This window comes from Candidatus Abyssobacteria bacterium SURF_5 (assembly GCA_003598085.1).
Lineage (GTDB): Bacteria > Abyssobacteria > SURF-5 > SURF-5 > SURF-5 > SURF-5.
Genome location: QZKU01000119.1, coordinates 1 through 45,494, shown reverse-complemented (window position 1 = coordinate 45,494; position 45,494 = coordinate 1). Strand labels below are relative to the sequence as shown.

33 protein-coding genes are annotated in these 45,494 nt (G+C 54.5%); 11 read left to right on the top strand and 22 right to left on the bottom strand.

Annotated features, from left to right (window positions below):
• Positions 1-132 precede the first annotated feature (132 nt).
• Positions 133-912 (top strand): hypothetical protein, encoded by a 780-nt coding sequence (locus tag C4520_17495; GenBank protein RJP17171.1) that lies wholly within the window; start codon positions 133-135, stop codon positions 910-912.
• A 24-nt stretch (positions 913-936) separates the two neighbouring features.
• On the opposite strand, the gene C4520_17490 is transcribed toward C4520_17495, so the two are convergent.
• Positions 937-2,247, bottom strand: a complete 1,311-nt coding sequence (locus tag C4520_17490) for an ammonium transporter (GenBank protein ID RJP17170.1) — start codon at positions 2,245-2,247, stop codon at positions 937-939.
• Between the two features lie 363 nt (positions 2,248-2,610).
• Positions 2,611-3,855, bottom strand: coding sequence for a thiolase family protein (locus tag C4520_17485; protein RJP17169.1), 1,245 nt, complete (start codon positions 3,853-3,855; stop codon positions 2,611-2,613).
• 291 nt (positions 3,856-4,146) lie between these two features.
• On the opposite strand from C4520_17485, the gene C4520_17480 reads away from it, so the two are divergent.
• From C4520_17480 to C4520_17455, 6 genes are read left to right on the top strand one after another with little or no spacing between them, the layout of a single operon-like run.
• A complete protein-coding gene (locus tag C4520_17480) occupies positions 4,147-5,301 on the top strand; it encodes a 1-deoxy-D-xylulose-5-phosphate reductoisomerase (GenBank protein ID RJP17173.1) in 1,155 nt (384 codons plus the stop codon).
• Positions 5,292-6,935 (top strand): RIP metalloprotease RseP, encoded by a 1,644-nt coding sequence (gene rseP, locus C4520_17475; GenBank protein ID RJP17168.1) that lies wholly within the window; start codon positions 5,292-5,294, stop codon positions 6,933-6,935. Before C4520_17480 ends, rseP begins: the two co-directional genes overlap by 10 nt.
• 35 nt (positions 6,936-6,970) lie before the next feature.
• Complete coding sequence (locus C4520_17470) at positions 6,971-8,056, top strand: flavodoxin-dependent (E)-4-hydroxy-3-methylbut-2-enyl-diphosphate synthase (protein RJP17167.1); 1,086 nt, start codon at positions 6,971-6,973, stop codon at positions 8,054-8,056.
• Positions 8,056-9,771 (top strand): proline--tRNA ligase, encoded by a 1,716-nt coding sequence (locus C4520_17465; protein RJP17166.1) that lies wholly within the window; start codon positions 8,056-8,058, stop codon positions 9,769-9,771. Before C4520_17470 ends, C4520_17465 begins: the two co-directional genes overlap by 1 nt.
• Positions 9,771-12,437 carry a valine--tRNA ligase gene (locus C4520_17460; protein ID RJP17165.1) on the top strand — a complete coding sequence of 889 codons (2,667 nt, stop codon included), beginning with the start codon at positions 9,771-9,773 and terminating at the stop codon, positions 12,435-12,437. The genes C4520_17465 and C4520_17460 overlap by 1 nt, the downstream gene beginning before the upstream one ends.
• Positions 12,438-12,482: 45 nt before the next feature.
• A complete protein-coding gene (locus C4520_17455; GenBank protein ID RJP17164.1) occupies positions 12,483-12,995 on the top strand; it encodes a hypothetical protein in 513 nt (170 codons plus the stop codon).
• Between the two features lie 3 nt (positions 12,996-12,998).
• Here the strand turns inward: C4520_17455 and C4520_17450 are convergent, their stop codons facing one another.
• The 5 genes from C4520_17450 to glgP form a co-directional block, all read right to left on the bottom strand.
• On the bottom strand, positions 12,999-13,868 hold the full coding sequence (locus tag C4520_17450) for a hypothetical protein (protein ID RJP17163.1): 870 nt from the start codon (positions 13,866-13,868) through the stop codon (positions 12,999-13,001).
• Between the two features lie 5 nt (positions 13,869-13,873).
• Positions 13,874-14,542 (bottom strand): CDP-alcohol phosphatidyltransferase family protein, encoded by a 669-nt coding sequence (locus C4520_17445; protein ID RJP17162.1) that lies wholly within the window; start codon positions 14,540-14,542, stop codon positions 13,874-13,876.
• Positions 14,543-14,736: 194 nt separating this feature from the next.
• A complete protein-coding gene (locus tag C4520_17440; GenBank protein ID RJP17161.1) occupies positions 14,737-15,159 on the bottom strand; it encodes a gamma-glutamylcyclotransferase in 423 nt (140 codons plus the stop codon).
• A gap of 10 nt (positions 15,160-15,169) precedes the next feature.
• Positions 15,170-15,994: an SDR family oxidoreductase gene (locus C4520_17435; protein ID RJP17160.1), complete on the bottom strand. Its 825-nt coding sequence runs from the start codon at positions 15,992-15,994 to the stop codon at positions 15,170-15,172.
• Positions 15,915-18,047: an alpha-glucan family phosphorylase gene (gene glgP / locus C4520_17430; GenBank protein ID RJP17159.1), complete on the bottom strand. Its 2,133-nt coding sequence runs from the start codon at positions 18,045-18,047 to the stop codon at positions 15,915-15,917. Before glgP ends, C4520_17435 begins: the two co-directional genes overlap by 80 nt.
• A gap of 262 nt (positions 18,048-18,309) precedes the next feature.
• Here glgP and C4520_17425 point away from each other — a divergent pair, with 262 nt between their 5' ends.
• Entirely contained in the window at positions 18,310-19,449 is a 1,140-nt protein-coding gene (locus tag C4520_17425) for an FAD-dependent oxidoreductase (GenBank protein ID RJP17158.1), read from the top strand.
• A gap of 75 nt (positions 19,450-19,524) precedes the next feature.
• Here C4520_17425 and C4520_17420 read toward each other — a convergent pair whose 3' ends face one another.
• The 3 genes from C4520_17420 to C4520_17410 are packed head-to-tail and all read right to left on the bottom strand — an operon-like array spanning position 19,525 to position 25,409.
• Complete coding sequence (locus C4520_17420; GenBank protein ID RJP17157.1) at positions 19,525-21,762, bottom strand: molybdopterin dinucleotide-binding protein; 2,238 nt, start codon at positions 21,760-21,762, stop codon at positions 19,525-19,527.
• 33 nt (positions 21,763-21,795) lie between these two features.
• Entirely contained in the window at positions 21,796-23,655 is a 1,860-nt protein-coding gene (locus C4520_17415; protein RJP17156.1) for a hypothetical protein, read from the bottom strand.
• A 20-nt stretch (positions 23,656-23,675) separates the two neighbouring features.
• Positions 23,676-25,409, bottom strand: a complete 1,734-nt coding sequence (locus C4520_17410) for a hypothetical protein (protein RJP17155.1) — start codon at positions 25,407-25,409, stop codon at positions 23,676-23,678.
• 163 nt (positions 25,410-25,572) lie between these two features.
• Between C4520_17410 and C4520_17405 the strand changes: the two genes are divergently transcribed.
• Entirely contained in the window at positions 25,573-26,709 is a 1,137-nt protein-coding gene (locus C4520_17405) for an ABC transporter permease (GenBank protein ID RJP17154.1), read from the top strand.
• 133 nt (positions 26,710-26,842) lie between these two features.
• On the opposite strand, the gene C4520_17400 is transcribed toward C4520_17405, so the two are convergent.
• Positions 26,843-27,796, bottom strand: coding sequence for a KpsF/GutQ family sugar-phosphate isomerase (locus C4520_17400; GenBank protein ID RJP17153.1), 954 nt, complete (start codon positions 27,794-27,796; stop codon positions 26,843-26,845).
• Positions 27,797-28,060: 264 nt separating this feature from the next.
• On the opposite strand from C4520_17400, the gene C4520_17395 reads away from it, so the two are divergent.
• The gene (locus C4520_17395; GenBank protein ID RJP17152.1) at positions 28,061-30,430 is read left to right on the top strand and encodes a VWA domain-containing protein; all 2,370 of its coding nucleotides are present in this window, start codon (positions 28,061-28,063) and stop codon (positions 30,428-30,430) included.
• 24 nt (positions 30,431-30,454) lie between these two features.
• Here the strand turns inward: C4520_17395 and uvrB are convergent, their stop codons facing one another.
• The gene (gene uvrB / locus C4520_17390) at positions 30,455-32,452 is read right to left on the bottom strand and encodes an excinuclease ABC subunit UvrB (protein ID RJP17151.1); all 1,998 of its coding nucleotides are present in this window, start codon (positions 32,450-32,452) and stop codon (positions 30,455-30,457) included.
• Between the two features lie 201 nt (positions 32,453-32,653).
• Between uvrB and C4520_17385 the strand changes: the two genes are divergently transcribed.
• Complete coding sequence (locus tag C4520_17385; protein ID RJP17172.1) at positions 32,654-34,279, top strand: ribulokinase; 1,626 nt, start codon at positions 32,654-32,656, stop codon at positions 34,277-34,279.
• Between the two features lie 243 nt (positions 34,280-34,522).
• Here the strand turns inward: C4520_17385 and C4520_17380 are convergent, their stop codons facing one another.
• The 10 genes from C4520_17380 to C4520_17335 all read right to left on the bottom strand — a co-directional run bounded on the left by C4520_17380 (position 34,523) and on the right by C4520_17335 (position 45,321).
• Positions 34,523-35,737, bottom strand: a complete 1,215-nt coding sequence (locus C4520_17380; GenBank protein ID RJP17150.1) for a hypothetical protein — start codon at positions 35,735-35,737, stop codon at positions 34,523-34,525.
• A 28-nt stretch (positions 35,738-35,765) separates the two neighbouring features.
• Entirely contained in the window at positions 35,766-36,353 is a 588-nt protein-coding gene (locus tag C4520_17375; protein RJP17149.1) for a cyclic nucleotide-binding domain-containing protein, read from the bottom strand.
• Positions 36,354-36,426: 73 nt separating this feature from the next.
• Complete coding sequence (gene ispE, locus C4520_17370) at positions 36,427-37,335, bottom strand: 4-(cytidine 5'-diphospho)-2-C-methyl-D-erythritol kinase (GenBank protein RJP17148.1); 909 nt, start codon at positions 37,333-37,335, stop codon at positions 36,427-36,429.
• 33 nt (positions 37,336-37,368) lie between these two features.
• Positions 37,369-37,665: a ferredoxin:thioredoxin reductase gene (locus tag C4520_17365; protein RJP17147.1), complete on the bottom strand. Its 297-nt coding sequence runs from the start codon at positions 37,663-37,665 to the stop codon at positions 37,369-37,371.
• A 97-nt stretch (positions 37,666-37,762) separates the two neighbouring features.
• The gene (locus C4520_17360) at positions 37,763-39,622 is read right to left on the bottom strand and encodes an aldehyde ferredoxin oxidoreductase (protein ID RJP17146.1); all 1,860 of its coding nucleotides are present in this window, start codon (positions 39,620-39,622) and stop codon (positions 37,763-37,765) included.
• Positions 39,623-39,740: 118 nt separating this feature from the next.
• On the bottom strand, positions 39,741-40,922 hold the full coding sequence (locus tag C4520_17355; GenBank protein RJP17145.1) for a hypothetical protein: 1,182 nt from the start codon (positions 40,920-40,922) through the stop codon (positions 39,741-39,743).
• The gene (locus C4520_17350) at positions 40,922-41,545 is read right to left on the bottom strand and encodes an RNA polymerase sigma factor (protein ID RJP17144.1); all 624 of its coding nucleotides are present in this window, start codon (positions 41,543-41,545) and stop codon (positions 40,922-40,924) included. The genes C4520_17355 and C4520_17350 overlap by 1 nt, the downstream gene beginning before the upstream one ends.
• Positions 41,546-41,599: 54 nt before the next feature.
• Positions 41,600-43,228 (bottom strand): GTPase HflX, encoded by a 1,629-nt coding sequence (gene hflX / locus C4520_17345; GenBank protein RJP17143.1) that lies wholly within the window; start codon positions 43,226-43,228, stop codon positions 41,600-41,602.
• A 72-nt stretch (positions 43,229-43,300) separates the two neighbouring features.
• Complete coding sequence (locus C4520_17340; protein ID RJP17142.1) at positions 43,301-44,962, bottom strand: hypothetical protein; 1,662 nt, start codon at positions 44,960-44,962, stop codon at positions 43,301-43,303.
• A gap of 44 nt (positions 44,963-45,006) precedes the next feature.
• Positions 45,007-45,321 carry a hypothetical protein gene (locus C4520_17335; protein RJP17141.1) on the bottom strand — a complete coding sequence of 105 codons (315 nt, stop codon included), beginning with the start codon at positions 45,319-45,321 and terminating at the stop codon, positions 45,007-45,009.
• Positions 45,322-45,494: the final 173 nt, after the last annotated feature.

Genomic DNA, 45,494 nt, shown 5'->3' with positions numbered 1-45,494 from the left:
AGAGCTGATCGAGACCGTCTGCACGCAGTTTCATTCATGGCGCAAACCTAACCAGACCCTTAGGAAATTATGCGCAATTATTTAGGACGCTATATTTAGCATTGGGCAAACCGGCAGCATGACAAGGAGACCCTGGTGATATTTGCAGGTTGTGACGTTGGAGCGGTTGCGGCGAAGATCGTGATCCTGAAGGATGACGCCGTTGCGGCGACTAAAATTCTCGCGTATAAAAACCTTCCGAAACAGGCGGCGCTTGCAGTGTTTGAGGATGCCCTTTCCGAAGCGGGAGTTGCATCTGAGGCAGTTGATCTCTGTGTTGCAACCGGCTTCGGCAGGAAGACGGTCGCTTACGCCGGAGCGGATGTGCCGGAGGTGGTATGCCTCAATCGGGGGGTCCGCTGGCTGAATCCCAACATCCGAACGGTCCTCGATGTCGGCGGCCAGAGCATTCGCGCATTATCTCTCGGAGAAAATGGGAGAGTGACCGATTCGACCGGAAACGAAAAATGCGCGGCTGGAACGGGCAAGTTCATCGAGGTGATGGCGAAGGCGCTCGAACTGCCGCTCGAAGAGGCGGGAAGGTTGGCTCTAACGTCACGAACTCCGGTGAACATCACCAGTCAATGCGGAGTATTTGCCGAGAGCGAGGTCATCACGTACGTCAACGAGGGCATCGACCGGGCCGACATCATTGCAGGTATCAGCCGCTCGGTCGCCGGAAAGATAACATCGCTCGCCCACAGGATCACCATTGCCGAACCGATCGCCATGGTCGGCGGAGTCGCCAAGAACCAGGGTGTAAGGCAATTCCTTGAAAAGGAACTTGGGACATCACTTACCGGTTTTTCGTTCGATCCGCAATGTGTCTGCGCCCTCGGAGCCGCCCTCGTCGCGCGCGAGCGGAAGAAATAAGAGCTGCCGGCTTGTAATCCTTTCTCAATCCACATTGGACATCGCATACGCTCTCTCGCCGTGCTGGCTGTAATCGAGGCCGGCCAGTTCTTCGTCTTCGCTTGCTCGCAATCCCACCAGTTTTTCTATGAGTGTCGCAAGAACAATGGTCACCGCGGCGGCATAACCTATGGCTATCCCTACGGCGAACAACTGCACTTTGAATTGAGGTAGGATGTTCATCCCGTTTTCCCGCATGAAGAATGCGAGCAAAAGCGCTCCGGTAATCCCTCCCATCCCATGGATTCCAAAAACATCGAGGCTGTCGTCGTATCGCATTCTGTTCTTCACCTGAATCGCGGAATAACAGATTACGGATGCACAAGCGCCTAGCGCAATAGCGCCATATGGAAGAACCGCGCCGGCGGCAGGCGTGATTGCCACGAGACCTGCCAGTATTCCGCTGGCGATGCCGAGAGAAGTCGCCTTGCCCTGATGAAACATCTCGATCAACATCCAACCGACCGCGCCGCTCGCTGCCGCAATTTGGGTGACGGTCAAAGCCTGGGCCGTCTTCAAATCGGAAGAGATGGCGCTCCCAGCGTTGAACCCGAACCAGCCGACCCATAACAAGCCGGCGCCGATGAGGGTCATGGTAAGGTTGTTCGGATGCATTATCGCCTTGGGATACCCCATCCGGGGCTTCAGGAAAAATGCGAGCACCAGCGCACTGACGCCGGAAGAGATGTGAACGACGGTCCCGCCGGCGAAATCGATCGTGCCCATTCTGTAGAGGAAGCCCATATCATCGCCGTCAACGTACCATACCCAGTGGCATAGCGGATTGTAAACAAGAAGAGCCCAGAAAACGAGGAAGAGACAATATGCCTTGAACCTTACCCGCTCAGCAAAAGCACCTGCAATCAAGGCGGGAGTGATAATCGCGAATTTGCCCTGGAACATCGCAAAGACGTATTCGGGAATGTGATTGGTGATCGAAGTGTCTATCCCTTTCAGGAAGAAATAATCCCAATTCCAGCCGCACCATCCGCCGAGAACGTTATGTCCGAACGACATGGCATAGCCGCAAATCGCCCAGAGAACCCCCACGATTCCCATCGCGGCAAATGAATGCATCATCGTCCCGACCACATTCTTTGTGCGTACCAAGCCGCCATAAAACATGGCGAGGCCGGGAACCATCAGGAGAACGAGCGCCGTGGAGGTCAGCATCCATGAGGTTGTCCCGGAATCAGTATCGGCTCCCGCCGCGGTTTCGGCATGAGCCATCCCCGGCGCCGCCATCACCATCGCAAGAACCATTAGAGACAGCCACAATTTTCTTCTTCGTATCATTGCGCAAACCTCCGAACTTCTGCAGAAAGGCCGTCGTGCCAAACGTCGGTTTTCTGTGGAAAGGCAAATCCGGTGCCAAGCAGACCTCGCTCCCCCGGTATCGTGCAACTGCTTTATCGAAAGAGACTAAAGCAATTTTCAGAATTTTGCAGCCGATTCTGTAAGGCCATAGATTGCCGATTTCATGGGCAGGTGCCTAAAAAATGGGAGCAGCTATATCGGTCAACTCGAATAATGAGCGATCGGGCGCCTATTGGGTAAGAGGATAGGAATCGGACCGGAAGGGATAAGCAACGAGGGGCAGGTTCAAAACCTGCCCCTGCATAAGATACCTTGAAGCGTTATGTGCACCTGACCCTGATATCAAACCTTCTCGAGAATGGTGATTACCATTGACGCTTCTTCGATGCCGATGTTGCCGCCTCCATTCTCGGCGAGCGCGAGGCGTGCGCCTTCGACCTGCCGTTTTCCGCATTCACCTTTGAGCTGCCACACGAGTTCGGCGATCTGCCCGAGGCCGGTGGCGCCAATGGGGTGCCCCCTGGACTCGAGGCCGCCGCTCGTATTCACTGGAAGCTTTCCCCCCAGCTTGGTTGCGCCCGACTCGGCAAGTGGGCCGCCCTCGCCGTGCTTGCAGAACCCGAGGCATTCGGTCTGGATCAATTCCCCGAAGGCGGTCGCGTCGTGGACTTCGGCTATATTGATGTCTTCCGGGCCGACGCCGGCCATCTCATAGGCTTTCTTGCTCAGCCGCCCGCCGATATCCTCTTCGTCGAAATCCCGATCTCGGCCCGAGGCAAGTGCGCACGCCCTTACTTTCACAAGTTTATCGGCCCCGATTTTTTTCGCGAAATCTTTTGAGCAAAGGACTGCGGCCGCGGCGCCGTCCCCTATCGGCGAGCACATGGGACGGGTCAAGGGGTAGGAAATTTCCGGAGCACTCAATACTTCCTCGACCGTCATGTCATTCTGGTACTGCGCGAACGGATTCATCGAGCTATGGAAATGGTTTTTTGCAGCAATAATCGCCAGTTGCCGCTGGGTCGTCCCGAACCGCTTCATGTGGTTGCGAGCGGCCAGTGAATAAATGTCCATAAAAGCGCTGCGGCTTTTCCCGGCGCTTCCCTCCCCCGCCGATTTTGCGCCCATTTCCTTTTTCTTCTGTTCTTCGGACTCCATCATCGCCTTGAACGCTTCCATCAACTCGACGTCCGTCGCCGCCCAAAAGACCTGGAAGCTCTTCTTCTTATCTTCCATCACGAGCTTTTCCATCCCAAGAGCGAGCGCAACATCATAGAGACCGCACCCAATGCCCATCCAAGCGCCATAAAAAGCGGACGAAGCCGACGCGCAGGCATTCTCGACATTCATCACGGGGATCGCGCCGATTCCCATGGATCGAAGAACGACCTGTCCGCGGATGCTTTCCTGGCCGGTCACGATTCCCTGCACGGAATTTCCCACCCACGCCGCCTGCAGATCCGATTTTTGCACCCGGGCGTGCTCCAATGCCCGAGTGGCGGCCTCTTCCGCCAGTGATTTCATGTTTCGTTCCAGATACTTGCCGAATCGAGTCATCCCGGCGCCTATTACATAGACATCTCGCATAGCTTCCGCTCCTTTTCTCGACGCTGTCGTGCGCTTTGAGGGCTTGGGGGATCGGCTGGGTTCTGTGGCAGTATGGTATTACATTTTGCGGTTGAAATCAAGAATTTTTCTATGCACCACTGCCCGCGCTCGTGTATAATCATTTGGTTTATTCGGGACAGAGATGCTCCGCCTCAGGCCGGAAACAGCCGCTCCTGGACAACTCGGCAAACTACTTGTACTAAACAGAGTTTATCGCAGAAACGTTTCCATTCTGTTGCAGAAATACATGCGAAATGGTATCATGAAATGATGAAGAAAGGTGTAACCATACTTGGGGCCACTGGTTCAATTGGCACAAGCGCCCTCGCGGTTATTGATTCTCTCTCCGAGCATTTCTTTGCCGTCGGGCTGACCGCTCATTCCAATTCAACATTGCTTAAGGAATTGATCGGGCGGTTTCGTCCTCGATTTGCTGCTCTTGCCGATGAGGACGAGGCCCGGGCCCTTCAGGCGCAATGTCCTAAAGAGACGACCGTATTCGGAGGAGTTGAGGGAATATCCGCTGTGGCCGCTGCGCCCGAAGCTCAAGTCGTTGTCTCGGCAATCGTTGGAGCGGCAGGATTACTCCCCATTCTTGCCGCTATAAAAAAAGGAAAGACGGTTGCGCTTGCCAACAAAGAACCCCTGGTGATGGCAGGGTCAGTGATCACGGCGCTCGCGAAGGAGCATCGAGCTGCTTTGTTGCCGGTTGACAGCGAGCACAGCGCCATCTTCCAGTGCCTCTGCGGAAACAAAAATCAAAAGATCCACAAGATAATGCTGACCGCCTCGGGCGGCCCTTTTTATAACAAAGACATCAATCTATCGGATATAACTCCCGAACAGGCGCTGCGACATCCGACATGGCGGATGGGCGCGAAGATAAGCGTCGATTCCGCCACCTTGATGAATAAGGGGTTGGAGGTGATCGAGGCTCATTGGCTGTTCGGGGTGGACGTCGAGGACATCGAGGTTGTAATCCATCCCAGAAGCGTCGTCCATTCACTCGTGGAATTTGTTGACGGCTCGATCATGGCGCAGTTAAGCCAGAACGATATGCGGCTGCCGATCCAGTATGCGCTCACGTATCCGGAGCGGCTGCCGAGTCCGGTGAAACGATTAAAGCTGACCGAGATTTCCCCGCTTGAATTTTTTCCGCCCAGCCTTGATCATTTTCCATGCCTAAGGCTTGCGTATGAAGCGGGAAAGATCGGCGGAACAATGCCGGCGGTCTTGAATGCAGCCAACGAAGTGGCGGTCGAGGAATTTTTGCAGCGCCGGCTGAATTTCCTGGACATACCTGCTGTCATCGAGCAAGTGATGGAGGATCATGTCCCTGTCGATAACCCGACGCTTGATGACATACTAAATGCAGATAGTTGGGCGCGTCATACGGCACGGACTTCCCAAAGGAGATGCACATGAACGCAGAAGCAGTAGCCGGTTTTGTAATTAATGCCGCGCGTTTTATTATCTTGCTGGGTGTGCTCGTGTTTGTTCATGAATTGGGACATTTCCTTGCGGCAAAACTGACTAATGTTTACGTTGTCAGATTGTCGCTTGGCTTCGGCAGGAGACTGATCGGATTCAAGCGAGGCGAGACGGATTATTGCGTATCGGCCATTCCGCTGGGCGGATACGTGAAGATGGTGGGCCAGGAAGACATGCCGAAGACACAGGAAGAAGCCGAGCGAGCCGAACCCGAGATTTCAAATGTGCCCCCTGAACGCAGGTTTGATACGCAATCGACCCGGACCAAGCTGCTGATCGGTTTCGCCGGCCCCTTCATGAATCTTGTGTTTGCGGTGCCGGTACTGTGGATTGCGTACATGATTGGAATAAATGTCCCGGCTTTCACTCAACAGACGTACATCGGAGCGGTTACGCCGGGCTCACCGGCGGAAGAGGCCGGCGTTCGGGCGGGCCAGCGCGTGCTATCGATCAATGAACAACCGGTTGAGACGTGGGAGGAAGTGCAGCTGACTATCATGACCAATGAGGACAGCCCCGTAACCCTCGAGCTGGAGGATTCTTCAGGTAATATCAGAGATGTGACCGTCACCCCCCGGCAGACTGAGGATTCGAAACGGGCCACCATTGGAATCGACCCGTTTATCACCGTCGCGATCGGAAAGATACTGCCCGGAATGCCGGCTTCACAGAGCGGATTAAGAGAAAACGATATCATTCTTGGGTATGACGGGCAAGAGCCCACGAACCAGAACCTGAGCAACCTGGTAGAACAGGTAAATAAAAGCGCCGGTCGACCAATGACCTTCACCGTCCTGAGAGACGGCAAGATGATGGAATTCACGCTTACTCCCAGGGAAAAGGCGGTGATTAGCGGGCTCGAAATACGAGACGGCAGTATCGCTTTCATAGATAAAGAGGTGATCGGAGAACAGGCGGCGAAGCTGCATGAGGGCGATCTGGTTGTGGCTCTGAATGGACAGCCGACCGATCATGATCTCGATCATCTGCTTCTACAGGAACTTTCGGCGGGCGAAACAGTACAACTGACAATAAAACAGAAACCGGGATTATTCAAGGAGACTCAGGAGGTTGTGGTGAATCTGCCGGTGGCCCAGCGCGGCATGATCGGAGTTATCTTTACTCCTGATATTATTCGACAATACGGGCCGGCCACTGCCTTTGTTCATTCATTGGAGGCATACGGCGATTTTGTTTCACTCACAATGAAGACCATCTATTATTTGGTCTCCGGCAAAGTAAGCACGCGCGAAATGGCGGGTCCTATCGGTATTGCATTTTTGACAACCGAGAGCCTGAAACTCGGCATCGGCTACTACTTGAAACTGGTGGCCCTGATTACGATCAACCTGGGAATTCTGAATCTGCTTCCTATCCCCGTCCTGGACGGAGGATTAATGCTGATAGCAGTGATTGATTCGGTTCGGCGTAAACCTCTGGAGGAGAGATACCTTTTGTTGCTCCAGCGGATCGGGTTGGCCTTTATTCTGTTCCTCGTCTTGATTGCGACATACAACGACATCCTTCGCGTCATCAACCACTTCCTTGGACGCGGATTCATAGAGTAAGCCGGGCCAATCTCACCTTATCGGGCAGGATTGCAATGAGAAGAAGAAAAACGCGCACAGTCATGCTGGGCGGCATTCCAATCGGGAGCGGTCACCCTATCCCGATTCAATCGATGACGAAAACCGACACGCGAGACGCGGTAGCCACTATTGGGCAGATAAGACGTCTCATGCATATCGGATGCGACATCGTGCGGGTCGCCGTGCCGGACCTCGAGGCCGCCGAAGCCCTCGCCGTTATTCGCGAGCACGTATCAGTGCCGCTGGTGGCCGACATCCACTTTAATTACCGGCTTGCCCTGAGGGCAATCCAGCATGGAGTGAACGGGCTGCGGATCAACCCGGGGAATATCGGCTCGAGGGCAAACGTCGAGAAGGTTGTTGCAACCGCGGCCGCGGCACGTGTTCCTCTGAGAATAGGAGTGAATTCCGGATCGATCGAGAAGGAATTTACCGGCTCGATCGAAGGAACGGGGAAGAAGCTGGCGGAGACGACCGCGCGCGCGATGGTGTCGAGCGCGCTCAAGCATATCCGGATACTCGAGAAACTGGATTTTCGGGAGATCAAGGTGTCGCTAAAGGCGACCGACGTACAGACCACGCTGCTGGCGCACCAGTATCTGGCGAAGGAGTGCGATTATCCATTCCATATAGGAATCACCGAAGCCGGTACCCTCTTGACGGGGGCGGTCAAAAGTTCCGTCGGCATAGCGCTACTTTTATCCAGGGGCTACGGCGACACGGTGCGTGTGTCGCTGAGCGCGCCGCCGGAGCGCGAGGTAATGGTCGCACGAAATATTCTGCGGTCGCTCGGCCTTCGTGAGGATGGAGCGGAAGTGATCAGTTGTCCAACATGCGGGCGCTGCACGATTAATATTGAGGAAATCGCGGCCGAGGTGGAACAGAGGCTTGCCGGAGTCAAGAAACCGATAACGGTGGCCGTGATGGGGTGCGCCGTGAACGGGCCTGGCGAGGCGGCTCGCGCGGATTACGGAGTCGCAGGCGGGCGGGGAGAAGGAGTCATCTTTCGTCACGGAAAAGTGGTCTGTAAAAATGTGGATGAATCCAATATAATAGATGCGCTTTTGTCACAGATCGAGGAATTAAAGGAAGCCGATTAATGCGCTGGAGCAGAGCTTACATTCCAACGGCCAAAGAGGACCCGGCTGAAGCCGAAGTGATCAGTCATAAGCTGATGATCCGAGCGGGCATGATGAAGAAAGTGGGCGCCGGCATCTACACGCTTCTGCCGCTCGGGCTTATCGTCGCTCGGAAGGTCGAGCGAATTGTGCGCGAGGAGATGAATCGCGCCGGCGCAATCGAACTGCTGATGCCGGTCCTCAGTCCGGCGGAACTGTGGAAGGAGACCGGGCGCTGGAACGTGTATGGAGACGAGTTGATGCGCCTGAAAGACAGGCACGGGCGCGACTTCGTGCTGGGACCCACGCATGAGGAAGTCATAACCGACGTGGTCCGCGGGCGGGTTCGTTCATACCGTCAACTTCCGCTCACGCTCTATCAAATTCAGACGAAGTTCCGCGACGAGATTCGGCCTCGCTTCGGGGTTATGCGCGGGCGCGAGTTCATCATGAAGGACGCGTACAGCTTCAATCGAGACCTCGAATGCCTCAACAAGACGTATGAAGACATGCATGCAGCTTATTCGGCCGTTTTCAGGCGGTGCGGCCTCAGGTTCAGGGCAGTGCTCGCGGACCCCGGTGCGATTGGGGGAGACGAGACCCATGAGTTCATGGTGCTCGCTCAGACGGGCGAGTCGCGCGTTATCAGTTGCCCGAACGATGAATGCGGCTATGCGGCCACCGACGAGACGGCTGAAGCCATTATTGAGAACGGTGTCGCCAACGGCTCACCCTTGCCGGTTCAGGAAGTGCATACTCCTCACATGAAAACTGTTGAGGAGGTCTGTTCATTTTTGAAAACCAGTCCGCAGAACCTTATCAAAACGATCCTGTACAAGACTGACGGAGAAATCGTCGGTGCATTGGTGCGAGGGGACCGCGAGGTAAGCGAGCCGAAATTGAAACGTGCGCTCAAGACCGATGTGCTGGTAATGGCCGACGAAGAGACGGTGCGCTCGGTGTCGGGCGCCGCCGTCGGATTTGCGGGGCCGGTGGGTATCACGGGAGTGAGACTTGTGGCCGACAAGACCGTCGCCAGAATGCAGAACTTCGTGACAGGCGCAAACAAGACGGATTATCACCTGACAAACGTCAATTTTGATCGCGACTTTACGCCCGAGATTACGGCGGACATCACCGTCGCGGCTGCGGGAGACAAGTGCATCCGGTGCGGGCGCAAACTTACCGAGTATCGCGGCATCGAGGTCGGACAGATTTTCAAGCTTGGCAAGAAGTACAGCGAGAAAATGGGTGCGACATTCACGGACGAAAGCGGAAACGAAATCCCGTTCACCATGGGTTGCTACGGAATTGGGATCACGCGGACGGTTGCGGCCGCTATCGAACAGAATTATGACGATAACGGAATCATCTGGCCGCCGTCGCTCGCGCCGTATGAGGTGATTATTACGCCGGTCTCCGTGAACGATGAGCAGATCATGTCTGCAGCCGAAACGCTTTATTCAGGTCTGCGAGAGAAAAACGTCGAGGTGCTGCTCGACGATCGCGACGAGCGGCCGGGCGTGAAATTCAAGGACGCCGACCTGATCGGGGTGCCGTTGCGCGTGACGATCGGCTCGCGCGGCCTGAAAGAGGGAAAGGTGGAAATACGGCTGCGACGCAGCGGTGAAGTGATCCAGGTCGCGGTTGAAAACGCCGTTCGGCGCATTCTGGAGTTGATAGGCGAGGCTACTTGATGCAAAAGACGATTCCAAAGGTATACGAACCTCATGCGGTCGAGGAAAAATGGTACCGCTATTGGCTGGAAAAAAGCTATTTTCATTCTGAGCCCAATCCTGAGAAGAGACCGTATTGTATCGTGATCCCGCCGCCGAACGTGACGGCCGAACTGCATATGGGGCACGCTTTCAATAATACGATCCAGGACATTTTTATCCGCTACCACCGCATGCTTGGAGATGAAACCCTCTGGATGCCGGGTACCGACCACGCCGGCATTGCAACCCAAAACGTTGTCGAGCGTACTCTCGCGCGGGAAGAAGGGTTGACCCGGCACGACTTGGGACGCGAGAAATTTGTCGAGCGCGTTTGGCAATGGCGCGAAAAATACGGGTCGAAGATCATCTCGCAGCTCAAGCGCCTCGGCTGCTCGTGCGACTGGGAGCGCGAGCGCTTCACCATGGATGAGGGCCTCTCAAATGCGGTCATCGAGGTTTTTGTCAGACTCTATGAGAAGGGACTCATCTACCGGGGGACGTATATCATCAATTGGTGCCCGCGCTGCCGCACGGCGTTGAGCGATGAAGAGGCCATTCACCAGGAGCACGAAGGCAATCTCTGGCACATCCGATATCCCATAAAAGGCGAAGACGCCTATGTTGTCGTCGCAACCACCCGCCCTGAAACCATGCTTGGCGACACAGCCGTAGCGGCCAATCCGGCGGATGGACGCTACAAACATTTGATCGGGAAGACGGCCGTTCTGCCGGTAATCGGACGCGAGCTTCCCATCATAACCGATAATTTCGTCGATCCGTCTTTTGGAACCGGCCTGGTAAAGGTGACGCCCGCTCATGATCCGAACGATTATCTCATCGGGCAGCGCCACAACTTGCCGTTCGTGAACATCATGAACGAGGACGCCACCCTCAACGAGAACGCCGGCCGGTACAAAGGATACGACCGCTTTAAGGCACGTGAGGAACTGGTGAAGCAACTGCAGGCCGAAGGGCTGCTCGAAAAGGTGGAACGGCATATCCATTCGATCGGCCATTGCCAGCGGTGCGATACGCTGTTGGAACCTCTTCTCTCGGACCAGTGGTTTGTGAAGATGAAGCCTCTGGCCGAGCCGGCGCTTCAGGCGGTGATCGAGGGGCGCATCAAGTTTTATCCCGAGCGCTGGACGAAGGTCTATATCGACTGGATGGAAAACATTCGCGACTGGTGTATCTCGCGGCAACTGTGGTGGGGGCATCGTATTCCCGTTTATTATTGTGACGCCTGCGGCAATATGATGGTCAAACGCAGTCGCCCGGAGTCGTGTGAAAAGTGTGTTTCGGATAAAATCCGGCAGGACGAGGACGTGCTTGACACCTGGTTTTCGTCCTGGCTCTGGCCGTTCAGCACGTTGGGCTGGCCGGAGAGGACGCCGGAGCTCGAGTATTATTACCCGACGCAGCTGCTGGCGACCGCCGCCGAGATTATTTTCTTCTGGGTTGCCCGCATGATCATGGCGGGGTTCGAGTTCATGGGAGACCTTCCCTTTTCGGATGTGTATATTAACGGCACCGTTCGCGACGAGATCGGCCGAAAGATGAGCAAGTCGCTCGGCAACGGCATCGATCCCGTTCTGATGATCGAGCGTTACAGCGCCGACTCTGTCAGATTCTCGCTGTTAATGCTTGCCTCCGAAGGACAAGACATCAACCTCTCGGAGAGCCGGTTCGAGATGGGGCGGAATTTTTCCAACAAAATCTGGAATGCCTACCGCTTCCTCTCTCTCAGCGCCGGAGACACTCCTCTCGAAGGTCGATCGCATGAGGTCGCCGATTTGCATGAGGAAGAATTGGCCGACCGCTGGATCAAGAGCCGTTATTATCAGACCGTGAAGACGGTTACGGAAGGGCTGGAGAACTACCGGCTGCACGATGCGATAACCGCATTATATGACTTTTTCTGGCATGACTACTGCGATTGGTACCTCGAGTTGATCAAAGAGCGCACCGCAGTCGATGCGCAGGAGGATTCAAGAAAGGCTGCTCTTCAACTGGCCACCGGTATCATGGAAGGATCGATGAAGCTGCTTCATCCGTTCATGCCATTTATTACTGAAGAAATCTGGCAGTCGATCGATCATACAGGCGAAACCGACAGCATCATGATCAGCCCTTGGCCGAAGAGACATGATAGACAGATCGATGTGTCGATCGATGAGAAGATGAGCCTCCTCCAGCAGGTTATCGGAGCAGTGCGCAATATCAGGAGCGAGATGAATGTTCCTCCCGCCAAAAAGGTCAAGCTTGTCCTCAAGATATCGGATGAAAAAGCGGTTGCTCTGCTGACTGAATATCAACGTTATTTGGCCGCGCTTGCCCGAACGGATGAGATCATGATCTCGTCGGCGCCTGCAATTCCCAAGCCGGCGGCCAAAGCATTTCTTTCCGCAATAGAAATTCACGTGCCGCTGGCGGGTCTCATCGACCTCGAAAAAGAAGAAGAGCGCCTCAAGAAGGAACTGGCTCGGGTGGAGGCGGAGGTGGAGGCAAGCGAGCGGAAACTTGCAAATGAGCAGTTTATTGCCAAGGCTCCGGAACATGTCGTACAATCTACTCGCCAGAGAAAAGCCGAGCTCGCTCGAAAAGCGGAGAAGCTGAGACAGAGCCTTGAACAACTGCATTTATAAATGATGTAATATTGCTGCAAAAAAAGAAGAAGAGGGTGAGGCAACATGCAGACCGAATGCGCGAGATGTCGAAAACTAATAGATACTGTCCAGGGATATAAATTCGGGCCGAACCAATACCTGTGCATGCCGTGCTACGATCAGTTTAAGGCCGAACGGTTGGCCAAGGCGAAAAAGCAACATAAGAATCCGCTCGTCGAACAATTCGCGGACGCCCCCAAAGCGGCGCAGAGACCTGCGGCGCCTCCTCAACAACAGCCCTCTCCTCAAGAAATCCAGCCCAGGCCGCCGCAGCGTCCCGTACAACGGGCACCGGCAAAAGCACCCGCACCATCGCCCGCACCCGCTGAGAAGCCGCAGGCGGCCCCGCAGACAAGTCCCGCAGTCGAGACATGCGATGTTTGCAGGAAACCGCTTGATGGATTCAAGTTCCCTCTGAAGGGCGGCAAGAAGGTGTGCCTCGAATGTAATAACCTGCTGCGGGAGATGGCAAAGGCGCTGATCCTCAACGTTCAATGCCCGCACTGCGGAAAAGAGATTCAACTGAACCAGGAATAGGCTTTAGTAAAGGCTTTCGGAGTAAATCCTGGAATACTGCTGCAGCCGTTCCTCAACCTGATCAAGAGAAGGAATTCCTTCCGTCCCCTCGTGCTCGCAAATAAACGAGGCGGCGCAACAGGCGAACTTGGCCGACTCGACGGCATTCCCGGAAGATTCATAATTTATCAGAAATGCCGCGGCGAAGACATCGCCCGCGCCGGTAGGATCGATTTCTTCCACGTCGAAGGCGGGAACATGTATTCTGGCGCCTTCCGTATAGAGGTCGGCCCCCAGGCTCGATTGAGTCACGATCACCACGGGAGCATGGTTTGCCAGTTCCTCCGCCAGTTTGTAAGGGTCATCCGTATCCAATTCACTGTAGACAATCACGTCCACCGCCCTCGCCACCTCTAACGCTGATTCCCACTTCTTTCGGCTTACGCGGCCGGCTTCGTCCCATTGGCGAAACCAACCCTGCGCCCCCGCCCCAACGAGCGAGGCGCGAAAGCGGGAGGCGACACCGGGCAAAATCTCATCTGCAATCGGGCACAGGTAGACGACATCCACATTGGTAAATTCCCCGGGAACATCGGCGGGCCCAATGGAGCGGGCGACATCGCAGATGATCTGCTCGCGTACCCCTTGATGATAAATGTTTCGAAAAGTCGTCGTGGTTGGCGAATCGATGATGTCGACTCTGATGCCCTTCAACAAATGCAGGAACGGAAAGTCTTCGGCGACGGCAGTAAGGATTCCGGCCGCACGGTTCAGCCCTCGAGCGGTCAAACTCGCATATGAAGCCGATCCGCCCAGTATTCTTCGGCCGTCGACGATATCGCAGCACAAATGCCCCACAGCCAAAAAATCAGGAACGCCCACATTACCTCGCACAGGACCTAAAGCTTACCTTCAAGATCGGAAGCGGCAAGTTTATGTTGATTGGGTCGTTCGACATGATTGTGAGCCTCTTCATCTTGTTTGAGCTGCTTGCGAACGAACCAGAGCCGCTGGAACACGGTGAAATGGGTCAGGATCGCCAGAATCCACAATGCCGCGATATCGGCGTCTATCACCAATCCGCCGGACAAAATCAGAATTCGTTCGGCCCGCTCCGCAATTCCGATGTCGCATCGCTCGATCATCAGCTCGGCGCGCGCGCGCACATACGGCACAAGAAGCGATCCCAGAATCACGGCGCCGCACAACATCATGCCGCCAAGACGCAAAGGACCGGTTTCAGTCCATCCGGAATAATACAGCATGAGTCCGAGAATGGGAAGGACGTCGGAATATCGATCGAGCGTGGAGTCCAAAACCGCTCCAAATCGGGTTTGCTGCCCTACGACCCGCGCGAGCGCACCATCCAGGAGGTCAAACACTCCACCGAGGAGAATCAGGATTCCACCGATCCGGAAGTGGCCGAACAGCAATGCAGCCGCGGCGACGGCGCTCGTGAGAGCTCCTGCAATCGTGAGATTATTGGGAGTGAGGCCCGCTCGAGCAAGCAGTCTGACTACCGGCAAGACCACTTTATCAAGCCTATGATCCAGTTTCGCACTGAGCATCGAATCATCCCGGCCCGCGGCGCATTCTAGACTCGCTCAAATGATAATACCTCCAGACAATGGTAGCAAATCGATGGAGAAAAATCAAAAATGAGTATTACCTCATCTTTTACTTAAAGTGGTCATTTCGCTAGGCATCGCCGCCAAGAAAGGGGGATGATTTTTGAGAACTGAAAGATTTCCGATGGCGGCCTCTATCTCTTCAGGAGGAAGGTGTAAGCCGGCCGCTCGCGCGCGCCGACCGTCACGCGGATGGAAACGCGCTCTCGTAGTTCCGGCACTTGTTCAAACGCATCGAGTTTCTGCAGGTCATTCTCGGAAACGTCCAAGAGCAGGACGCCCAACACAATTCCGCCCCGCTTGCGTTCCAAAATCGGCATCTTCTTTTTCCCTGAGCCTCGCTCTCCCCTGGCGAATCCTTTTGCTATAGCGGCCGCAAAAGGAACGTAGCGGCCGGTCACCTTGTAAGCGAACGTGGGGTCCATCAGCTTTCCGGAGACAAAGACGGCATCACCATGGAGAACCTCGCTCAATGATAGACTGGCGCCTTCCGGATGGACAGCCCAGATGCCGTCTTCCTCAAAGAATGATACTGAGAACGCCGCGCTTGTCGACATGTGTTTACTCTTAGAAGCCGAGATGCAGTTTTGCAGAGCCAAAAATATTTATCGCCTCACCATTCACCGCTCCGGCTTCTTCACTCGCGAGATACAGAGCCAACTCGGCGATTTCATGAGGTTGTATTATCGCGTCACCCGCCTGTTCCTTTACGGTTTCCGTCACCATGCCGGTTTCAACAAGGCCCGGACAGATGGCGTTGACGGTAATACGACATGGAGCGAGCTCTTCGGCAAGCGATTTGGTGAAGCCGACGACGCCGTGTTTCGATGCGCAATAGGCGGTAAGAAAAGGATGTCCGATCTTTCCGCTTCGTGATGCAATATTGATTATCCTCCCCCATTGCTGCTCGATCAGGTGAGGGGCGACTGCTTTCGAGCAGAGAAATGTTCCGATCAGATTCACTTCGATGACGCGTCGCCAGAGCTGTGAATCTATGGCCACGATCGGTCCGCTCTCCAAAATACCGGCGTTATTAACCAGGATATCGACGCGCCCGAATTCGTGGAGCGTCGCGTTTACCATTTTTTGGACGTCGTCCTCAACAGTCACATCGGCTGCTACTCCGATGGCCTGCCCTCCGCTTTCGATGATGGACCGTGTCGTTTGCTCCACCTGATTCGACGTGCGAGCCGAGACCATTAGTTTGGCGCCTTCGCGGGCATACAAATGAGCGATGGCGCGCCCTATTCCTCTGCCCCCGCCGGTCACAATCGCCACCTTATTTTTCAATTTCATGAGCGCTTCTCCATTTTCACCAAGACTCGGCCGAAGTTGCGCTAGCCGCCGAGAGATAATATTGAAGAGTGTAATCGCGCACCATCCGGTCTGCATTAAACACCCATCCCAGGCTCTTGATTTGCGCCTTCATGCGATGCAGCCAGTGATGAGGAATTCCGGATGCGTTCCGCTCATAATAAAGCGGAATCACTTCATTTTCCAACGCACGATAGAGGAAATCGGCATCGCGCTTGTATTGCACGACCGGATCGTTATGCATGCCGCCATGTCCGATGGCGAACCCGTTCCTGCCGTCGTATGCTTCATTCCACCAGCCGTCCAAAATGGAAAGGTTCAGCCCTCCGTTCAGGACCACCTTTTGCCCGCTGGTTCCGCACGCCTCCAGCGGGCGTTGCGGGTTATTCAGCCAGACGTCGACACCTTGTACCAAGTGCCGAGCCACATTGTAATCGTAGTCCTCAACAAATACAATTCTTTTCTGGTAAGCGGGATTCAGGCAGAACTGGAAGATGCGCTGCATCAATCTCTTTCCATCCTCATCCCGGGGATGCGCTTTTCCGGCGAAAATGATCTGGATCGGCCGCTTCGGGTCGGACACCAGTCTTTCCAGCCGTTCAGGCTGAGAAAGAATCAGGTCCGCCCGTTTATAGGTGGCAAAACGGCGTGCCAGGCCGATGGTTAGAATATCGGGATTTAGAATCTGCTCGATCTGCCCGATCGTTTCCTGATCGCCCTGGCGTTGCGCCCTTTGCAGGAGACGCCGTCTCACAAATCGTATCAGCCGCATTTTCAGGCTCTGGTGGGTCTCCCACAATTCGCCGTCATCGATCTCGGCCACCTTCTCCCAGACATCGGAATGAACCATACGGGTCGGCCAGTCCTGAGCCAGGCGTGTTTCGAAGAGTTGGTGCATCTGGGGCGCCAGCCAAGACAGCACGTGCACTCCGTTCGTGATGTGCCCGATGGGGACCTCGGTCTCAGAGCGATCGGGCCAGAGGCAGTGCCACATCAGGCGGCTCACGTTTGCATGAACGGCGGACACTCCGTTTCTGTGACGCGAATTCTTCAGCGCGAGTACCGTCATGCAGAAGCTTTCTCCTCTGTCAGCGGGGTTGACGCGCCCGAGCGCCATCAGATCGTCATGCGACAACCCGAGTTTCTCGCGAAAAACTCCCAGATGCTCCTCGATGAGGTCCGGCTGGAACCGGTCATGACCCGCGGGAACGGGGGTGTGGGTGGTGAAAACGGTGTATTGCAGAACGCGTCGGCGCGCGCGATGGAACGGGATTGCGTCGTCATGCATGACGCGGCGGACTTCCTCCAGAATTGCAAACGCGCTGTGGCCCTCATTCAGGTGCAAGACGCCGGGGTAGATGTTGAGCGCCTGGAGCACCCTGTTTCCCCCGATTCCCAGCAATAGTTCCTGCCTGATCCGAACGCGCAAGTTGCCGCCGTAGAGCCGGGAAGTAAGTTCTCTATCCTCCGAGGAATTTCCCTCCACGTTCGAATCCAGCAACATCAGACGAACCCGCCCCACGTTTAACTCCCACACACGAGCCTGAATAAATCCTCCTCGAATGTCAACACGAACGATGAGTGGTCTCCCATCGGGGGTATGAGCTTCGGTGAGCGGCAATTGCTTGAGGTTGAGATCGACATATTCCTCCTGTTGCCACCCGTCCCTGTTCAGGCGCTGGCTGAAATAGCCCTGGTCGTAGAGAAGGCCGATGCCGATCAGCGGGACCCCGAGGTCCGAAGCGCTCTTGAGATGATCCCCGGCGAGAACCCCCAGGCCGCCTGAGTAAATCGGAACGGATTCATGCAAACCGAACTCAGCCGAAAAATACGCCACAGGCCGGCTTCGCAAAGCCGCGCAATGCATACTCCCCCACGTGCGCTCCTTTTGAAGATATTCGTGCAGACGCCGGAATGCGTAGTTGATGCGGCTGTGCAGCACCAGTTCGGAAGCGCGTTCCTCTATCTGCTCAGGAGTAATCTGATTCAGGAAGGCAGTAGGATTATGATCAACTCGCCGCCATAACTGCGGGTCAAGATCCGTGAAAATACTGATGACTTCGGGGTGCCAGCTCCACCAAAGGTTTCGGGCGAGCACGAGTAAGCGGTCATGAAGCGTCAGATCGGCCATTGTCAGCTCCTTCCACTCCTGAAAAGAGGGTATCCAGTCGCTCGAACGATGAGAATCATACTACCACCTTTTCTAATGATTATCAAAACGGCGGGTTCCATCAACATACACAATAATTGACTTTCCTTTTGAACGAGCCATATAATTGCCCAGAAAGAACACCGGGCAAAGCGGCAACTGATATTGGATTTAAATCTAAAGGGTGCCGATTCTCGAGAGGGCGCAAGCCGTCTTGGTTGGCAGAGGCATCTGAGAGCATGGCATGAAAAAGTCCGATTACGACGTGATAGTTGTAGGGGCGGGAGTCGCCGGACTCGCCGCAGCCGTCGCTTCCGCGAGAGCGGACGCCACGACTCTGGTTCTCGATGCCGCCTCCGAGGTGGCCTCTAAAGTGAAAGGCGAGGTCATCAAGCAAAATTATTCCGTCATCGAGAAGATACTACAGCAGCCTATGCCCCGGTCAATGATCCACGGAATCAGCAAACGCAGGCGAATCTTCAGCCCATCCTGCGAAAAAAACATGCTGGTGAACAAGGCTGAGGCTTCCCTGATCATCGAGTACCGACCGCTCGTGTTTGGGATAGCGAGAGCCTGTGTCGGGGCCGGCGCTGAGCTTCGGTTGAACACAGAGGTTAAGGGTGTGCTTCTTGATGAACGTGAGCGGGTTGTCGGGGTAAAGTGCTCTCAGCTTGGGCAGACTGCGGATATAACCAGTAAAGCGGTAATCGCAGCCGATGGCTGGAACTCGAGAGTAGGCCGGCAGAGCAGGTTTGCCGCGCCCACTGCCTGCCCCGCCTTTAAGGCCGTAGTCGAAGGCGCGGATATACCGGATGAGGACGTGCTCGAGTTCTTCCTGTTAACCGAGCCGGCGGGCGCGCTTTGGCTGTTTCCGAAAGGCAGGACCTGCGCCGACTGCGGGATCGTGTATTGGGAAACATCGCCTGGCGTCACAGAAGCCGACCTTCGAGCGGCATGGGAACGCCATCGTGAGGAGCACCCGGTTCTGCGGGAGCGCCTGCGAAACGCTTCCCCCGTATTGACCAGTACTGACAGGTGTATCTTCGGAGGTCTTCTGCAGGATTTTGTGCGGCCGGGACTGATTCTCGTGGGCGATGCAGCCGGGCAGGTCGGCGCGAGCGGCGGATCGGGAATCCTGAGCAGTCTCAGTCTGGGATATGAGGCGGGAACATTTCTCGGGGAATACGCGGCCCAGCATGCTGACGCGTCCGATGCCTCCGTCATGGAAGCATGTTCAAAAAGCATGAAGACTACGGCGATTTGGAAAATGCTGGAAGCCGAGGAGAAATCCGGAGCGATGACGCGCCACTTCCTCTTTCACATTTTGAAAACGAATGAGGCAATCGATAACGCGTGGGACGCGATTTCCGAAATGGCATCATGAGATCAGCACCACTTGCCTGAGCCCCTGGAAGCCCAGACCATTTTGGAACAAGCCTCGCTGTCAGAACGATACAAATCATCCAGCCGATATTCTACACGGTATATACTTATGCAGAGGCGTCCCCGCAACGGGATCGCGATTCCGAGCCGGAGCGAGGTAATTCACGTTGGCGCCGTCAACGCTTCCCTCATAATCAAGCCCGAAGCCGTGCGGGATGATCGCCATTCCGGGATGTGGGACATCGGAGATCTCCACCGGCAAAACGATTTTCCCCGCGGCCGTTTCAACAGTTGCCGGTGCGCCGGTCCGCAACCCAAGCCGCTCTGCGTCCTCTTGATGAATTTTGACCGTGCAAGCCCGCACCCCGCCGGTCCATTCGGGGTTCCGCATGAGCGAGTTCGCATTGAAATCTGTTCGTTCGCCCGCCGCCAGGACCAAGGGAAATTCCGAATTCTGCAGCGCATTCCGCTCAATCTCGGGCGTTATCCGTTCAACCCACTCGTCGAGCGCCGGAATATGAAGGTGAACTTTCTTGTCGCTCGTTCTTATGCTGCTGAGAAGATTGGTCTCGACATCCTGCACGGAAATGAGAAGGTCGCCGGGCGTTTGCATCAGGTTGTCAAAGAGCTGGTTGGCAAGATTCGGCGAAAGCTTATAGCCCGCCCTCTCGAGCCCGATCGACCCGCTCTGGCAATGTCGGAAGAGGATCCCCCACAGGAGCGATAGTGCCGCTGAACCGAGTGTTTTTCCCAGCGTTTTTGCAAGGATAAACGGCAGCATCTCGGCGGATTTCGGATTCTCCGCCAGGAAGTTCATCAAGGCCCCAGCGAAATCGGCTCGATCGCCGGCCGCAGCCCGTTCCAGTTCGGGAGGAATCTGCGGGATCAATCCCAGCGAATCCGCGAGTCGAGTATAGATTTCCGCCTCCTCTTTCGGCTCGCCAAGCGGCGCGCAGACAGGCCGCCGCAAATGAAAATAGTATTCGGGAAATTTCCAGGAAAAGAACGAGCCGTCCCATTTCTCATACGCTGATTTGGCTGGCAGTACGTAATGCGAAAGGGCGGCGGTTTCGGTCATCGCCACTTCGACTGTCACTAGCAGATCAAGATGTTTGAAAGCTAGCTCATAGGCGCTGGTATCGGCATACATTCGCAGCGGATTGGAGCCGCTGACGATTACCGCTCGAAGCCGCTCGGGATCCTCACTCAGAATTTCCTCCGGCATTACGTTCGGAGGATAAACACCCATTATCGCAGGAAAATTGGTCGCTACCGTCCGCCAATTGTCGGGACTCTCAACAGGAGTGTGTGTCCCCAGAGGAACCATGTGTCCCAGGAAAACGTTTCCGCCGCGTCGTCCGAGCACTCCCAGCAGGCTCAGCAAGATCATTTCGAAATAGGAATTGAGGGTGCTATTGCGGCCCATGAGCAGACCCAGATCCGATCGGAAGCTGCACGTGTTGCCCGCCAGAAGATGAACGAGATGGCGAACCTTGTCTTCATCAAGCCCGCACACTTCGAGCGCTGCGGTAATATCAAATTTCCCGAACAAGCGCAGGATTTCGCCGAATCCGGCTGCATGATCCTGCACAAATTCCTCATCATAGATCCTGTCGTCAAGAAGAATGGCTATCATTGCCTTCAGCAGCAGGGTGTCCGTCCCCGGCCGGGGGGCCAGGTGAATATTGGCTCGGGCGGCGGTATCGGTCTTGCAGGGATCGATTACAATCAGTAACTTATTAGGATCTTTAGCCATCCGCATGAGCTCCGGCCGCGCGCGGTTCATGCCGTGACTGCGCCATGCATTGCTGCCCCAGAGTACGAGAATATCCGTTTTCTCAATATCAGGAAACGGATGGATGTACTGCCGGCCATATGCCTCACCCTGCACATAAAAGAAGCCGGTCAATTCCTGGGCGAGAGCGGAATAGTGATAGCGAGAACCCAGCCCCCGGAGCAGGCGCGTTCCAAAGGCTGCCTCGAAATGGCATCCCTGTCCCCCGCCCCCCATATAAGCCAGGCACTTGGGCCCGTGACGAGCGATTAATTGCTCGAGCTTCGCCGATATTTCATCGATCGCCTGCTCCCAACTGATCTCCTCGAAAGAACCGCTCACTCGTTTCAAAGGACGCTTCAGCCGCTGAGTGTTATTTTGGAAGTGCGCGATCGATAGCCCCTTTCGGCAGGCATAGCCCTGGCTGCGGGGCGACTCTTTATCGGGACGGACATTGCTGATGAGGTTCCCGTCTGTTTGCACTTCCAGTCCGCAGTTTACCGCGCATAGAACGCAGGTGGTTTTCTTCCAATCACTCATTCTTTCCTCCAGTGTCTAACGTGATACTGACCTTCATGAAGACCCGCCAGTGACAAAAGTCAGATCTCCGCGTAGGGGCTTACCATTGAAGAATGCGCGCCCGCCGGGATACGAATCGAACTCCGTGTAGTAAAGACTGATTGCATCCCCTTTCTGGGCGTTGGGCGATTCAATATAAAAGATGTATGCTCTCCCTTTTGAGTCGGGTTGAGGATTAAAAGTGAAGATGTGAAACGTTTCATTCTTCACATGAGCGGCGGGAATTTGTATCATGGCGATATCCTGGTCCGGCTTCTCGGCATCCCGCAGATGAAAAACAATATGCGAATTAACATATTGGCCAAACGTGGTGAACCGGACCGCCACCCGGTCCAGGCCGCTGATGGCGCTGCGGAAAGTTTGCGCTACGACCATCCCCATTCTCAGCTCGCCCACATGTGACTGATACTGATTTTGGATAACGTCCACAACTGCAGGCATTGCAGGAAACGCTTTTCTAACGGTATGCTGCAGCACGTGCAGGTTCACAAGAAAGAACACTACACTTACCGCGACAACGGCTTTCCATTGATGTGAAGATGCCGTCAAGCGCTCCATTCCCAATGCCCAAAAAACAGCGAGAATGCCAAGCGCGCCGAATGCCCATCTCCCCTGCGGCTGTGAATACACGAGATTCACGGCCAGTATCTGGGTCATAAGTACGATGATCGCCAGCGTAAATACGACGAGCGGCATCTTCATTTTCCTGCTGAATCGCCGCCTGAATTCAGCGTCTAGAAGACCGGCCGCAAACACAGCTAATCCGACACCTGCCGCCAGCGAATAGAAGAGATAGAGATTCCATGACATCCAGACGGTCATGTAGCCGAACGATCCGAAGAAGCTCCGGATGAAGTGCTGAAAGAAATAATTGCAGAAATAGGTGAGGAACTGGGGCAGCGTCTTCCGCTGGACGAGAATCGGGAAAAGCTCGCTCTCCTGGACGTGCCGCAGCAAAGGATCTCCAAAAAGGAGATAATTGCGGAAATAGTACCAGCCGGCCAGCAGAGCGAGCGCCGCAGATAGAGCCGACCAATTCAGGATTTTTTGACGCAGATCCCCTTTCAAGGAGACTGCCACGTATGCGACCGGAACAAGAAACAGCGCCAACTGCTTGCTCAGCAAAGCCAGCGACACGAAAACCCCCATCAGCAACACCTGTCGCAGAGGCGCTCCATCAGACAACAGGAATCTTGTCAAGAAAAGCAGGCTCAGGCTTGTAAACAAAACCGCAGCAATATCATTATTGACCGTTGCCGAAAGATACGTGTATTGAGGAAGAAACCCAACAAACGCCGTTCCGGCAATGGGCCAAGGATTGTCAGGCGGAAACATCCGCCGAAGGATTTGATATATGACAAGAAGGGTCAATGCGCCCGTGAATATGTTTAGCAAACGCAGGAGATGGACAATTCTGTAGGGCCCGGCAAACGGAAACTTTTCACCGGGCGCGTTATGAAAATACAGCGCGGGCAAGCCCTGGCTCCTGAGAGGATTCGGATAAAACTCAAATTCGAGATCGGTATCCGCCATCATTTTCAAGATGAGCCCATGGACAAAGTAGTATAGCGGCAGCTGGTGAGATTGATATCCCGCGGCTTCAAGATCACTGCTGTCGCGATAATCGGGCAGTTTTAGATGATCAGCAAAATACTTGATGTAAAAGAAATGGCCGCTTTCATCCTGAGCCTCGAAAATCGGCACTGAGAAACTGTAAAAAAGGGCCGTGACAAGGAATGCGAGCAGGAGAATTCCGACGACGCTAAAATAAATACGCCTTGAGTTCCAGCCTGCCCTATCAGGCCGATCATCGGCCTTCTTCATTTCAATCTGCTCATCGATCATTGGAAACATAAAGATAGCCCACTGCGAATTCAGATGCTTCTCCTGCGCAGAACAAGGTAATCGCCAAACCTCCGGATGGGCTGATAGTGAGCCCGAATGTACTCATCCACGAGCAGGACTCCCTGAGATGTTTCAGCCGTCAAATGGTTTTTCGAGGCGGTCCAAATAACGATGTAGTTTGCGTGGCGGTCCAGGTCCCGAACGATCACTTCCTGCACCTTTTGGAGCGTTCCCAGACCCAGTCCGATTGCGTGATACTTTGTCGCCGACTGGCGCTCAGAGAAAAAGTAAAACATGATGTCGTTCATGGTACTCACGTCATGACGATAGTTTCCCACAAATATTCTTTCGTCTTCTGAGGAATGAGAACGGATGAATTTCACCGCCAGCTCCAGATTCCCGGCGGTTGCCGGATGCAGGTATAGCCCGCGGGCTCGCCGCAACTGAGGTGAGATCAAGCCATTGGTCGAGACCGGGAGAGACCGCCACCCATGCAGAGCAAGCGAACCGATCATCAGGAGGGATACAACCAAAACAATCGTCCGGAGAAAGATCGCTCTTCTTCCGCCGCCGTTTTTGCGCGAAAGCAGCGCGGGGAGAAGGATAGCCGCCTGGATCGTCGCCGGATACAAATGAGCCAGGTCTGACCGTTCTCTGGCAAGATTCAGATAAAACAGCCCCAGGATGAGGATGAAGGAAACGTTCCATCGCGACAGCTGCTCCGGCAGCTTAATCAAGAGCAGGAGGGCTGACGCAAAAATCATAATTGAAAAATAAAAGGGAACCCTGAGGAGCGTTTTAGTCAAATATGAGCCCGCGGATTGTTCTCCGCTCAACAGCGGGTAAAGGTCAGGCAGCGGCGGCGGATATGGGATGGAAATGAATCGAGGCTGGATTACAAGGGGCCATTGAACAAGGTCAAAAAGCAGATCTTCGAGCGGCGCCTTGATGAAGAAGAAAAGGCCGGCCGGAACAAACAGAAGCAAGAAGGCGAAAAAATAATGGCCGAATCCCATCATTTCGTAAAACGCGGCGGCGGGTTCCCTCCCCCGAGAACGGACCGACCGAAAAATGAACACCAGTCCAACTGCCGTCGATGAAAGAATCAGGTAGAGACCGAAATCCTGCCTGAAGAGGGCCGTAATCGCGGCGAAAATTCCGGCAAAGAAGAGACTTTTCTTGTGCGATGACGAAAGGAAGTCCAGGAAAAACAGGCAACTCAACTGGCTGAAAACCAAAGCGGTTGGCGCAGGAGTGGCAAAGTACAGAAAACCGAATGCACCAAACCACAGGAATGCCAGCAGCCACGAAATGAGAGCCAGTTGCATAGCACCCATTCTTTTTGCTGTGATAAACACAATCGTCGCAAGGAACGAGAAAACAATGACGCTGAAAACCCGCTCTACGAAAAGAGTATCGCCGAATAGTTTGAATATCAGGGCAAGCAGGTAGATTTGTCCCGGAAAATAAATGGTGAAGAAATCGCGATAGGGCACCAACCCGTGTAAGATGCAGTCGGCGCCATAAAGAAAATACCCTTCATCGAAGTACCTGGCGCCTATGCCCGAGCCCCAGGAAAAATAGGTAAAGGCGATTATTGGCAGGATTATGAAAAGGCCCTGTTTCCTGATCAGTGTCGGCACGGAAAGATGCAAGTCCTTGTCCTGTCGCACCAGTTTTATTATCCAGCCCAAAAACTTTCCCCGTCGACCCTTGTGCAGCGGAATCCCGCGAGAGCAACACATTTCATTATACATGCTCATCCGGTTAGAGCACAACCAATTCGCTGATAGTCCAAGCACTTACGCAAATCCAGGAATCTCAACCAGCTTGTGCGGCATTGCAGCAGATATGGTATGATGATAAGGTTTCCGCTGCAGCCACCGCGCGCAAACAGTCCGACGGAACTTAGTGAGGATGCAGTAAATGAAAAGCGTCTTTCAGCTTTATCTTGCCAACGCGCGAATGTTCCTCCGCGTACGGCAAGAGATATTCTGGGTAATCGTTTTGCCGGTGTTTCTCCTCATTCTTCTTGGGTTCGTCTTAAAAGATGTCGCCGGCATCGGGAGCATGAGGCCGGAAGATATTCATTTTCCGATCGGGATAACCGATAACGATCACTCGGCCGCTTCGAGAAAATTCATTGAAAAGCTTGCCTCTTCCTCTGAATTCGATGTTACGGAACTGGCCGAGGAGGATGCTCGTGAACAGGCTCGCACCGCACGGCAGCGCCTGGTGATTATATTTCCTGCGGGCTTCGAAAAGGACCTCCTAACATCAAGCGCGCACGTCGAAGTGGTCGCTGATGCTCGCGCGCTCGCGCTCACGGAAATGGCATTCAATATCCTGAGAGAGAGAAACGAGGAAGTGCTTTCCGGGGGCGAGTATAAGAGACCCCCGCTTTCCTATCGGCGCACCGAAATCAAGACTGTCGAGGAATTTTTCGGATTCATTGATTTTCTGGTGCCCGGCATCATTGCGATGGCGGTCCTGCCAAGTTGTATCTTTTCGCTTGCACCCACGATCGTGAGGCTCCGAGAGCAGGGTATCTTGCGCAGGCTATGGATCACCCCCTTGAGCAAGATATCTTTCGTGGCAAGTCATGTTTTCTTCCGCCTTACGCTGGCTCTGATCCAGACTGCGCTCATCTGCCTTATCGGGTTTACCCTGTTCGAGCCCAACCTGGGGTTTCCTGTCGGATCGCTCCTCCTGTTTGTCGTCCTCGGAAATTTGATCGGTTCGGCGATATCGTTTGCGATTGCAGGCATGGCGAAGACGCCGGAGGTCGCCTCAACAATTGCCAACGTTATCGCACTGCCAATGCTCATGGTGTGCGGCGTATTCCTTCCCCTGGAGATCATGCCCCGAAAAGTGCTCCCCTTCATCTGGCTTCTCCCGTTGACACATCTCTCCGAAGGTTTGCGGCATGTAATGAACATGCAGGCTAAGCTGATCGACCTTTGGCCGACCTGGCTGGTCTTACTGGGATACCTGCTGTGCCTGTTTGTTCTCAGCCTTTTGACCTTTAAATGGGATAGAATGAGCGGCGCCGGCGGTCGTTAAGAGAGAGTGAGGGTTCTGACCGCAATGGCGATGGAATTTTTCGGGCCGCTTTTGAACACTGCAGGCGCAGATTTGAACACGGTTCTCTTTATGGGGAACACGAGGAGGCTGGCCGTCTGTGGAGTATGACCATCTACAGCCCGAGGAGGTCCTGCTCGTCAATAAAACCGATTGGCTTGCCCTCATCGTCTACAACCGGCAGATCCTTTTTGCGCTGATCCTTAATCAGACGCATGACTTCGTTCACCAGCTTCTCGGGCGAGACTGACAGGGGCGACTTCGTCATGAAGTGCTTTACCGGTTTTGAGAGCAAATCCGAATCCTTCTCCAGCGAACGCCGGAGATCGCCGTCGGTGAAAATGCCCGTCAAACGGCCAGTTTCGTCAACGATGACGGCTGCTCCGGCGCGTGCATGTGTGGCGACAAGCAATGCTTCTTTTACAAGCGCATCCTGGTGAACAATAGGGTTCCGCGCTCCTTTCCTCATGACGTCGCATATCTTCAGAAGCTGGCGGCCAAGGTTGCCGCCGGGATGGTAAAAGGCGTAATCCTCTACGCGAAACCCCTTCTTTTCCAAAAGCACAACAGCCAATGCGTCTCCCATGGCCAATGACGCCGTCGTGCTCGCTGTGGGCGCCAAATTGAAAGGACATGCCTCGGCATCCACCGAACAATCCAAAACGCAGTCGCTGTATTCGGAAAGGGGAGAATTCGTGTCGCCGGTCATCGCGATCAATTTTGCCCCAATTCTCTTAATCATCGGCAGCAGCCGCGTTATCTCTTCCGTTTTTCCGCTGTTGGAAATAAGGATCACCACGTCTTCCTTCGTAACCATCCCCAAGTCGCCGTGAATGGCATCGGCCGGATGCATCGCAAGTGAAGGGGTACCCGTGCTTGCCAACGTGGCGGAAATCTTTCGGGCGATTATGCCCGGTTTTCCCATTCCGGTAACAATCACCCTCCCTTTGCACTTCATGATGATATCGACGGCCTGTTCAAAACTTGAGCCCACCTTATCACGAAGCTTGAGAATAGCCTCTCCCTCAATTTTCAGTACTTCCTTGGCCCGTTCCAGCGTGTCCGACATTGGCAAAACCTCTTTATTCCCCTCATGTTAGCGTAAACAAGAATTTAGCATAGCTTCGCCTCCGAAGTCAAGGAACGGCATGCATCGGTTAAATCAAGGGGGGCTGCATTCGCGATAGAGCCGTAACGAATTCACACATCTAGGTTTAGGCGCTGCATTCACCTCTCACTGGCACATTTCATGCACCTTTCATAAAGAACGCAGAGGGCGCGGCATGCTCATTTTCGTTGGGGCCTTCGGGTGTTTATTTTCCACGCAAGGCAAATGAGGATCACGCAAAGACAAATGGCTACTTCAAGTGAAAAGGTTCCAGAAAAAAGCAAAATGGACCTGCAACGCGCCACTGCTCTCTTGCCGGCGATCTTCATCCTGATCCAGTTTTCTCTCTTCCCCTGTTCGGCCGCCGCAACCGAAAAAAAGTTGCCGAATCAAGACATTGTTTTCCTGCTGGACACCTCTTCGAGCATGCGCAACATATTTGGAGACGTCAAGAAGGCGATTTTAGAGTATGCCCAAAAGGCGCAGCCGGGCGATACGATTGTCTTGATAAGCTTCGGCGAAAAGATCAATTTGAGGTTCCGCCAGAAGATCTCATCCGCGCAAGACATACGGTTGATTGAAAGGGAACTGGCTTCGCTCGAGTCGGATCAGTTCTATACCTACATAACAGGCGCATTGGATAAGGGAATGGAGGAGCTTTCGCAGCTCGAAAAAAAGGACACGAAGCATCAGAGAACGATGATCCTCCTGTCGGACGGAAAAAATAATCCGCCTCCCGTAGTCGCTGAGCCGATTCAGTTTGAAGACCTGCTCAAGCGTTACCCGGGATTGTTGCAGGGCTCCAATGCCGCCTTCTTCTATCTCTCGCTGGGAGATCATCCCGACCCTGATGTGGTCGAATGGATGGAACTGGCGAAAGGGACTTCCTTCAATTTGGGTAAAGAGTTAGCGGAAATGACTGAGGAGAATCGACAACTGGGCTTCGCGCAGGTATTCGTTGAACCCGTGTCCCTGGACCTGGGAAGGGTAGCAGGCCCGAAAGCGACGGTGCCGGTTTCGCTCGCGTTTTTTCCGGCGCGAGGAGACGCTTCCGACCAACAAATACAATTGAGTTTTCGCGGCGCCTATCAGGAGAATCCATCATGGAAGACCCTTCTTGAAATCACTCCCGGCGGCGTCACCTGTTCCAGAAAACCATGGACCACTCAATTCGTCGTACGTGTTGACAGTTTTCATGAAGGGACCGTTGTCGGCAAACTCGAGTTGAAACCGTTGCCGGGGCAAGTACTGTTTCTTGAGCCGCCGGAGATTCCGGTTACCGTCACCATATCGCAACCGGAGATTTCAGTGGACCTCAGGGAGCGACTCCAATTCGGTCCGATCCGCCCGGGAGCAGCGTTTCGCGAGACGAAAAGCGTCTTTCTCCGTTCCAATTCGATTGCCGAACCGGAGGATATTCGCATCACCCCCTCCGTCGGTCTTCCTGAAGGTATCAAGATGACGACCTCTTTTGTCCGACAGGAAGATTGCCTTGAACTACAGATAACGGTTGAAACCGATGCGACGTTGGCGATAACTCATTCCCAGACACTCGACGGAAAGATCGCTTTCGCCGGCGCCAGGGGACCGATCAAATTTTCGAAGGATGAGGTGGAAATAGCCGTCAAAATCGCTCCACCGCATGCTCGCGGCCGTTTGATCGAAAAGTTTTTCTCCTGGCTCGATCCCGCCTTGCTAATAGGAGCAGCCGCGGGCATTGTCCTCCTCGTGGGAGGAATTTTTTTGTATCGCTTCATCCGGGCGCGTCCCATGAGCGCTCTCGAGGGCAAGCTTGTCCTGATCAATCTCAAAGACAAGTCTCATGACCGATCTCGATTGATCACCGCCAGCCTCAATACGCTTGGAAAGTCAGTCGGGCGCGACTCCATAGTTATCGGGAGCGCGAAAGACGCCGGTCTGGTTCTTCCTCATAAATCGGTCGCGGCTCATCATTGCGAGTTGTTTGTGAAGTTGGATAAAGGAAACAAAAGGATGTATCTGCAGCCGCTGGGCAAGAACAAGGTCATCGTGAACCTTCAGAAACTCGACGGGCCGGTTCCGCTGAGCGATCGCGATCTGATCGAGGTGGGAGCATACACGTTTCGGTTCGAGAATCCACATCCATACAAGCAGATCGTCGTCCGATATCTCGACGGCCGAATGTTGAAGGGCACCCCTGCTTCGTGGGATATCGAAGGCGACGGCTTCGGATTGCTGCCTCGTGACGCGTTGCCGGGTTCCAATGAAGAGATCTACGTTTCATTCTCCGATTTGAAAGCGGTATACTTCGTGAGGGATTTCGATGGCCAAATCGGGAAAAAAATCGTGTCGCCCGCCACGCAGATGCACGGGGTGCACATGCTGCTGACCTTTCATGACAAGGAAAAGATCGAGGGATATACTTCACAAGCCTACAGCGCGACGAGCGCAAGGTTCTATTTCTTCCCGGCGGATCAAACAGGCAACACCATCTCTTTGCTCGTTGAGCGCAAGCACTTGAGGAAGATTGATATTCTTGAACCCGCGAAGGAGCGAGAGCCCTCGCGTACCGGCCCCGCCACCGTTCCCCTCATCAGGACGGGCAAGAGCGCCTGACGTAATTTCCGTGGCACGTTTCTTTCACTTCAGCGCCAGCTCCAGTTGTTGGAGCTCGCGGATGCGGTCTCGCAACTCCGCGGCGCGTTCGAACTCCAGTTTGTCCGCTGCTTTTTTCATCTCGCGCTTTAGATCCTCGAGCATCCTCGGCAGTTCGCCGGAAGTGACATATTCGGCCGCCGCCTCAGCCGCGACCGGGACAGTCACATAATCCGATTCATAAACGCTGGACAGCACGTCCGGCATGCGTTTCACGATTGTCTGAGGAGTAATACCGTGCTCCCGGTTGAATTCAGACTGAATGGCGCGGCGGCGGTAGGTTTCATCCAGGGCTTTCCGCATTGAATCCGTGACGGTGTCGGCATACATGATGACGGTCCCGCCAAGGTTTCGAGCGGCGCGCCCTATCGTCTGAATCAGAGATTTTTCCGCCCGAAGGAACCCTTCCTTGTCGGCGTCCAGAATTGCGACAAGCGACACCTCGGGAATATCCAATCCCTCGCGCAGGAGGTTGATGCCGATGAGCACATCGAATCCTCCCCGGCGCAGGTCGCGGATGATCTCGAACCGCTCGATAGTGGCGATGTCGGAATGCAGGTATCGAACGCGCACGCCCACTTCGAGGTAATAGTCCGTCAAGTCTTCCGCCATCCTTTTCGTCAGCGTCGTAACGAGCACCCGCTCATTTTTTTCGACGCGCCGGCGTATTTCGTGCAGGAGATCATCGACCTGGTTGCGAGCCGGCTTGACGACCACTTCGGGGTCCATCAATCCCGTCGGCCTGATCAATTGTTCAACCACCAGCCCCTTGCTTTTCTGCAACTCATAACTGCCGGGAGTAGCCGAAACGTAGATTACCTGTTTCGTCAGTTGCTCGAACTCCTCGAACTTCAGCGGCCGGTTGTCGAGCGCCGAAGGCAGCCGAAACCCGTAATCCACCAGCGTCTGCTTTCGCGCGCGGTCGCCGTTGTACATGGCGTGAAGCTGCGGAACAGTCTGATGGCTTTCATCAAGAAAAATCACGAAGTCGGGCGGGAAATAGTTGATCAAGGTGAACGGCGGCTGGCCCGGCCGGCGTCCGTCAAGGTGGCGGGAATAGTTCTCGATTCCGGCGCAAAAGCCGGTTTCCCTCAGCATCTCGAGATCAAAATTCGTGCGTTGCTCGAGGCGCTGGGCCTCCAGGCGCTTCTCCTGCGCGCGCAGTTCGGCCAACCGTTCGCGCAGTTCAGCGCGCACCGTATGAATGGCGCGCCCGAGCTTATCATATGAAGTCGCGTAATGACTGCCCGGAAAGATAAGGGCGCGATTCAGCCTGCGCACAATTTTTCCACGCAAGGGATCAACCTCGGAAATAGCATCGATCGTGTCACCGAAAAATTCTATTCGAACAACGCGATCGCTCTCATACGCCGGGAATATCTCAACCACGTCGCCGCGCACGCGAAAGGTGCCGCGATGAAAATCCACGTCGTTTCGCTCGTACTGCATCGCCACGAGTCGCTTCAGGAGGTCGTCGCGCGTCATCTCGGAGTTGCTCTCGATCGAGATCAGCATGCCCAGATACTCTTCGGGTGAACCGAGGCCATAGATGCAGGAAACGCTGGCAACAATGAGTACGTCGCGTCTCTCGAACAGCGACCTCGTCGCCGAGTGGCGCATCTTATCGATTTCCTCGTTGATCGAAGCATCCTTCTCAATATAGGTGTCTGTAGTCGGCACATAGGCTTCGGGCTGGTAGTAATCATAATAGCTGACAAAATATTCGACCGCATTCTCGGGAAACAACTGCTTGAACTCACTGTACAATTGGGCCGCCAGCGTCTTGTTATGAGCCAGCACCAGCGCCGGCCGGTTCACGCGCTCGATGATGTTCGCCATCGTGAACGTCTTCCCCGAGCCGGTCACTCCGAGAAGAACCTGGTGCCTGAGACCTTCGTTCAGCCCTTGAGCAAGCTTCTCAACCGCCTGCGGCTGGTCCCCCTTTAATGTGAACTCGGATACCAGCTTGAATCTGTCCGACATACGTTCATCTCCTTGCTGCAGCCATATTAATCCATTTTTATTATACTCAAAACAGGCTAAAAAAGATATGAACCGCCTGCTCTTCCAGCCTTTTTACCTGCGTTGATTTTTTCCACTGAACCCTGTAAAATACGGGCTGGAGCGAAGGAGGTCCGTAACGGAGAGATCGAGGTGAAGGCCGTAAGACAAGAGAAAAAGGGACTGGTGCTTGGCGTTGACGTCGGTACCGGCAGCGTGCGAGCGGGCGTATTTACCCTCCGCGGGAAGATGCTCGGAATGGGCGAGCACCCAATTCAGATTTTCCGACCGGCGCCGAATTTCGCCGAGCAGTCTTCTGAAGATATCTGGAGCGGCGCGGGGAAGGCGATTCGAAAATGTTTGAAGAGCGCTGCCGCCGGTGCGGAGCAAGTCATCGGCATCAGCTTTGACGCCACGTGCTCATTAGTGGCACTGGGAGAGGGCGGCGCTCCCGTAACCGTGTCGCCTACCGGCAACCACGAACAGAACGTCATCGTCTGGATGGATCATCGGGCAATCGGCCAGGCGGATCGCATCAACGCAACTGGGCATCCCGTTCTGAAGTATGTGGGCGGAAAACTTTCGCCGGAGCAGGAGCCCCCGAAACTCCTGTGGATCAAAGAAAACCTTCCCCGGAGTTGGGCGAAGACCGCCAAGTTTCTCGATCTGGCCGATTTCATGACATACAAGGCGACGGGCAAAGATACCAGGAGTCTTTGCACGCTCGTTTGCAAGTGGACTTATCTCGGACACAAAGGGAGATTCGGAGATTGGGACCTGTCGTTTTTCGAGAAAATCGATTTGGCGGACCTTTTCATAAATTCAAGGGTGGGCGAGGCTGTCAGATCGATGGGGGCGGTTGCGGGACGGCTGAGTCCGCAGGCTGCGAAGGAGCTAGGTCTTTCCGCCGGCACGGCGGTCGGAGTCGGAATCATTGACGCTCACGCAGGTGGGCTTGGCGTGCTGGGGTCGGCATATGAGGCTGAGACGGACGAAAGTGCGATTGAGCGCGTACTCGCGCTTATAGGAGGGACTTCATCCTGCCACATGGCGACGACCTCTCGACCCGTCTTTGTAAAAGGCGTCTGGGGTCCTTATTACGGCGCAATGGTGCCGGGAAAGTGGTTGCTTGAAGGCGGCCAGAGCGCCACAGGCGCCTTGATCGACCACATCATCGCCGACAGTGCCGCAAGCCGCCAGCTATCCGAGAGAGCCAAAGGCGAAGGCAAGACGTCGTACGAAATCCTCAACGATATCATACAGCGGCTGAAGAAGTCTCAGAAAAAGGGGCCGGAACTGACGAAAGACCTCCATGTGCTTCCCTACTTTCATGGGAACCGATCGCCCCACGCCGATCCGTACGCTCGCGGCGCCATCGACGGCCTGATCCTTGAGGCGTCACTCGAAAACCTGGCGCTGCGCTATTATGCTGCGGTACAGGCGATTGCCTACGGAACGCGGCACATCATCGAAGCGCTCGGCCGGAAAGGCCTGTCGATCCGAAAAATCCACGCTTGCGGCGGCGGAACAAAAAACCCTCTCTGGCTTCAGGAGCATGCAGATATCACCGGTTGCTCCATAGCACTACCCAGCGAACCCGAAGCCATGCTTTTAGGGACAGCCCTGCTGGCGGCGACCGCAGCGGGAGCATTCGAGCAGGTGACGGATGCGATGGCCGTGATGAGCCGCAGCGGGAAGCACATAGACCCCGATCCTGCCGTCAAATCGTTCCATGACGCCAAGTACGGCATATTCAAGAAAATGTACCTGCAACAATTGGAATCCCGCGAGATCATGTCCGAGTTCTAATTGCGCTCAATCACGAATTGGCGCCCCCGTGCGCCACAATGATACGATTTAGGAAGAGGAGGAGATGACAAAGGGAACACCCGCAGGAATGAAGGAAAGCCATGAAAACAGAGCATAAGGAAGAACAAAACAAGTATACCGTGGCATTTTTCGTCCTTGTAGTCATCCTTCTTGCGTCGGTGCTGGCCGTGACACTGAAATCGCTCATAGTCTGGCTCAATCAATAAGAGACCGGCGTTTCCCTTACTGGCTGAACTCCCGCGAGTGAAACCTGAGCGAATACTCGATCCGCTGAACATCCGGATTGATGAGCGGTGCTACACCCCGCCAATTGAAAAAGCGGTTCAATTCTTCATCTGTCTTGCCATTGGCGAGTTCGGCTATCAATCTTCCATTTAGATACCCCGGATACGTGTGGTTGGAATGGGGCGGAAGCCCCCTTACCAATTCGAATTCGACCGGCACGTTCCTTTCCAGAAGCGACTGCACCAGGAGAGAGGTGCCGATATCGTACCCGCGTTTATCGAGTTCCGCGACGTCTATATAAGTAGGGAGATTCTCGAGGTGCTGACGGCTTGCCAGAGTGAGAGGATCATGCCGGTCCCATGTCTCTTCGTTTATGAAAATGCGCTTAAGAAGATTAATTATGAATTGATGAGTAGTATGCTGGACGTGCTGCGGATCGTACTCAATGAAAAAATCGCGCGCCTCCGCCGAGAAGGGCGAGGCCGGGACAAGCATGGGAGTGTGAGCGCTGACTGAATCGAACAGTTCCGGATGTCGAAACGCGATCGAGAGCGAGCTGTAGCCGCCGGTTGAAAAGCCGCTGATCGCGCGATGGGATACTCCCTCCTTTGCACGATACCTCTTCTCTATAAAAGGGATGAAGTCAGCTATAAGGACTTCGGCGTAATCGGCGGGCTCAAGATTCCAGCGATGGATAAAGAGGTACGATCCGAAATATGTCGGATCGAGAATGGACCTGAAAAGTCCTCGAACCGCGCGAAAAGGAAACGTGAGGACAGCGACAGGCATGCTGCGCTCCGGAGGCACTCCCCAGTCGACGACGATCCCCGTTATGAAACTTTCCGGAATCACCACAATCATTTCCTGAACAGCGCCCTCGGTAATGAGCGCGTCCAGCGTTGCATCCAGATGCCAATTTACCCAATCCATGTGCGCTTTCCCCCTGAGATCGAAACCGTGTATGTAGTACAGAATCGGATAGCAGCGCTGGGGTTGGTCGTAGTAACTTGGCGGCAGATAAATCGAATACTCGATGTCCTGGTTGAGCTGTTGCGAGTGAAAGATACCGTGCTGCACGTTTGTTCTGCGGCCATAGCGTGCGCTATAGGAATGCCGTTGCTGTCCATCTGCTTCTGTCGGCCACAGGAAAATCGCGAGCGAAAAAAGGACCGCGGATTGAAATACTCCTTGCCATTTACGAAATGGTCTCATTTTTCTCTCAGTGCCGGATCGAAAAGCGCTACAGTCGTTGCAGCATGGTTTGAATCTTCAGGAGACGGGTCTTGAATTCGAGGATCGCTTTATTCGGATTGGAGAAAAAATCTTCAACGACATCATTCGATCGCCGAAGCCGCTCCGTCAAGGCAGCGGCTATGATGTTGGTGACTTTGTAGGCGATCGCCGGTTTCTTGGCGGAAAGCCGGTCAAACGCTTCTCTGGATATTTTGAATACGGCCCCCTCTTTCCAACAGGAGACACTGGCGGAACGGGGGAGGCCATCGAGGAAAGCCATTTCCCCGAAAAATTCGCCCGGCTCAATCGTCCCCAATTTCCTCTCGTCTCCGGCGTACAAGGTTTTTGTGACCACCATTTCCCCCGAAAGGACAATGAATAAGTCCCGGGAATGCTCCTTCTCGCGCACCAGGAATTCGCCGCGCGCACATTGATGGACCGTGCCGATTTTCAGGAGATGGCTGGTCTCTTTTTCGGAGAAATGGCTGAAAAAACTGCAGCCCCTTAGGTCTTGCGGCCAAAGGCCGGTTTCGGCGCGGCAGGACGATAACCCGGAACGCTCTTTCTTTTCCTGCTTCATCTTCTTGACTCCCATTTCGCACCCGGGATGAAGGGTGTACACTAAAATAGCACGAAGAAGGATTGCTTGCAATAGAACGGTTTATTTTCTAGCGACCGTTGATTGTAGATACTGTAAAACCGCGGCAGGGGCAGGACGCTTCAAGTTTGCTCCTGATCCTTTGCGCGTGACTGAGCGAGTCGGCGATCCCGAATACGGCGCTTCCGCTGCCGGTCATGAGAGCGGCTTTGGCCCCCGCCTCGAGCATTCTATTTTTCAGCCGGCCTATCTCAGGAAACATCCCAAGCGCCGGCTCTTCGAGCTCATTATAGAGAAGCTGAATAGCCGATGCGTTGGCTGAGAGCGGAAGAGAGGGGTCAAGGGCTTTCAAAAAAGTTTTCAAGCTTTCGCTGCATCCTGACAATTCGGCGGGCGGGGGCCCCGCGCACTGAGGCGCACGAACTTTGCCATAGGCCAGAGCAGTCGACACGCTAACGCCGGCCGGAACAGCCACAACCAGAAAACTCGCCGGCAGGGGAGATATTCTTTCGAGCCGCTCGCCTTTCCCCCATCCGGCGGCGAGTCCGCCAAACAAAAAGAATGGAACGTCGGCACCCAATTGCCGGGCCGTCTCCATCAGAAATTGTTCCGAAACCTGTTCCTGGAAAAGACATTTCAGTCCTTTCAAAACGGCCGCCGCATTCGAGCTGCCGCCGCCCAACCCCGAGCCGGGAGGAATCCGTTTTCTGAGGGTGATTCTGACGCCCCCCTCATAGTTCAGGGCAGGCCGCAATGCTGAAAATGCTTTGGCGGCCAGATTGCTCGAATCAGAGGGAACTGAGGGATCATCGCACTCGATTTTGAGGCCGGAAGGCCGAAGCTCGAGGCTTACGTCATCATGCAGGTCGATAGTCTGGAAGACGGTCTCGATGTTGTGGTATCCGTCAGGCCGCTTGCATATGATATCAAGGAAAAGATTGATTTTTGCGAAGGATGGAATCAGGATGGATTTCGCCACACACGCTCCGTTTGACGTGCAGCAGCCGAAAAGTCAGCCTTTCACAAAAAGGCCGCAGTGACATTTTCCCGTTTTCTCAATGTCTTCTTTGTGGTAGTGGCACGGGCAAATAAGCTTCCTGTCCTCTTCAGGATTACCGGAAACGAAGAAGCAGGGACAGTAGGCACGACTATGTTTGAACTTGTTGTTTGCAAGTCCCGTGATGATCGTATCGACCAGTTCGGGGTCCGGATTCAACTTATACCCTGCGCGTGTGGCGTATTTCTCAGACCCTTTCAGGAGTCGTTCTTTTGTGCCTTCCAAATCGTTTTCATCTCTCTTTTCCGCCATAAGATCTCCTTTGGATCATTTTAGCAAAATATTGGACCGGATATCAAATAAAAAAGGGCCAGGAAAGCGCCTGGCCCTTTTGCCGCTCCAGATAGGTCTATAGCCGCTTGGCTATGTCCGACAGGCCGACTGCCTCCAGTCTCTCTTTTTTGGGCTTGCCCTTATGATCAAGCCCGCGAAGATCGTAATATTCCTTCATCATCACTTCCACATTGGGGACGGAACCGGCGGCCCCTCCTTCCTTCGTCGGAGTAAGTATCTTCTTGGGCAGGCGATCATCTTCAATGGTGACGCCCATCAGGTTATTGAGCGACCGTTTCAGCAGCCAGATTCTTTCACCGGCCTTCATCAGGCTTTCGACGGTATAGTCGCGGCCGGCGGCGGAATTGATCATCTTCACCATGTCATTGAAATCCAGCGAGGCGGCGCCGAAATAGCACAATCCGGTCGATTGCAGCACGGAAGCAAGATTTTCCGTTATCCAGACAAGCTTGCCTTTTCCCTCGCTTGACTGGCCCACATATCCGCCCTCGATTCCGACTTCCGGCATTGACACCCCTCCCTGCTCGGCGAACAGATCAAGGTGAGAGAGGTGACATGCGCCGCGCACCGACATGGCATAAGCAAGCCCGAGCCCGTGGAAGGCGCGGGGGTCGTGCATCGGAGCCTCAAGACCCTTCACCTCCGCCGTCAGATCGGAAGCGCCTTTGCCGATTTTCCTTGCGGCTGCCTTGCTGCCCTCCGCCAAAAGATTGCCGAACCCTTGCCGGTAAGCGATTTTCCTGACCAGTTCAATAACGGCGTCGGCGTTTCCCCACGTCAGTTTCAAGCCGTCAGTATCTGAATCTTTCAATATGCCGTTTTCATAGCAATCGATTGCGAATGCGATCGTGCAGCCGCAGGAGATCGTATCCAATCCGAACCGGTTGCACAAATCATTGAGTTTATTGACGGCCGCTTGATTACAGATCATGCACATCGTGCCGAAGGAACCCATTGTCTCATACTCGGGCCCCGCGCCCGGCTCCATCTTGTATGGGCCGTCGTCCACCTTCACGTTGCGCTTGCATCCGATGGGGCAGCCATAGCAGGCCGAGCCCTTTGTGAGGTACTTCTCGTTCATCACGATCGAGCTGAGTTCGTTCGCGCATTCCATTTCTTCGCCAAGAATCCAGTTCTTTGTGGGAACGTCGCCCATCGTCATGCCCATGACCATGCCTGCATTCGTGCCCATCGCCTTGAGCGCCATCGTGAACATCCCGTCATTGATTTTTTCCATTGCGCTCTTGCGAATCTCGGCAAAGACATCGGCGTCGGCGGGCGCGAGTTTTCCGGAGCCTCTCACAACGACAGCTTTTAACTTTTTCGAACCCATAACGGCGCCCAGGCCGGTCCGGCCCGCATAATCATGTTTGCCGTCGGCCACGGCCGCAAACTTCACGAGGTTCTCGCCCGCCGGGCCAATTGAGACGATGCGGGGCGTCGGCTTTCCCTCGGATTTTTGCGCCAGCATGTCCGCTGTTTCATACGTGTCTTTTCCCCAGACAGCGGCCGCATCCTTCAACTCGGCCTTGTCGTCTTCAATCGCTAGAAGAACCGGCTTCTTCGATTGACCGCGGATGACAATGCCGTCCCAACCGGCGAACTTCAGCGCCGGCCCGAAGTTGCCGCCGCAGTTGGCCTCGCCCCAGATTCCGGTCAGTGGCGATTTTGCCGCAACGCTGAATCGGGGGGTGGCGGGAAGTCCGCTCCCGCACAAGGGGCCGGTAACGATATACAAATTGTTCTCCGGACCGAGCGGATCACATCCCGGCGGCACGCCGTCATCGAAGAAAAGCTTTGCCGCCAATCCACTGCCGCCGACGTAATCGCGCAGGGCCTTTTCGCTGATCGTCCGGGTGGAAATTTTCCCCGAGGAAAGATCAACCTCCAATATTTTGCCGTTCTGGGTTCCCATGGTACATTTCTCCTTTTCCGGGCTTTTGAGCTATCAGAACGAAATACATTCCGGTGGGTATCTTACATGAAACGCGGGGAAATGTAAATGGTAACTGCGTGAGAAAAAGAAGCACAAATTATCGCGCTTCGCCGGAGGTTTGCTCCGGTCCGGCGGGAGCCTGCGCGGGTGCGGTGGCCGAAGAGAGTCTCTCAAGGGCCACGGCGCGTAGCTCGGGAAACCGGTCGCGAACAGTTTCGTACATTTGTATCGCCTCGGCAGCCCTCCCGAGTGCGAGATAGCTATCACCGGCGGCAAGATAAACGAAGCCCAGCGAAGAGTATTCGGGATGTTTTTCCATAATCGATTTGTATTCCACCAGCGCTCGGTCATACTCCTTCTCTGCCTGATAGCTTTGGCCAAGCCGGAATTGCGCGTCCACGGTCGCTTTCGGTGCGGGGGCAAATCTGACGGCATCCTGATAGGATTCCGTTGCTTCATGATATTTTAGCGAAACCGGGTGCCGATCGCCGTTCGAAAGGGATTTTTTGCCGGCGGTCTCTTCTCCAAGTGTGGCTGAATCCGGCGCCAGAGACGGAGAAGCGACGTTCGTCTTTTGCAGTTTTTCTCCCTTCTGGGTTCGCCGCAATGAATCGATCTCAACCTCCGGCCGTGAATCCAAAAGGCCCTCTTCCCTCGTTCTGAAGTTTGATGCGTTTGCGCCGGAAGTCGTTTCCGCCCCACTTAGTTCATCTGTGGATTCAAGGGCCAGATGCATTGGCGCCAAGTCCTTTCTTTTCTCGGGAGCAATGCCTGCACTGACCGGGGCTTCTGGTTGCAGTTGGCTCTCCAGACGTACGTCGCGAGCAACGTCCATCTTGTCTTCTTTCAGCTTGAAACCATCGGCTGCGCCGGTGAAATCGGCTTTAGGAGCCGCGACCGATTCAGCAGGTGGATACTGCGCAATCGTTTGCTCCTTTTGCGCTTGGGGAAGGTAATATACGACGCCCACTATAACCAGGAGCGCCGCCGCGGCGGAGGCAAGAGCGGGCTTCCAATACGTAACGCTTCTTCTTCCTGCAAACAGTGCTTCCTGCTCGAGTTCCCGCACCGCCATCTGCCTGACGATCTCATTCAGGGCCGCGGATGGCTTTTCAAAATCGACATCCCGGAAAACCGAGATGACGTTTTTCTGCTCCGCAAATTCTTTCGAGCACGCCGGACAGGAAGCAAGATGCTTTTCCAATGCCCTCTGCTGTCGAGGGGCAAGAACGGCATACAGGGAATCGAGCATCAGGGACTGCGCCTTTTGACACTTCATTAGGAGGTTACCTCCTCGATCACGCGCTGCTCAACCAGCATATCACGCAGGTTTTTCAAAGCATATCTCATTCTGCTTTTAACGGTGCTTTCGGACGTCTGCACGATTTTGGCTATTTCTCTGAAAGAAAGATCCTGATATTGTCGCAAGACAAATACCTCTCTCTGCTCGGGCGCCAGGCGATCGATCGAGTTTTTCAGCGCTTCCGAAATCTGTCGCCGCTGTAACAGCTCGTCGGGACCGGGATTCCCGCTGGCAAGAAAATCCTGCGGCATCATTTGCTCTCCGTCCTTGCCCTGTATAGGCTCATGCAGCGATTCCGCGCGCCGATACTTCTCCCTTCGAAACATGTCGATACAGGAGTTATGCGCGATCTTATATAGCCATGTTGAGAATTTAGCGCGCTCTCTATAGCGGCGCCTCGAGCAGACGATCCGCAAGAACACTTCCTGAAAAACATCCTCCGCCGACTCTCTGTTTCCCAGCATCCGGCAAAGGTATGCAAAGAGAGGATTTCGATGCCGCTCCAGCAGTTCTTCAAACGCAGCCAGATCTCCACCCGCGTATTGAAGCATCAGCGCCTCATCCGGGATATCCTGGTCCAACCTCCGCTCCATGATCATGCTGATCGCTGACCTGTCATAAGTATAAACGAATGGCGGACGCGAAAGATTTAATCATTCCGGCCACACGAGCGCATCCATCTCTTCGAGAAGCGGCATCAATGTGTTGCGGTCCAGAGCGCTGACGGGAATTCCTGAAAACCGCCTTGCGAGATTTTCCGCCGTCTCTTTTGAAATCTTATCGACCTTGTTCAGTGCGAGCAGGATCGGCTTGTCGCTGAAGCCGAGCCCCGACAGCGTTTTCTCGACGACCCGCAAATGATTCTCGAGGTAAGGGCTGCTGATGTCGGCCACATGCAGCAGAAGCGATGCATCTGCAAGCTCCTCGAGCGTCGCTTTGAAAGCTGCCAGGAGTTCGGGCGGAAGATCCCTGATGAAACCGACGGTATCAGTGATAATGACTTCCCTCTCGCGGGGAAACCGGAGCCTGCGGCTTGAAGTATCCAGAGTAGCGAACAGTTTATCTTCGACTAGAACGTGACTGTCCGTCAGTGCGTTGAGCAGCGTAGACTTTCCTGCGTTCGTATACCCGACGATCGAAACGATCGGAAGCCCTTCCTGCCTGCGCCGGCTTCGGCGGGTCATTCGGTTTCGGGCCGAGTGTTCCAGCAGCTTCTCGAGGTGGACGATACGGTCGCGCGCGCGCCGCCTGTTTATCTCCAATTTGGTTTCGCCGGGCCCCCTGCCGCCGATGCCGCCCGTCAACCGCGACATGGCGGTATTCTTCGTGACCAGCCGGGGCAGAAGATACTTCAACTGTGCAAGCTCCACCTGAATCTTGCCATCGGTGCTCATGGCATGCTGGGAAAAAATGTCGAGAATCAACTGCGTCCTATCGAGTATCTTCAGCTCCGTCATATCGGTGATGGACCTGAGTTGGGAGGCGTTCAGGTTCTGATCAAAAATGAGGATGTCGGCGCCGACCTGCATCGAGCGCAGGATCAAGTCCTGCATCTTTCCCTTCCCCATCAGGAAACGCGGGTCGATCTCTCGCCGCCGCTGAATTATTGTATCAACCACATTAAGGTCAGATGTCGATGCCAATTGTCGCAGTTCTTCGGCTGATTCCTCAGCTTCATGCAGAGGAGCCGTAGTTACGCTAACCAGTATGGCGCGGCTGTTGTTGGTCCTGTGGGTTCGGCCCGGCTGGCGCCGCGCGATTTCCTCCTCCAAAGAATCAACAAGTCCAATGAAATCCACATCCAACTGAGCCGGAACCGCCGGTTCAAGAAGGCGCCATTTCTCCTTCTTCGGGTTTAACGGCAGAATATGTGCAGAATAGGCAAGACCAGGCATTCCGTCGGGCTGAACAGAAACGGCCACTACCATATCCAACTTCATGAGAGCAAGGTCCGTCAAATCGTCATCTGACAGCGGCTCCGAGTCCAGGTGAGTATGGATCAGCCGTAATCCGCGCAACCGCTGACTGGATGCCGGATAATCCTTTTCCAAATCCGGCAGGAAAACCGATTTTGCATCGCCGACGATGACAAATATGATCCGTCCCTTTCTGTCGACTAAGATGGCGATCTGCCTCCTGATCTCGTGCGACAGCTCGGTCAAATTGCGGGCGACTTCGTGCGAGATCACCTTTTCAGGCGCTATTTTGCGCCGGTAGATATGCTCAAGACGCTTAATTTCGCCGGCTTTTAGTCCGAGCGTTTTTCCGTGAATTTTTTGTATACTTGATCTTCCCCTCTGGTGATGATAATTTTCCCGTTCTAAGTATTGACACCCGGAGGCCTGAACGCTCGTTCAGCCACCCATCCCGCGTGATGCACTCAAAAGCTCGCGCGATCCGTTCGGATCGATCTTGACATTGATGCATGATGGCCGCGAGCCGCTGAACGCCCGTTCAAGGGCCGGCCGCAGGTCTGCGGGATTCTCTACATATATCCCAGTACCACCAAGAGCTTCTACCAGCTTTTCGTATCGACTGAAACCCAATTCTGTGCCTCCTTGGTGACCGTCGACAGCCATCGCCTGCACCCCCGAACGCATCTGCCCCCATCCACCATCGTTGCCGATAACAACAACCATCGGCAGGCGAAACCTGACGGCGGTATCCATTTCCATCGCATTGAATCCGAAAGAGCCGTCTCCGTACAGGAGCAAGATCTGACTTTCGGGTCTTGCCAGCCGGGCGGCTAATCCGAAGGGGACACCCATTCCGAGACATCCGAAGGGGCCGGGATCGAGCCAATGCCCCGGGCCACGCGAGCGGAGGATACGAGCACCCAATGAAACTATGTCGCCGCCGTCGCCGATAATGATTGCATCTTGATCGAGAAACTCGTCGATCTCGTGGCATAAGCGCGCCGGATGTATGGGAATCTGATCCGATTTTCGGAAAGACTGGAGGGATTTCAGTTCCTCGTTTTCCTTCAGTCTGAGTTCATTAACCCAGTTCTTACGCTCTTCGGAGGGAGAAGCTTTTCCAATCGCTTCGCGCAATTGAAGGAGCACGGACCGGGTGTCGCCGACAATCCCGACTTCAACGTCTCGGTTTCGTCCGATTTCGGCAGGATCGCTATGAACGTGGATGATATTGGCCCCTGAGCTGATAACGGTTGAATCTCCGTAGCCGAGCCTGAAGTCAAATTCCGCTCCCGCGAGAAGGAGCATATCGGCCTCGTTCAGGGCTTTCTCGCGGGTCTGCGAGTAGAATAAGGGGTGCTCAGTGGGAATACATCCTCTCGCCATTCCGTTCACGAAGACAGGGGCCGAGAGGGATTGAGCCAGCCCTTCCAACGCTTCGCCCGCCTCGTCCCACCAGATAGCGCTGCCGCCGAACAAAACCGGTTTTCTTGCCGCCAGAAGAAGCTGTGCCGCCGTCTCGATCAAAGCCGGGTCTCCAAAAGATCGCGCGCGCTCTACTTGTCCGTTTCCCGGAAAGGAAACAACGTTCTCGTCTTCCGACGAAACCAGAACGTCGAGCGGCATCTCCAGAAAAACAGGTCCGGGACGCCCCGCGGTCGCGTGCTGGAACGCCCGGTCAACGTATTCCGGTATTCGGAAAGCATGATGGACACGTTGGCTCCATTTGGTGATGGGTCTGAGAAGCTCCACAAGGTCCATTTCCTGGAGCGCCCCCTTCTCAAACTGGAAGAGAGGCGCCTGTCCTCCGATGACCACAAGAGGAATACCTGCCTTGTATGCATTCGCGATACCGGTAATTGAATTGGTAATTCCCGGGCCAGCCGTGACAACCGCTACGCCGGGCCGGCGGGTCAGCCGCGCCCATCCATCGGCGGCGTGTGCGGCTGCCTGTTCATGGCGCACGTCTATCAATTCTATTCCAACTTCGGCACAGCCCAGATATATGGGTTGAATATGACCGCCGCAAAGGGTGAAGATATATTTCACCCCGTGCTGCTTCAGCGCCTTCGCCGCGAGGTATCCCCCCATTCGATTCATTTCGGTGAATTCCTTCTTAAAGTCGGTGTTTAACTGCGGCTCTTTTAATCGCCGAACAACTTTTTCCAGGCATCCCTGCTTGAGTCCCGCCGCGGGTCGGGCGCTTGAGGTCCTTTGTCACTCGCGAACTCAAACTCATCGCAGAAATTTCCCTTTTCTTTGTCCTGCACGAGTTCGACTGTCGGATTCTTGCATTGCTGAGGAGCGCCGGGGTCGTAGAAAGTGCAGTTCAAGCAGCAATGGAGGTCATATCCGCATTGGGCGCACGTCTCGGTGCGGCCGGGAATGCGATGTTGTGAGACCCACTCAGTTCCGCATTTGTGACAGAGTTTCAAGGTGTTCCGCCCTCCGGACTGCATAATTTAAGGTACGAACCTTCCTTTACCATTATATGGTTTTTGGCATCTCATTGTCTATGACGCAACGGGAGATAAATAGGGCTTACGCATCTAAATCGGCCCTTGGGGGCGGATTTTTGCTGACTGCTCCTTCTTATTGGCTCTGTTGGGTTTCCTTTGTGGTTTTGGAGATG

What these genes read in the sequence shown, in the direction of transcription:
- C4520_17375 (RJP17149.1), bottom strand. Translation starts at nt 36,353, where the DNA reads ATGGGAGTCAAGAAGATGAAGCAGGAAAAGAAAGAGCGTTCCGGGTTA.
- C4520_17350 (RJP17144.1), bottom strand. Translation starts at nt 41,545, where the DNA reads ATGATCATGGAGCGGAGGTTGGACCAGGATATCCCGGATGAGGCGCTG.
- C4520_17465 (RJP17166.1), top strand. Translation starts at nt 8,056, where the DNA reads ATGCGCTGGAGCAGAGCTTACATTCCAACGGCCAAAGAGGACCCGGCT.
- C4520_17455 (RJP17164.1), top strand. Translation starts at nt 12,483, where the DNA reads ATGCAGACCGAATGCGCGAGATGTCGAAAACTAATAGATACTGTCCAG.
- C4520_17420 (RJP17157.1), bottom strand. Translation starts at nt 21,762, where the DNA reads ATGAGTGATTGGAAGAAAACCACCTGCGTTCTATGCGCGGTAAACTGC.
- C4520_17440 (RJP17161.1), bottom strand. Translation starts at nt 15,159, where the DNA reads ATGTCGACAAGCGCGGCGTTCTCAGTATCATTCTTTGAGGAAGACGGC.
- C4520_17340 (RJP17142.1), bottom strand. Translation starts at nt 44,962, where the DNA reads ATGAATCGAATGGGGGGATACCTCGCGGCGAAGGCGCTGAAGCAGCAC.
- C4520_17445 (RJP17162.1), bottom strand. Translation starts at nt 14,542, where the DNA reads ATGCTCAGTGCGAAACTGGATCATAGGCTTGATAAAGTGGTCTTGCCG.
- C4520_17435 (RJP17160.1), bottom strand. Translation starts at nt 15,994, where the DNA reads ATGCAGACCGGATGGTGCGCGATTACACTCTTCAATATTATCTCTCGG.
- C4520_17395 (RJP17152.1), top strand. Translation starts at nt 28,061, where the DNA reads ATGAGGATCACGCAAAGACAAATGGCTACTTCAAGTGAAAAGGTTCCA.
- C4520_17360 (RJP17146.1), bottom strand. Translation starts at nt 39,622, where the DNA reads ATGGGAACCCAGAACGGCAAAATATTGGAGGTTGATCTTTCCTCGGGG.
- C4520_17380 (RJP17150.1), bottom strand. Translation starts at nt 35,737, where the DNA reads ATGAGACCATTTCGTAAATGGCAAGGAGTATTTCAATCCGCGGTCCTT.
- C4520_17480 (RJP17173.1), top strand. Translation starts at nt 4,147, where the DNA reads ATGAAGAAAGGTGTAACCATACTTGGGGCCACTGGTTCAATTGGCACA.
- C4520_17415 (RJP17156.1), bottom strand. Translation starts at nt 23,655, where the DNA reads ATGTTTCCAATGATCGATGAGCAGATTGAAATGAAGAAGGCCGATGAT.
- C4520_17460 (RJP17165.1), top strand. Translation starts at nt 9,771, where the DNA reads ATGCAAAAGACGATTCCAAAGGTATACGAACCTCATGCGGTCGAGGAA.
- glgP (RJP17159.1), bottom strand. Translation starts at nt 18,047, where the DNA reads ATGGCCGATCTGACGCTTCATGACCGCTTACTCGTGCTCGCCCGAAAC.
- C4520_17470 (RJP17167.1), top strand. Translation starts at nt 6,971, where the DNA reads ATGAGAAGAAGAAAAACGCGCACAGTCATGCTGGGCGGCATTCCAATC.
- C4520_17485 (RJP17169.1), bottom strand. Translation starts at nt 3,855, where the DNA reads ATGCGAGATGTCTATGTAATAGGCGCCGGGATGACTCGATTCGGCAAG.
- C4520_17425 (RJP17158.1), top strand. Translation starts at nt 18,310, where the DNA reads ATGAAAAAGTCCGATTACGACGTGATAGTTGTAGGGGCGGGAGTCGCC.
- uvrB (RJP17151.1), bottom strand. Translation starts at nt 32,452, where the DNA reads ATGTCGGACAGATTCAAGCTGGTATCCGAGTTCACATTAAAGGGGGAC.
- C4520_17335 (RJP17141.1), bottom strand. Translation starts at nt 45,321, where the DNA reads ATGCAGTCCGGAGGGCGGAACACCTTGAAACTCTGTCACAAATGCGGA.
- rseP (RJP17168.1), top strand. Translation starts at nt 5,292, where the DNA reads ATGCACATGAACGCAGAAGCAGTAGCCGGTTTTGTAATTAATGCCGCG.
- C4520_17355 (RJP17145.1), bottom strand. Translation starts at nt 40,922, where the DNA reads ATGAAGTGTCAAAAGGCGCAGTCCCTGATGCTCGATTCCCTGTATGCC.
- C4520_17365 (RJP17147.1), bottom strand. Translation starts at nt 37,665, where the DNA reads ATGGCGGAAAAGAGAGATGAAAACGATTTGGAAGGCACAAAAGAACGA.
- C4520_17410 (RJP17155.1), bottom strand. Translation starts at nt 25,409, where the DNA reads ATGAGCATGTATAATGAAATGTGTTGCTCTCGCGGGATTCCGCTGCAC.
- C4520_17405 (RJP17154.1), top strand. Translation starts at nt 25,573, where the DNA reads ATGAAAAGCGTCTTTCAGCTTTATCTTGCCAACGCGCGAATGTTCCTC.
- C4520_17400 (RJP17153.1), bottom strand. Translation starts at nt 27,796, where the DNA reads ATGTCGGACACGCTGGAACGGGCCAAGGAAGTACTGAAAATTGAGGGA.
- C4520_17490 (RJP17170.1), bottom strand. Translation starts at nt 2,247, where the DNA reads ATGATACGAAGAAGAAAATTGTGGCTGTCTCTAATGGTTCTTGCGATG.